The sequence below is a fragment of the Bradyrhizobium sp. AUGA SZCCT0169 genome (assembly GCF_018130085.1).
Classification (GTDB): Bacteria; Pseudomonadota; Alphaproteobacteria; order Rhizobiales; family Xanthobacteraceae; genus Bradyrhizobium.
In genome coordinates this window covers 1-56,509 of the sequence record NZ_JAFCMC010000044.1, presented here as the reverse complement: position 1 = coordinate 56,509, position 56,509 = coordinate 1, and the positions used below count along the sequence as shown (strand labels likewise).

General features: G+C 57.8%; 52 protein-coding genes and 7 pseudogenes (1 of these 59 cut by a window edge). 23 read left to right on the top strand and 36 right to left on the bottom strand.

Going from position 1 to position 56,509, the window contains the following annotated elements; translation table 11 throughout:
• Positions 1–543, bottom strand: the 5' portion of a protein-coding gene (locus JQ609_RS31070; protein ID WP_249128599.1) for a rhomboid family intramembrane serine protease. Its footprint begins 252 nt before the window's first position; 543 of the gene's 795 nt are visible here — the first part of the coding sequence; it begins with the start codon at positions 541–543; its stop codon lies off the left edge, out of view.
• Positions 544–773: 230 nt separating this feature from the next.
• Here JQ609_RS31070 and JQ609_RS31065 point away from each other — a divergent pair.
• Positions 774–929, top strand: a pseudogene (locus JQ609_RS31065) (GIY-YIG nuclease family protein); the annotation flags it as partial.
• 757 nt (positions 930–1,686) lie between these two features.
• Here the strand turns inward: JQ609_RS31065 and JQ609_RS31060 are convergent.
• The 3 genes from JQ609_RS31060 to JQ609_RS31050 all read right to left on the bottom strand — a co-directional run bounded on the left by JQ609_RS31060 (position 1,687) and on the right by JQ609_RS31050 (position 4,377).
• Positions 1,687–2,595 (bottom strand): hypothetical protein, encoded by a 909-nt coding sequence (locus JQ609_RS31060; RefSeq protein ID WP_212276497.1) that lies wholly within the window; start codon positions 2,593–2,595, stop codon positions 1,687–1,689.
• Between the two features lie 634 nt (positions 2,596–3,229).
• Entirely contained in the window at positions 3,230–3,448 is a 219-nt protein-coding gene (locus JQ609_RS31055) for an AlpA family transcriptional regulator (protein ID WP_212276496.1), read from the bottom strand.
• A gap of 323 nt (positions 3,449–3,771) precedes the next feature.
• The gene (locus JQ609_RS31050) at positions 3,772–4,377 is read right to left on the bottom strand and encodes a hypothetical protein (RefSeq protein WP_212276495.1); all 606 of its coding nucleotides are present in this window, start codon (positions 4,375–4,377) and stop codon (positions 3,772–3,774) included.
• A gap of 1,225 nt (positions 4,378–5,602) precedes the next feature.
• Between JQ609_RS31050 and JQ609_RS31045 the strand changes: the two genes are divergently transcribed.
• On the top strand, positions 5,603–5,827 hold the full coding sequence (locus JQ609_RS31045) for a hypothetical protein (RefSeq protein ID WP_212276494.1): 225 nt from the start codon (positions 5,603–5,605) through the stop codon (positions 5,825–5,827).
• A 238-nt stretch (positions 5,828–6,065) separates the two neighbouring features.
• Here the strand turns inward: JQ609_RS31045 and JQ609_RS31040 are convergent, their stop codons facing one another.
• The gene (locus JQ609_RS31040) at positions 6,066–6,263 is read right to left on the bottom strand and encodes a hypothetical protein (protein ID WP_212276493.1); all 198 of its coding nucleotides are present in this window, start codon (positions 6,261–6,263) and stop codon (positions 6,066–6,068) included.
• Between the two features lie 839 nt (positions 6,264–7,102).
• On the opposite strand from JQ609_RS31040, the gene JQ609_RS31035 reads away from it, so the two are divergent.
• The gene (locus JQ609_RS31035; protein WP_212276492.1) at positions 7,103–7,303 is read left to right on the top strand and encodes a hypothetical protein; all 201 of its coding nucleotides are present in this window, start codon (positions 7,103–7,105) and stop codon (positions 7,301–7,303) included.
• A 3-nt stretch (positions 7,304–7,306) separates the two neighbouring features.
• Here the strand turns inward: JQ609_RS31035 and JQ609_RS31030 are convergent, their stop codons facing one another.
• Positions 7,307–8,866, bottom strand: a complete 1,560-nt coding sequence (locus JQ609_RS31030) for a recombinase family protein (RefSeq protein ID WP_212276491.1) — start codon at positions 8,864–8,866, stop codon at positions 7,307–7,309.
• 127 nt (positions 8,867–8,993) lie between these two features.
• Between JQ609_RS31030 and JQ609_RS31025 the strand changes: the two genes are divergently transcribed.
• Positions 8,994–9,197, top strand: coding sequence for a hypothetical protein (locus JQ609_RS31025; RefSeq protein WP_212276490.1), 204 nt, complete (start codon positions 8,994–8,996; stop codon positions 9,195–9,197).
• 15 nt (positions 9,198–9,212) lie between these two features.
• On the opposite strand, the pseudogene JQ609_RS31020 reads toward JQ609_RS31025, so the two are convergent.
• A pseudogene (locus JQ609_RS31020) lies at positions 9,213–9,510 on the bottom strand (PilZ domain-containing protein).
• A gap of 143 nt (positions 9,511–9,653) precedes the next feature.
• Between JQ609_RS31020 and JQ609_RS31015 the strand changes: the two are divergent.
• Complete coding sequence (locus JQ609_RS31015) at positions 9,654–10,049, top strand: hypothetical protein (RefSeq protein ID WP_312014915.1); 396 nt, start codon at positions 9,654–9,656, stop codon at positions 10,047–10,049.
• A gap of 397 nt (positions 10,050–10,446) precedes the next feature.
• Here JQ609_RS31015 and JQ609_RS35690 read toward each other — a convergent pair whose 3' ends face one another.
• From JQ609_RS35690 to JQ609_RS31005, 4 genes and pseudogenes are all read right to left on the bottom strand, one after another.
• Positions 10,447–10,581: a hypothetical protein gene (locus JQ609_RS35690; protein ID WP_283813902.1), complete on the bottom strand. Its 135-nt coding sequence runs from the start codon at positions 10,579–10,581 to the stop codon at positions 10,447–10,449.
• A gap of 364 nt (positions 10,582–10,945) precedes the next feature.
• On the bottom strand, positions 10,946–11,122 hold the full coding sequence (locus tag JQ609_RS31010) for a hypothetical protein (RefSeq protein ID WP_212276489.1): 177 nt from the start codon (positions 11,120–11,122) through the stop codon (positions 10,946–10,948).
• Between the two features lie 247 nt (positions 11,123–11,369).
• A pseudogene (locus JQ609_RS35685) lies at positions 11,370–11,512 on the bottom strand (GDCCVxC domain-containing (seleno)protein).
• Positions 11,513–13,225: 1,713 nt separating this feature from the next.
• Positions 13,226–13,402: a hypothetical protein gene (locus JQ609_RS31005; protein WP_212276488.1), complete on the bottom strand. Its 177-nt coding sequence runs from the start codon at positions 13,400–13,402 to the stop codon at positions 13,226–13,228.
• Between the two features lie 611 nt (positions 13,403–14,013).
• On the opposite strand from JQ609_RS31005, the pseudogene JQ609_RS35345 reads away from it, so the two are divergent.
• A pseudogene (locus JQ609_RS35345) lies at positions 14,014–14,383 on the top strand (hypothetical protein).
• A gap of 282 nt (positions 14,384–14,665) precedes the next feature.
• Here JQ609_RS35345 and JQ609_RS31000 read toward each other — a convergent pair.
• Entirely contained in the window at positions 14,666–14,884 is a 219-nt protein-coding gene (locus tag JQ609_RS31000; protein WP_212276487.1) for a hypothetical protein, read from the bottom strand.
• 412 nt (positions 14,885–15,296) lie between these two features.
• Here JQ609_RS31000 and JQ609_RS30995 point away from each other — a divergent pair, with 412 nt between their 5' ends.
• Together JQ609_RS30995 and JQ609_RS30990 are read left to right on the top strand one after the other, a co-directional pair.
• Complete coding sequence (locus JQ609_RS30995; protein WP_212276486.1) at positions 15,297–15,536, top strand: hypothetical protein; 240 nt, start codon at positions 15,297–15,299, stop codon at positions 15,534–15,536.
• Between the two features lie 1,112 nt (positions 15,537–16,648).
• Positions 16,649–16,846: a hypothetical protein gene (locus JQ609_RS30990; protein WP_212276485.1), complete on the top strand. Its 198-nt coding sequence runs from the start codon at positions 16,649–16,651 to the stop codon at positions 16,844–16,846.
• A 1,220-nt stretch (positions 16,847–18,066) separates the two neighbouring features.
• On the opposite strand, the gene JQ609_RS30985 is transcribed toward JQ609_RS30990, so the two are convergent.
• Complete coding sequence (locus tag JQ609_RS30985) at positions 18,067–19,047, bottom strand: sensor histidine kinase (RefSeq protein ID WP_212276505.1); 981 nt, start codon at positions 19,045–19,047, stop codon at positions 18,067–18,069.
• 1,000 nt (positions 19,048–20,047) lie between these two features.
• Between JQ609_RS30985 and JQ609_RS35950 the strand changes: the two genes are divergently transcribed.
• Positions 20,048–20,287, top strand: a complete 240-nt coding sequence (locus tag JQ609_RS35950; protein ID WP_409411210.1) for a DUF6894 family protein — start codon at positions 20,048–20,050, stop codon at positions 20,285–20,287.
• A 6-nt stretch (positions 20,288–20,293) separates the two neighbouring features.
• On the opposite strand, the gene JQ609_RS35945 is transcribed toward JQ609_RS35950, so the two are convergent.
• On the bottom strand, positions 20,294–20,482 hold the full coding sequence (locus tag JQ609_RS35945; RefSeq protein WP_409411211.1) for a DUF6894 family protein: 189 nt from the start codon (positions 20,480–20,482) through the stop codon (positions 20,294–20,296).
• 2,190 nt (positions 20,483–22,672) lie between these two features.
• Positions 22,673–22,891 (bottom strand): hypothetical protein, encoded by a 219-nt coding sequence (locus tag JQ609_RS30980; protein ID WP_212276484.1) that lies wholly within the window; start codon positions 22,889–22,891, stop codon positions 22,673–22,675.
• Between the two features lie 435 nt (positions 22,892–23,326).
• Between JQ609_RS30980 and JQ609_RS30975 the strand changes: the two genes are divergently transcribed.
• The 3 genes from JQ609_RS30975 (at position 23,327) to JQ609_RS30965 (ending at position 25,590) form a co-directional block, all read left to right on the top strand.
• The gene (locus JQ609_RS30975) at positions 23,327–23,686 is read left to right on the top strand and encodes a hypothetical protein (protein ID WP_212276483.1); all 360 of its coding nucleotides are present in this window, start codon (positions 23,327–23,329) and stop codon (positions 23,684–23,686) included.
• Between the two features lie 3 nt (positions 23,687–23,689).
• The gene (ligD, locus tag JQ609_RS30970) at positions 23,690–24,610 is read left to right on the top strand and encodes a non-homologous end-joining DNA ligase (protein WP_212276482.1); all 921 of its coding nucleotides are present in this window, start codon (positions 23,690–23,692) and stop codon (positions 24,608–24,610) included.
• Between the two features lie 251 nt (positions 24,611–24,861).
• The gene (locus JQ609_RS30965) at positions 24,862–25,590 is read left to right on the top strand and encodes a Crp/Fnr family transcriptional regulator (protein WP_212276481.1); all 729 of its coding nucleotides are present in this window, start codon (positions 24,862–24,864) and stop codon (positions 25,588–25,590) included.
• Here the strand turns inward: JQ609_RS30965 and JQ609_RS30960 are convergent.
• Positions 25,587–25,802 carry a DUF6894 family protein gene (locus JQ609_RS30960; protein ID WP_212276480.1) on the bottom strand — a complete coding sequence of 72 codons (216 nt, stop codon included), beginning with the start codon at positions 25,800–25,802 and terminating at the stop codon, positions 25,587–25,589. The two genes, JQ609_RS30965 and JQ609_RS30960, sit on opposite strands and share 4 nt — an antisense overlap.
• 715 nt (positions 25,803–26,517) lie before the next feature.
• Here JQ609_RS30960 and JQ609_RS30955 point away from each other — a divergent pair.
• The 3 genes from JQ609_RS30955 to JQ609_RS30945 all read left to right on the top strand — a co-directional run bounded on the left by JQ609_RS30955 (position 26,518) and on the right by JQ609_RS30945 (position 28,642).
• On the top strand, positions 26,518–26,763 hold the full coding sequence (locus JQ609_RS30955) for a hypothetical protein (protein WP_212276479.1): 246 nt from the start codon (positions 26,518–26,520) through the stop codon (positions 26,761–26,763).
• Positions 26,764–26,855: 92 nt separating this feature from the next.
• On the top strand, positions 26,856–27,353 hold the full coding sequence (locus JQ609_RS30950; protein ID WP_212276478.1) for a ferritin-like domain-containing protein: 498 nt from the start codon (positions 26,856–26,858) through the stop codon (positions 27,351–27,353).
• A 2-nt stretch (positions 27,354–27,355) separates the two neighbouring features.
• On the top strand, positions 27,356–28,642 hold the full coding sequence (locus JQ609_RS30945) for a DUF892 family protein (RefSeq protein WP_212276477.1): 1,287 nt from the start codon (positions 27,356–27,358) through the stop codon (positions 28,640–28,642).
• 687 nt (positions 28,643–29,329) lie between these two features.
• Here JQ609_RS30945 and JQ609_RS30940 read toward each other — a convergent pair.
• The 3 genes from JQ609_RS30940 to JQ609_RS30930 all read right to left on the bottom strand — a co-directional run bounded on the left by JQ609_RS30940 (position 29,330) and on the right by JQ609_RS30930 (position 31,461).
• Positions 29,330–29,869, bottom strand: a complete 540-nt coding sequence (locus JQ609_RS30940) for a DUF421 domain-containing protein (RefSeq protein WP_249128594.1) — start codon at positions 29,867–29,869, stop codon at positions 29,330–29,332.
• 149 nt (positions 29,870–30,018) lie between these two features.
• Positions 30,019–30,375, bottom strand: coding sequence for a hypothetical protein (locus tag JQ609_RS30935; RefSeq protein WP_212276509.1), 357 nt, complete (start codon positions 30,373–30,375; stop codon positions 30,019–30,021).
• A 177-nt stretch (positions 30,376–30,552) separates the two neighbouring features.
• Positions 30,553–31,461 carry an NAD(P)/FAD-dependent oxidoreductase gene (locus JQ609_RS30930; RefSeq protein ID WP_212276476.1) on the bottom strand — a complete coding sequence of 303 codons (909 nt, stop codon included), beginning with the start codon at positions 31,459–31,461 and terminating at the stop codon, positions 30,553–30,555.
• Between the two features lie 93 nt (positions 31,462–31,554).
• Here JQ609_RS30930 and JQ609_RS30925 point away from each other — a divergent pair, with 93 nt between their 5' ends.
• Positions 31,555–32,460: a DUF72 domain-containing protein gene (locus JQ609_RS30925; protein ID WP_212276475.1), complete on the top strand. Its 906-nt coding sequence runs from the start codon at positions 31,555–31,557 to the stop codon at positions 32,458–32,460.
• Here JQ609_RS30925 and JQ609_RS30920 read toward each other — a convergent pair.
• A complete protein-coding gene (locus JQ609_RS30920) occupies positions 32,453–33,784 on the bottom strand; it encodes a hypothetical protein (RefSeq protein WP_249128593.1) in 1,332 nt (443 codons plus the stop codon). The genes JQ609_RS30925 and JQ609_RS30920 overlap by 8 nt on opposite strands.
• 451 nt (positions 33,785–34,235) lie before the next feature.
• Here JQ609_RS30920 and JQ609_RS30915 point away from each other — a divergent pair, with 451 nt between their 5' ends.
• Positions 34,236–34,493: a hypothetical protein gene (locus tag JQ609_RS30915; RefSeq protein ID WP_212276503.1), complete on the top strand. Its 258-nt coding sequence runs from the start codon at positions 34,236–34,238 to the stop codon at positions 34,491–34,493.
• Positions 34,494–34,543: 50 nt separating this feature from the next.
• Here JQ609_RS30915 and JQ609_RS30910 read toward each other — a convergent pair whose 3' ends face one another.
• The 3 genes and pseudogenes from JQ609_RS30910 to JQ609_RS30900 all read right to left on the bottom strand — a co-directional run bounded on the left by JQ609_RS30910 (position 34,544) and on the right by JQ609_RS30900 (position 37,006).
• Positions 34,544–35,158, bottom strand: coding sequence for a cell envelope biogenesis protein TolA (locus JQ609_RS30910; RefSeq protein ID WP_212276474.1), 615 nt, complete (start codon positions 35,156–35,158; stop codon positions 34,544–34,546).
• 51 nt (positions 35,159–35,209) lie between these two features.
• A pseudogene (locus JQ609_RS30905) lies at positions 35,210–35,880 on the bottom strand (HAD family hydrolase).
• A 202-nt stretch (positions 35,881–36,082) separates the two neighbouring features.
• Positions 36,083–37,006 (bottom strand): Ku protein, encoded by a 924-nt coding sequence (locus JQ609_RS30900; protein ID WP_212276473.1) that lies wholly within the window; start codon positions 37,004–37,006, stop codon positions 36,083–36,085.
• A 488-nt stretch (positions 37,007–37,494) separates the two neighbouring features.
• Between JQ609_RS30900 and JQ609_RS35330 the strand changes: the two are divergent.
• Positions 37,495–37,943: pseudogene (locus JQ609_RS35330) on the top strand (hypothetical protein).
• A gap of 180 nt (positions 37,944–38,123) precedes the next feature.
• A complete protein-coding gene (locus JQ609_RS30895; RefSeq protein ID WP_212276472.1) occupies positions 38,124–39,143 on the top strand; it encodes an alpha/beta fold hydrolase in 1,020 nt (339 codons plus the stop codon).
• A 38-nt stretch (positions 39,144–39,181) separates the two neighbouring features.
• Here the strand turns inward: JQ609_RS30895 and JQ609_RS30890 are convergent, their stop codons facing one another.
• Complete coding sequence (locus JQ609_RS30890) at positions 39,182–39,346, bottom strand: hypothetical protein (RefSeq protein ID WP_212212620.1); 165 nt, start codon at positions 39,344–39,346, stop codon at positions 39,182–39,184.
• 130 nt (positions 39,347–39,476) lie between these two features.
• Between JQ609_RS30890 and JQ609_RS30885 the strand changes: the two genes are divergently transcribed.
• From JQ609_RS30885 to JQ609_RS30875, 3 genes are all read left to right on the top strand, one after another.
• On the top strand, positions 39,477–39,701 hold the full coding sequence (locus JQ609_RS30885) for a hypothetical protein (RefSeq protein WP_212276471.1): 225 nt from the start codon (positions 39,477–39,479) through the stop codon (positions 39,699–39,701).
• Between the two features lie 219 nt (positions 39,702–39,920).
• Positions 39,921–40,334, top strand: coding sequence for a hypothetical protein (locus JQ609_RS30880; protein WP_212276470.1), 414 nt, complete (start codon positions 39,921–39,923; stop codon positions 40,332–40,334).
• Positions 40,335–40,529: 195 nt separating this feature from the next.
• A complete protein-coding gene (locus JQ609_RS30875) occupies positions 40,530–40,826 on the top strand; it encodes an antibiotic biosynthesis monooxygenase (protein WP_212276469.1) in 297 nt (98 codons plus the stop codon).
• Positions 40,827–40,922: 96 nt separating this feature from the next.
• On the opposite strand, the gene JQ609_RS30870 is transcribed toward JQ609_RS30875, so the two are convergent.
• From JQ609_RS30870 to uvrA, 10 genes and pseudogenes are all read right to left on the bottom strand, one after another.
• Positions 40,923–41,951, bottom strand: coding sequence for a TRAP transporter substrate-binding protein (locus JQ609_RS30870; protein ID WP_212276468.1), 1,029 nt, complete (start codon positions 41,949–41,951; stop codon positions 40,923–40,925).
• Between the two features lie 1,015 nt (positions 41,952–42,966).
• Positions 42,967–44,016 carry a YihY/virulence factor BrkB family protein gene (locus JQ609_RS30865; RefSeq protein WP_249128589.1) on the bottom strand — a complete coding sequence of 350 codons (1,050 nt, stop codon included), beginning with the start codon at positions 44,014–44,016 and terminating at the stop codon, positions 42,967–42,969.
• Positions 44,017–44,364: 348 nt separating this feature from the next.
• Positions 44,365–45,039 carry a hypothetical protein gene (locus JQ609_RS30860; RefSeq protein ID WP_212276467.1) on the bottom strand — a complete coding sequence of 225 codons (675 nt, stop codon included), beginning with the start codon at positions 45,037–45,039 and terminating at the stop codon, positions 44,365–44,367.
• Positions 45,036–45,428 carry a phage holin family protein gene (locus JQ609_RS30855; RefSeq protein ID WP_212276466.1) on the bottom strand — a complete coding sequence of 131 codons (393 nt, stop codon included), beginning with the start codon at positions 45,426–45,428 and terminating at the stop codon, positions 45,036–45,038. The genes JQ609_RS30860 and JQ609_RS30855 overlap by 4 nt, the downstream gene beginning before the upstream one ends.
• A complete protein-coding gene (locus tag JQ609_RS30850; RefSeq protein ID WP_212276465.1) occupies positions 45,412–46,038 on the bottom strand; it encodes a YtxH domain-containing protein in 627 nt (208 codons plus the stop codon). The genes JQ609_RS30855 and JQ609_RS30850 overlap by 17 nt, the downstream gene beginning before the upstream one ends.
• Position 46,039: 1 nt before the next feature.
• On the bottom strand, positions 46,040–47,209 hold the full coding sequence (locus JQ609_RS30845) for a hypothetical protein (protein ID WP_212276464.1): 1,170 nt from the start codon (positions 47,207–47,209) through the stop codon (positions 46,040–46,042).
• 45 nt (positions 47,210–47,254) lie between these two features.
• Positions 47,255–48,199, bottom strand: a complete 945-nt coding sequence (locus JQ609_RS30840) for an AI-2E family transporter (protein WP_212276463.1) — start codon at positions 48,197–48,199, stop codon at positions 47,255–47,257.
• Positions 48,199–48,339 (bottom strand): annotated as a pseudogene (locus JQ609_RS35940) (hypothetical protein); the annotation flags it as partial. The pseudogene JQ609_RS35940 and the gene JQ609_RS30840, both read right to left, overlap by 1 nt.
• A 267-nt stretch (positions 48,340–48,606) precedes the next feature.
• Positions 48,607–48,930 (bottom strand): AI-2E family transporter, encoded by a 324-nt coding sequence (locus tag JQ609_RS30835; protein ID WP_212276462.1) that lies wholly within the window; start codon positions 48,928–48,930, stop codon positions 48,607–48,609.
• A gap of 321 nt (positions 48,931–49,251) precedes the next feature.
• Complete coding sequence (uvrA, locus tag JQ609_RS30830) at positions 49,252–51,777, bottom strand: excinuclease ABC subunit UvrA (RefSeq protein WP_212276461.1); 2,526 nt, start codon at positions 51,775–51,777, stop codon at positions 49,252–49,254.
• Between the two features lie 315 nt (positions 51,778–52,092).
• Between uvrA and JQ609_RS30825 the strand changes: the two genes are divergently transcribed.
• Positions 52,093–52,338 carry a hypothetical protein gene (locus tag JQ609_RS30825; protein WP_409411209.1) on the top strand — a complete coding sequence of 82 codons (246 nt, stop codon included), beginning with the start codon at positions 52,093–52,095 and terminating at the stop codon, positions 52,336–52,338.
• Positions 52,339–52,837: 499 nt separating this feature from the next.
• Here JQ609_RS30825 and JQ609_RS30820 read toward each other — a convergent pair whose 3' ends face one another.
• Positions 52,838–54,013, bottom strand: a complete 1,176-nt coding sequence (locus JQ609_RS30820; RefSeq protein WP_212276460.1) for a zinc-dependent alcohol dehydrogenase — start codon at positions 54,011–54,013, stop codon at positions 52,838–52,840.
• A gap of 847 nt (positions 54,014–54,860) precedes the next feature.
• Positions 54,861–56,045 (bottom strand): AI-2E family transporter, encoded by a 1,185-nt coding sequence (locus tag JQ609_RS30815; protein ID WP_409411208.1) that lies wholly within the window; start codon positions 56,043–56,045, stop codon positions 54,861–54,863.
• Positions 56,046–56,509: the final 464 nt, after the last annotated feature.

The following is a 56,509-nucleotide window of genomic DNA, read 5'->3' as shown; positions in this document are numbered from 1 at the left end:
CACCTTCGCCGCTTCATCCGCGTCGCCGCGGCTGAACGACAGAAAGCTCCCCTTCACAAACGCGAAGCGCATGGCGGCCGCCATGGTGCCGGACACCGACGCCGACGCGCCGATCATCGGCGCGATCCCGTGTTCATGCGTGAGCAGATGCGCAAGCGCGCCGGCCGCGGCCGTCACCGCCATGAACACGTAAAACCTGACCGCGCCGAACCGGCGCGCCAGCGCACTGCCGAACGGCAACAGCCACAGCACGTTGAAGCCGATATGGGCGAGATTGGCGTGCAGCAGCGAATAGGTGACGAAGGTCCAGACCTTGGCGCCCGCGCCGCCGGGAAAATCGATGTTGAGCAGCGTCGAATCGTAGCGTTTCGGAATGAAACCGAAGACGTCGATGGTCCAGTTCTCGAGTTCCGGCGGCAGCAGCACCCGCAGATGGATGACCGCGATCAGCGCGATATAGGCCGTCAGCGCACCCGGCAGGGTCAGGATCGGCTCTCGCGGACCGTCCGGGGCGTCAAGCTGGGTTTCAGGCTGGGATTCCAAGGGGCCAAGGACCTTTAGAGACACCTTTAGAGGCGGCTTTGGGGAATAATCGGCCCAGATAGGCGGCTTTGCCCGCGCTGTGCAAGTGCACAAAATGGCCGTGGTGGACATCATCCTCGTGTCCCGGACGCGGTGCAGCGTGCAACGCTGCTCCGCAGAGCCGGGACCCACAATTTGCGGTATACTATATCAAACAATGCCCGCCGAAGACCTCTTCGGGTTCAAGTTACGTCGATCTGCTCGTCTATTTCGAGGCGTTCGATTCCGTCCTTGAAGCTCGCGCGAGGGAACACGCGATGAAGCGGTGGCGGCGCGCCTGGAAGATCGAATTGATCGAGAAACTCAATCCGGACTGGCGGGATCTGGCGAACGAGCTGAACGCGTAGCGGCTTAGATGGGTCCCGGCTCTGCAGTGCACCGCAAGTGCGCTGCACTGCGTCCGGGACACGAAACTGCTGCGCCAAAAAAAGAAAAAGGGAGGATGCTGAGAACATCCTCCCTCATCGTGTGCCGATCTTTTCGCGCCCCTGGAGTTTAGGGAACATCCCCACCCCTCCCCGCGCGACGACCAAACTGTTTGACGCCACCTGTGTACCAACCGAGCCGAGCCGGTAAGTCGGAGATAAGCCGGCCGGGTCCGATGCGTTCCACTCTACGCAGGCCGCATCGGGATCGCCAATCGCATAGTTAATTTAACGTTAACACGGCAATGGGCCGCACTGCTCGCCAACGTACTATGATCTTTAAAGATTTTTGGCTCCACCTTATTGGCAATCGCTCTCAATAAGGTCAATTCAGGCCGCCTTTTCAGGCTCACCGCATAGCCACTTGGATGCGGAATGCTTGCCGTTAAAGCCAGCCAGCCGCGGCAGGGCACCAAGAGGCCAACAAGCGCCCCTGTCCGTCGCTCCGGTCCGGCTTAAGGCACGCCTCGGCTGACGGGGCGGCCAGCTACCCCATGGCCTCGGATTTATTTCCTTGGATGCGCGCGACCACGTATCGTCTTTTGCCCGTGCCCGATCGCGTTGCGAAGAAGTCGGGATCAGCATCGTTTGGAAGCTCTTTCCGGATTGTCTGCCAACTGCAGTATCCGAAAGAGGCATTGTCGTTTGCTCTCACAAGGCATGAGCACGTGGCTTTTAATCATGGGGTCGAGGGTTCGAGTCCCTCCGCGCTCACCATGAAATCAATCACATAGCAGGTGTCCAGCACGTCATTCCGACATGGCGTCACCTGCTCATTCCGAAATTTGCGCACCTTTCGTTCTAGCGTCAGTCTCATCCGCGCGCCAGATTTCCTCTGTTGCGCGGTCGCTTGTGCGTACCTCAACAGCGCGGCAGTGGTCTTGTGACCGCTGAGTGCGCGAAGCTGGGCATCCGTCAGGTTGGCGTCGGCGCCTTCGACGTTGCCGCCGTGACGTAGTCCCATGAACTTGATTGCTGGGTCGATACCAGCGGCGGTTCTGATCTTCGCGACATGGCGCAGGAAGTGCCGTTTCTTCCATGGCAGCCGAATGCCCTTGAAGCGGTCGGCAGTGTCACGGGTCACGATAAGCGAGCCATGGCGATCGGCCGCATCAAGCCGCGCCATCAGTTCGGGCCAGAGCGCTGTTCCATCGTCGTCGTAAAGCGGGATCTCCACGATCTCGCCCGTCTTGTGGTGGGTGATCCTCGCGGTCTCCGGTGCATCCACCGGACGGTAGTTCGACCACGCCAGCCGGCCGATGATATCGATCTCTCGCTGTAGCCAGTAGAACGCGATCATTGCCGCAGTGCCGATCGACCGCTCGCCGGACTCGTCTGCTTTAGCGACAAACTTGATCAGGTCGTCGTGCTGGAATAAGCGCGTCGGCTTGCTCTTGTAGCTGAGCCCCATCTTCTGGAATGGGTTGTCAGACGACACCAGGCGCGGCTCTGAGCGCCTTGCAACGCCCCATGCTCGCTGACACACCCGCATCGCCAAAACGGCTGTACGCGTGCGCGTGCCACCATTAGGGTTCACTTTGAGCTTCTCGAACAGCTTGTCGGCCGTACCCGGCGTGATTGACGCCAAGGCCAGCGTTCCGAACAGCCGCCCATCCTTCAGGACATACTTGGAAGCTCGTGTATTTGGGGGACGTCTTGTAGACGCCGACCATCCAGTCCCACGTTCCGGACGGCGCGCGCGGCGCCGATAAATCGGCCTCTCCGTTCGTCAGCCAAGCCTTGTAATGCGGATTGAGAACGTCATCGCATTTGCGCTTAGCGATGGCGTAGTCGCCCCCCAAAGCCTCGGGCATGACCGGGCAGCCTTATCGCTTTGCTCGGGCGGCGGCGCCCAATAGTACGCCGTGGCGCCGCTCGCGAGCCGCTTCGCCGTCATCAGGTCCGGCCAACCAGCAGGCTTGCTGCGCGGCATCAGACAAGATCCTCCGCGTTTTCCGCCAAAATCGGCGCTTCACAGCGCAGGCCATGTCGGCGCGCGACATCCTGATCCAGCTTCGCGCGATGCCATTTCGGAAGTGAGCCCTTGGCTCGAGACGGTTGCGAATAGGCCCCCTTCGAAACCTTCGAAAGAAACGCGGGGACCGACGGCTCGTCGACATACGCCGCGGCAGTTTCGGCCCTCATTTCGAGAGGCCATGCACCCAGCGGAAATGCAACAAGCCTAGTCATTTTGTTATTGGAACTCCGCCGCAATGCGCATTTCAGCCTCTCGAGACCGATGACTGGTGCCGCTGCACCCATGCTGACGGATCGTTCAGCCAGTCGAGCACATCGGCACGGCGCCAGGCAGCGACCTTGGGGGCCAAGTAAATGCGCTTTGGAAACAGGCCCGCATCTTCAGCGCGCTCGAGCGTCTGGTCGGCGACCGGATTGATGCTCTTGATCTCAGGCCGCCGCATCCATGGTGTTTGTTCACTCATCTCGTTGGGCCTTTCGTTCGAAAACCTGATTCTACTGCAAACCCTCGGGGGACCCCAAGGTGACGCACACAAGGCGGCAAGTGAAGGACTAACCTGATGCTATGCCCGACTGGCGTCAAAAACGGACACCCAAATCATATGGTGCCATGTTGCGATTTAAGGCAGATTTGTTTCTCGCCCGATATGAAAACCCCGTGAGGCGGGAACCCCCGTAGGTAAGAAGCCCGCCGGGCGTGAACCGGCGGGCCGAAGTTGTTAGTTTGCCCATGCCGTCGATACGGACTCCAGTGCAGCCAACGGCTGGCCTCCGTCGTTCGGCTGGCTCACGCTGAAAAGCCTCTGCCCGTGCTCATGCGTGCCACGTCGAGAGCCACACCCTGCGCCATCACGGCTCCGTTATAGCCGCGCTTTCCATCCTCGAACACACAGACAAGACAGGCCTTGTGGCCCAGCTCGTTCATGTCGCGCGATCGGTACTCAGCAATCGCTTTGCGCGCGTCCCGGTGCGCCCGGCAGGCATCCTCATATGCCTCCTGCGTCGAATAGAAGCTGTTCTCGCGCATGAATTTCTTATGGCGGCCGTTCCATCTGCGCCACGCCCGCCGGTTGTCGTCAGTCGGCTCGGGGGTCCGTTTCAACCACTCTAGAAACAGTTCGTATTCTGCGTCGTGGGCCGACATCGTCGCCTTCAGAGCCTCGTCGGCATCTTGCAGGGTGTGAACAAGGTCCCGGAGTTCTCGGCTTATCTTCGTGCCGTCCAGAGCCAGCGCAGACGAGCCCACCGGCGCCGCTGCGGTTGCGGCAGGCGGAAATGTCGCCACCGCCAGAACGGCGCCACCAGCAGCCGCGCCAGCGGCTTGGGATAAGAAGCGGCGTCGCGTCGAAACGACGGGCGCAGCTATGCTATTCTCAGAATCAACCTGAGCCATGACTTACCTCATAGTTTGGGCCAGGCCTGTCGCGGTGTTCCTAGCACCTCGGCGGGCCGCTTGGTTTTCAAGCAGATTTATGGTACAACCAAATATATGAAAAAATCAAGTGCGGTTGCACCAAAAAGGCGCGGTCGACCTGCTATCAAGGGTGGCAGAGATCCACATATTGCTGCCAGGATGCCGCCCGCCCTGATCGCAGCGGTTGAGGCTTGGGCAGAAACCAACAAAACCAGCCGCTCTGACGCCTTCCGTCGGCTGGTCGAGTTGGGGCTCACTGTAAAGGCGAAACCGAGGCCAACTGGGCGACTTAGCGCCGCTCTCGTTGCGGACTTAGCCGTTGACGCAATCGACAGTTTGGGGACGAAGGTCAAAGCGCCTGCGCGGCCGGTCGGCAAGCCGGGCCGGAGGTTGCGCGCTCAGGAGCTTGCCACGAAGGCGATCGAAAAGATTATCGATCCCGCGGCGGCCCCTGAAGAACAAGCCCAGCGCAGACGGCGGCTAACCAAGGGGCCTTCGGAGTTCCGTGAGGCTCGAGTTGATCAGCCGAGGGCGAAGGGGAAGTGAGCACGGCGGGCAACGACGACAAAAGCCCGCTGATCGATCTCATTAGCTGCATCGTATGCAATCAAACAATGAGGCTCGAAAAAAGCTCCCCCGACGCTGAGGGAATTGACATCATTCAATATCGCTGTGACCTGTGTAACAGAATTGAGCAGGTGCGATTATTGCGCCGAAGTCGAGATTCGACAGACGGATCCAGCGACTTGCCAAGCCCCTCAGTATCTGCGCACGGGACGCGCCGACCGCGAAACCCTCGATCGTGGGGTTTTGGCGAGGGTCAGCTTGCAGTATATCGCGCTCCGTTCCGGAGGAACGTTTCCCTGGTGCTGCTTGTTGAACATCAGGGGCGTTTGGAGAAATAATGCAGGAAGAGTGTAATTCTAGTCCGGATTTGGGACTGGGTACGACTGTGCTAGCGGTAATGGGTGCAACTGCGTTGGTAGCTGTTTTCTTTCTATTATCACCTTGGAACGTCTCCCACATCGCAGACAAGTCCGCTCCTAGAACCATGTACGTGGCTGCACCACCCAATAGATGAACAAGAGAGCGGCGCACCGATGCCACAGGGGTCCTATCGTCGCGCATCTTATCGCTTGCTCGCCCACTCTGGTTGCGGAAAACTGCGGCTTGTCGAGATCTTGGCTGACTGAAGGGCTAAGAAATGACGAAAACACCGGGCAAAGCTGAACCACAGAAGCCGATCAGCAAAGCCGAGCGCGAAGCGCGTAAGGCATTCCGCCAAGTCGACGCCGAAATGGCAATGACCGAGCACGAGATCGCGCAAAAAGCGTTCTCAAAAAACCGCGAGCGTCTCAAGGCCGAGCGGCTGGGGCGCGAGGCTGCAGCGCCACCGCCCACAAAAGCCCGACCCAAGGCGAAGAAATGACAGCTCCGAGTCCAGCGAGACGGCGCTGGACCTCCGAAGAGGAGCAGAAGCTTGATGAGCTTCTCGATGCCGGAAAGGAAGCCGCCGAGATAGCTGTTGAACTGAACCGAACACGCCAAGCTGTTTATGCTCGATTGCAACGGCGTTACAGAAAACGAGAAAAGCAGCCCGGCTTGTAGAAGCTTTGGGCTGAAGCGACCAAAATTTAGATCGACAGCACAACGAGGGCACAATGATTTCACTTTTGATCGGGATTTTGATTATCGTGGTCGTCGGCGCGATCTGCTTTTGGGCGATAGAAAAGTTCGCGCCCGACGCCAAGCTTGCGAATCTCCTCAAGTTGCTCGTTGTACTCGTTTGTCTCGGCGCGATTGTGCAGCGATTGATGGTGCTGACCTATTAGCCAGTGCCCGCGGCGGCTTGTGGCGCCCGGCATCCGACGCGCCTTACCGTCTAGGCCGATGCGCTTCTCTCCATCATCAACTGAACGATGCCGTTCAGTTGATTTACGAGCGCTTTGCCGAGGCACCAGCGCCCGTTGCCGCCGCGCCCGCTGTAGCCACTGCCAAGCCGGCCACGCAGTAGCCACGACACGCTGTAGCCCCTAGCAACTCCGATCCACAAGGGATTGAAAATTTGCCTTAGCGCCGCGGCACCGCTTCGATGTGCGATGCCCTGGCGCCGCAAACCCGACTCCCGACTTCGCTATTGGCCGGACGGCAACCCGACGACAGCAAAGGCGGCCGGCTTCAGGTCCATCCTTGATCTATTGCGTTGGCCCGCCCTATGGGGATCCCCGTCCGCGCTGCTGGCACACAGCAGAGATACAGCTGGACGACCTGCCGGACTGGCAATGGCCCGACATACTGGCTCACTTGAAATGCACAAAATGCGGTAGCGTGGGCTGGGTAGACCCTCGTCCGAACTGGGGCGAGGTGATCAACTACGAGAAGGGCGTGAGCAGCTGAATGCACGAGTACACAACGAAAGAGAAAGCCAGAATAGTGGCCGGTGCGGTCACTGCAGTCGTTATTGTTGGACTACTCTCCGTAATCGCGCTGGGGTTTCTTTGGACACCACCGCCAGCTTAGAGAAGGTGGCGGGACGAAGGAGGAGCTTCCGAGCAAATTAGGACTTGTCCCGTCGGGCAAATCAGTGGTCCAGATATTCAATGCCGCCTCCCTGACTTCGCCATGAGCGATCCGGAGCGGCCCCTCCCCCTATCTCTCAAATCCATGTAGCGGCCCTGCAATCGCATGCGCCGGAGGAAAAGCCATGTCTGATCAATCCGAAGTCGGAATCGTGCTCGCCAATGCTCCCCGCCTGGAACGAGCTTTCGGCCGTAAACTGGCGGCGTTCATCACTCTGGTCAGTCTCTATTTTGCGCGGCGGCGACCAGGGCTGTTAGGGCTGTTAGCGTCGCTTGTCATGATGGCAGTGCTAGGCATCCAAGCGTGGCTCAAGTTCGGCTGGTGAAAACTATGCTTCGACCTCTGTCAGTATCGCTTTCGCGAGGTCATCCGAGGTTGCAAACCGATGGGAATCAAGTTTCGGACGGCAATCCCGTCTGAAACTTAGTTTGCCTTTGGGGATGCGCGCAGGCGGCAACAAAAAATAGTCCAAGGGCATTGTGTTCCCCTCCTTCATGCGAACAGCAAGAACCAAATCCGGAGTGAGGTCTATTCGACGCCTGACCGGCCATCTAAGAAAACCGCCCTCCATGCGCTGGCACCGCACAGGAAGGATTGAAACCTGTAAGTCTGTAGCAACTACGAGCCGACCTGATCCTTCGTCAAATGCAGCCGACCTGCCGGCGTCCTGGATTTTGGATAGTAGATCGTTGGCAACGGTACCAATCATGGTCACAGCGGCGCGACGCGCGTCGTAGCATTTGAAGGCGTCGGGGTGATATCCGATCAGATCGTAAGCCTGCCGCAGACTGCCAAACCGTTCGATGTAAGTCATATGGCAAGGCATGTCGGCGGCGGTGTCGATGATGTTGGCCGAGAGCCGACCTTTCTCAATCCAAAGCGCCCTAAGAATATCCAGCATTTCGCTGTCCGACTTCCAGGCGCGGATCGTTCGCCGCGGGCGACCGTCGACGATCGTTCCGGCCGCGGCGAACATCTTAGGCGTGATGATGCCTTCAAAGGCGTTATCGCGACGAATCCACATTTCAGGTGGGTTGGGTGTCCGCCTGCTCTTTAGTTTACCCGATTTCCGGTTGTAGATGTAACTACCGATGTATTTCTCGCAGGTCAGTAGCCGACGCACCGCGAGCATACGCCACGGTCGACCAAACTCATTGTAGATGTGCGCTTCGTTCAGTTCTCGTGCGATGGTCAACTCTGATTTCCGATCGCGAACGAAAGAACGGAAAACCCGCCGAACCGTCTCAACATCTTCTGCTGGACCCGGCTGAAGAATGACACGATCTGTTTGCAGAGCCTTTCGATCACCCCGAGCCAAGACGAGTTTTTGGACTCCGAACTGATCCACGAGCACGCGTTGCAGACCAAAGCCGGCTGCTCCCCCTTGCTTGAAGCCCTGTTTCGCGACGCGGCAACTTCCAGCAAAGACCTTGACTGATAGATCGCGGCTGTAGTCGCCGGCCCCAACCCGTTTCAGGGCCTTCAAAATTGCGGACGCGAAGCTATCGTCGTTCTCAAACTGCTCTGCGCAATAAAGGACCCGGACGCCGGCTTGCGTGCAAATGAACTCGTAGTAGGCGCTCTCGTCGATATTCTGGAATCGACCCCAGCGGCTGATGTCATAAACCAGGACAAAATCAAAATCCGCCTTATGGTCGACGATGTCACTTATCAGGCCTCTTAGCCCTATGCGGTTCTTGAAGCGTAGCCCGCTGCGAGCTTGGTCGATATACGTCCGGACGATTGTCAGATTGCGTTCGAGCGCGTAGGCAGCGATTGCTGCTGCCTGATTTTCTGTCGAATACCGTTGCTGATCCGTAGACATGCGGACGTACTGCGCTGCCCGCCGGCCGATTGTGCCGCTTCCGGGTATTGTTTCGCGCTGCATCGTCGACCCATCTGATCACAGATCATCCAAGGGTCATGCTGGCCGAATTGCGTTTGCCCGCCCTTACACAATCGGAGCAAAATTGACCCCAATTAGTGTTAGGCTTGGCGAATATTGGAGGCATCAAATGTCAGACCAGGCAGTTGAAATTCTCATCACCAATGCGATCCACACGGCTTTCATCAAGTATCCCGAGGGCGACGGCGGCCCGAACCTGGACTACGAATGGATCGCGCCAGACCAGAGCAAGCACATCACCAAGGCCATCCTTCAGGATTTGGCAGCCAACGGATATCAGATCGTGAAGAAGGGCGCCGCGTCGGGTGGCTGACAAGGGCTGGGAACGCTAGTTCGACGCGGAGGAGGTTTTCTTCTTCTCGCCGGGCTTGATAAAATGGACGCCAACCTGATCGCCATTGACCCAGGCGAGTTCGCACCGCCGATAAGCTTTTCCCATCGTCGACAGCACCAGGAAAAACTCCTTCATGGCAAGACCTTCAACCGAGCCGTCGATTGAAAGTCTGGCGCCGGTATCGACGCATCCAGCATTGTACAGGGTCGACGCCAAGTTCCGTCGATCGCCATCATGTTGGCCGTAAATCCCTTTCGAATACGACCCTATGTGCCTTGCGCTTTTCCGTCATGACCGCTTTGCTCGCGCCCTGTGAAAAAAAGCCGCCATCGGTGTCAGTCCGACGACGGCTTTTCAAAACACGCTCAATCCAGCAGATTTAGCCTGCGCCAGTTTGGTTAAGCATGGGTAAAAGCCCGGAAGTTACGCCATGGCATGACCCTGACCATGCCGGTGCCGCCGCAAATCAAACAGTGGACGGGCGCGCTGTTTCTGTGGCGCCACGATCGATATAGCGGTAACCGACCGTCACGTTCACGATGCGCATATGGATTCGCAGCACGCATGAAGTTCAGCACTGACCGCCCCTATTCCGATCCTGAAAAGGCCGCGCGCAAGCTGCTGGAGATTGCCAATACCATCGAGGCGATCCAAGAAGATGGCCGGATCCACATCGAGAAGATCAACGCTCCGATGCTGTACAAGGAAGGCGCTTCGCCTGCGGAATACGGCGCCGGGCTGCGCTTTGCAATCGACAAGGGGTGGCTGTTGCTGCACGAGAGCGGCACCTACGTGAAGTTCACGCCGGCCGGGGCCGGACTGTTCGCCTGAGAACGCGAAAAGCCGCCGCTTCAGTTATAGTACCCCCACAACGGCAGAAACGATCAAGATTGCCGCTCCCACCGCTAGGATTATCACATCAACTGTTATGCGTCGCTTGGCAGATTCGGTCATGGCTAAACCCTCCATCCACGGGAAACCGCGTTGTCTGACCAATCGCGACCGAGCACTGTGCGTCAGCTCACATACATATCGAGAAAGTTCACGGAAGCGGGTGCTGATCTGTTGGCCTAACAACTGACGCGGTCACCTGCGCTTCAATCAACGGGCCATTTCTGTTCAAAGAAAGCGCCAGCCCGGTCGAATACAAACCCGGCCTGGATCTAGCGTCATGATCGGCTGGACGACCTCGCGCTCGATGTTCGACCATTGCAGACTACGCCATTCATCAACGCCAACCAAAGGAACGGCCAATTTGGCGCAGCATCGTTGATACCAAATGCCAGTAGTGGCCATTATAAAATTCGTAATCGATCAAAAAAGCGACTCCAGCCGCAACGGCAACAATCCAAAATGTTCTCATTGGCAATGTCCCCGATTATGATGGTGACAAGCAAAACAACGAATGAAAGTGGCCGCCGACAAAGGAGGCTCTAGCGTGTCTCCAATTCAATGCGGTTGCAGTCGTAGCAACCGACAGTGCAGCCGACCAACGCTTTCGATTAAACAAGCGAGGCCGCCAACTGAGGCGACCTCAATACAACGCAAGCGCAATTGCGAAGCACGCAATCAACGTTGCTGTGCTTAGCGAGAGATAGACGAGAGCCTCGTCCTTGCGCTGGTTCAATTGTCCATGCGATGTTTATGCTCGGATCGCTGCTTTGTTCCGACCATGGCGGATTGCATTCTCCGCATGGGAACGTCTTTCCCGGTCGAAGAACTTGCGACTAGTGTTGGCGGGTAAGCTTCGCGACCTTCACGGTGCCTTGCCATAGCTCTACGTCATGGCCGTCCACTAACCGCTTGGCCTGCTCCCAGGCCGTGCCTTCGTCGGCGGCTGTCAGGTCGAAGCGTTTTTGAATGCGGCCGTCCGAGCCATTGATGTAGGCCCTGTATTCTTGCATCTTGCGCCCCCATGTTCCGGGGCCACTTAGAACGGGTCTAGACCCGTTGTGTAGTTACTTACATGACGAGGCCGCGCGTAATCACCGTGGCGAGCAGAGCGGTACTGAGGATCGCAACGGTAAGACAGATGCGTGCTGCGAGTGAGCACGAAGTGAGCCTTGGTTGTTCCATCACGGCACGCGCGCTCCCTCTGGCCAGTGATGCCGAGGGCAACGAAACGGGGCGGTTAAGGTTCCAGTGGGGATCTTAGCAGCCACTTGCCGTCGCCTGGATCGGCGGGCACGGCACGGTTCCGTAGGAGCAGAATACGCAACAGTCGAACGCGTTGGGTTTCAGGCGAGTGCCGCAACCGGCGCAGTCATAGAAAAACTGGCATGCATTGGCCGCATTGTCTCGGTCGCTTGGTGCTGAAGGCCGTGAGGTGTCCGAAGTCTGTAGGATTTCATCGACGGCCCTCGAGCCGCAAGATCGGCGTGCAGCTGCCGCTACCACTGAAAGAACTCAAGACAAATTTCGACTGCACGCCCCAGCTACAGCCAGCGCTAAAAGTATTGGAAAAAATCAAGAAGAAGCCGGAACTGTACTAATCACGTCGCGATCCCTTCGCAGGTCGGCTTCAAGTTCTTCGACGATGACCCGAAGCAAACACGCCGCAAGCGGATCAGTTACCTCACGCGATAGAACCTGATAACGCGCAATCTGAACTTCTGCTCTCTGAGCTGTCGATTTGTCATGGGTTGTGCCCTCCGACAAACTTACGCCGAGACGGCTAACGTGTTTCGTTAAAGTTTTCGGATCATTTGAGATGGTTTCTAATTGATGAATCAACGATGGGGACCGACGAGCGTTGTTGCCTAGCTGCGCATTGGCGTTTGACTACCGCGCCCCGCATAGATTCGCAGCCCGTCTGATGGCGCAGCGGTCAAAGATAACATCGACGAGCTGTCCATCATCAACGCAGTAGCAGGGTGCGCGGTGAAGATCACCAAAATACCGCTCACGCTGTTGCAATCACGCAACCTTCTGTCTGAACCGAAACGATAGTGTTTTGGCTTTGGATCGGAGGTGGCACATGTTCGACGTGTACCTAAATCATAAACGTGATCTGCTCGTGGTGAGGCAGGGATCGTCGATACCTCTCGGTGACACGTCGGGGAGATGGCAAAAGAGAAAGCGGCGGGTCGCCAGCGTCAGCGACGAGATTAAGTCTACCGTTCAGAGACAGGGCTATTACATGCGGAAGCGAAGTGAGTTTAAGACAAACTAGAATCAAGCCCCGGGTTTTAAGCCGGTGGCTGTAACTCCTTAGAAGCGACCCAGTTGTCCATTTTGGCGTAGGACCGATATTGCCGAACTTTCTCAATCAGAGCATCGCGCTCTGGGCATGGTGGCATCGCGTCGGCTTGTTGAGAGCACTCTTCCGCCATGCGCGCGTAATCGGCTGCTTTCATTTCGTCCCCCTGTTTTGTTAGCGCGAAAATGTGGTCAGAAATCTGGGCGGAACTTTGCCGAAAATAAAGCCAGAGGTTGCGTTTTTTTGCCTCCAGTGCTTCGCGCCTCGTCGAGCGCCCAATGCCTTGGATCCTAGCGCCGCCCCCTGATGTCCAACGCAACACGTAGCGGCAAGCTTCACCGCGCGACCCGGCGCATCGACCCGGTGGGTAGCAAGTCGCGGCAGAGGATTTACGGATCTGGGATCGGCTCGCATGCGAAGTCTGGAACAAACGCATGCTTGGCTTTTAGGGATCGGCCCCCTGCCCCAGGGCGAGGATCAACGCTCGTTGCTTCTATCTTGAAGTCAATGTCTCGGCTGCAAGATGCTTCACATGGTGCGGCGAACCATCGTGCGCAGACCGCTGTCTAGCGGCGATCACGCGTTCGCGGGTCGGACCAATGCTGGCAAAATCAATTTGCAATAAGCGACCGTCACCCCCGGGTGACGATCAAGCCGAGCAAGAATGCGATCACCAGCGAAATGAATAGGCGCCTCGTGGGTTAATGCGCGCACCTGGTCAGTTTAGCCGCGGCGCAACCTCGTCGGCGAGCGCGACATGATGCGGATTGCATCCGTCGCGTACTCGATGCTTAGAAATCCCGGCTTATCACTTCCCGAGAATAATTGCCTTCAACGCCTCGTCGCCTGCCGCTGTTCTGCAATGCGTTCGCCCGTCAGGCTGCTTCTTTATCCAGCCCTTCACCACCATGTTGGCGATAAGAACCTTGCCCGCGGCATACAGCTTTTCTGGAGGAAGACCACGGGTGAGGCTCAACTTCTGCAATGCGGCGCGCTCGTTGGCTCGCGGTATGTGCGGTGGCTGCGGTGACACTGTCGGTCCTGTGCTTATTTCTTGAGAACGCCCGCGTCTGTATTGCCAAGATTTTGATGGCCGCTTTTGCTGCGGGAGTATCAACGGCATTGCCGTGCGTAGCAGCAGGCCCAGCCGAGGGACGGTTTGGCGGCGCCGAGGTTATTTCGTCCCGCGGTTGAGCGCATTTGACGTATTCGGGCCAGGCGATCCGCCGGTCCCGCTGATGGTGCTTCCGTTCGAAAGCGTGGAGCCGGCCGCGCCGCCCGCCCCGGTCGATCCGGCGCTGCCGGCCGAACTTTGCGCGCAGGCGAGCGAACAGGTACCGAGGTAAAGGGCCACAACTACCGACGCCGTTTTCATATCCACCGCTTCTCCATCAGATGTGCGAGCCCAGCTCAGATCGCTGGCTACCGCATATTCTCTTGCGTGCCAGCGGTGGATAATTTGCGGCATCGACCTTCGTTCCTCGGGCAGAAAACCAATCTTTGTCCACACCTACGAGGGCCAGTACCGTCGGGCCCTTGTCCCCCAGTAATTGATAAATTTGAGGTAACCGCACAGCCGCGCTTTTATGGTGGCCGATGAGTACCAAATCTCGCGAGTTCTATTCGGCTCAAGCGTTCGAGCGAAGTCTGAGGAAGCAGCCAGGGCGCGGAACAGTGCAGACCGCCTCGCCTGCGAGGCGTGGAACGCGCGAATGTTGGGCTTTCGAGGTCCAGCGCCCCCCCCAGCGATCGGCGACGCTTTGAACGCGGGCTACGGCTACCTCGAAGTGAGGTGCCTCGGCTGCAACACTCATTAGACGGTGACGCTAGACATCATTCGCCGTCCCCGAAAACAACGCCCGTGCACGAGCTGGAGCGCTACGTACGATGTAAGCACGCGCGTTTGTTGACCATCAGTCCTGCCGTGCGTGGTAGCGCATCGGTTGCTTTGGGGATGCACGGATGAATGGCACCGGCGCGACATTCCGAGGCCAGCAACAGGGATATACTCACCATCAGTGCGACACGCGTTACGATGTCTCCTTAAGCGGCCTCGCGCCGACGGCGCCGCTCCGCGTAGTCCGCCATCTTGATAACGTTCGCCGGACGATCGGGCGCAGCTGCGGCAACCGGCTGAGGCGCCTCGAACTCGACCGACGACGGCTCTGACTTCGGCGTCTCGATTGATGATAGGAACGCCCTGCCACGATCGGTGATTTGCCACCCACCGGCGTCCCGAATGACATAGTCACTCGAAAAGATACTCAGGCCCGGCGCGCGCTGCAAGGCGCTTCATCCGTTGGGACCAATCTGCACCGCTGGTCATCAGGATGGCGACGGATCTCGTGACGTCAGGATGCGAAGCACGACCGTCCGGATGGCCCGCGAGCACCTTCAAAATGGTGATCTGAAAACTCACGACGCCCCGCCCCGCTACCGCGACCAACAGGAGCGAAGGCTGGGTCATGGGGAAGGCTAAGTCCATCCGCCAAACATGCGAGGGGCGCCGCCGTATGCCGGTTTTTCCCAGATGCGATAAATCGGCAACATATCGACAAGCGGTCCAATGTTGAAGAGTGCTAGATACCCGGTGCTTCTCCATAACTCGTAGCGAGTTTTTGTCTTCTGACCGGCTCAATCAACTCCAAGCTTGGGCCGACGGTGAGTTTTTTACGTGGCGTACCGGGCGCGGCTGGCCCGATCATGCCGACTTCCAAACTAACCGGAGAACGGGCATTCCCGGGATAGGCGCGGCGGGCTCGGCGGCAAGATCGTCCTGCTATCATGTCTCGCCGGTCACGCCTCTCGCAAGAGGAACCTGAGTTGGCCTTGTTTTGTTAGGTATGGGCCGAGCGGCCCCCAAACAGCCGAGCCAACCTATGCCCAAGGTCTTCGTTTCAATGCCGGAATTGCAGCGTCGAGCGTTGTTAGAAGTGAGAAAGCAGCCCGGCTGTCATAACGTCCAGGAAATAGTGATCAATCGTGTTGCAAGTCACGCTGAAAATAACTGGTCGCTCTGTGTGCTCGCAGCGGGCGCGGCAGATGCCAATACCGCCGCGCGCGCCGCGGTTCACGTCCAAACTCTTTTGCGCCGGGACTATGATCTGCTGATGGATTGATCTGTAGGTCTATAAATGGAAGCCGGAGATCAAATGGACCACCGCTTCACAATCTCGATATTCACGATTGAGATAAACGACAGGCCAACGCTTGCGTTGCAGGCTAAGAGGCACGCGGACGCGGAACGTCTTTGCGAACACGGCAGGTTACGCACAAAGTTGAGCACAATCACGTCTCATGGGACGCCGTTGTGCGACGCCACGGCCACGATGAAGGTCAGGTTGGCTACCGCCGAAGAAGCAGCTCTTTATCGGCGAGCAACGCAATCGACCGAGTCATCAAATGACACTAACGTTGTGTATCTTGTGGATCTCGATGGATAGGCCGCGAGTGTCCGCTTTGCGGTTCACATGAAGTCTTTAGTTGAGCGCTGAACGCGCCAGCGCCAGTCTGACCGTGCCGAACACGCACGTCGCACTGACCCATCCGAAGGTTATACCGGCGACGGCGACCTCCGGGAGCTACCGCAGCCCACATGAACGAGTGGTCTTGGCCGGGCTTTAGTTCGGGAAGTTCGGCTGCAAGTGATTCCGAAACTTTTAATAAATTCGGACCAGCCTCCCGTCAGCGGCAGGAGGTGTATCATGCGTAATCATGACTTCGTGTCTGACGGTTTCCTTGCGCTAATCGTAACCGCCCTTGTGATGTTGTGCTCAGGTTGGCTGGTGCTCGCGTTCAGCTAGGCAGGTCAAGCTTCCTATGCGGCCGCGACTGAAACTCGCTGACTTGCTTGTTAAGAAACGGCCCCGGCGCGGGGAAGCAACTGGAGCCGTAAAGACTTAACGCGCGTCAAATATGGGACCTCAAAGTTCGCAAGCGTCTGTACACTTGTGAACACAGGAACCCGGTTGCGCGGCGCTGCCAGGCGCGTGGAGACCCGTTTCTTCGCGCCACTAGAAGGGCAGTACGTTCCCCCAGGTGCTGGCGACCTCGTCCGCCCGCATCGGGCTGGCCGATCGCCACACTGGATCAAAGTCAAGAATCCCACCTCACCTGCATGCGCCCTGCGAAGGCTGGCGAAAACGCCTGATCTCCATATTCGCTCTAGTACTGGAACTTTCCGGCCCCTCCGGAGTGAATCGTCTTTGAGGCTGTGCTGAGGAGAACGACGATGGCCAAGAGGATGTTTCCCGACAAGGAATTGAGCGCAAAGGCAATCAAGGCCCTAATGGACGCCCGGTGCTTGCCTTCCGGTCCCCAGCAACTTGACGCTCTCAAGAAGGCAGCCCAGCTTCGCGACGCCGCCAACTCCTACCATCAGTTGTTCTCGGCCGAGTTCGCAGGGCCAGCGGACCATGCGCGATCCTGAATTTACCACATCAGTTTCCGAAAAAGAGGTCGTGGTTGTTCATGTGAGGCACGGCCACGTCTTCAAATTTCCAATTCTATCCAACGGCACAGTCACGCTGAACGGGTACATATCGACCGAAATCCATCGGCCACAACAGAGGCCGGACGATTTTTATTTGAAGCCCATGCCGCAGCGCGAGTCGCCCTGAATCGCCGGCGGTTGGCGAATGAAAAATCAAACTGACTCCGGTTTCTCTGCTCGCTTTCTCTGTTCCTATTGTTGTTTGGTGCGTAAAGACTTTTCCGATGGCGGGCGATAATAGCAGGCCTTGGACAGCAGAAGACGATCACCGGCTGCTTGAATTACGAAACAGCGGCAGATCTTATCTTTCGATAGCAGTGGCCATGAGACCGGTCTCTGCAATTAGAAATCGCCCGTGTATCGTCCGAGCCCCGGGCAGCCCAGGCAAGATCCACCTCCAGCCATACTGAGAAATGATGCGAACTCGTCGTTCGAACCTACAGACGATTGGAACCGACAGGGCCGGAATGAATCAACCTAATCAATCGATTGCAGAAAGCGATCCTTGGCCGACACCGAACAGAAACCCCAGGTTGGCGATCGCTTTCGTTTAAGCACGCTTGGTGCTGAGCGTTGCCCGGGCCTCGCAGGCAAGGTCGGTAGGGTCATCAATCGACGGCGCCCGACAGCAGCATCGTAATTGTTTGTTTCGATGGTAATCGGAATTCAACCTCTCTCCACCGCGAATACATCGAACCGACCGAGGCCTAGGCACAATGATGGAACCGGCGCGTCGAATTTGTAGCCGCGTTGTTGGGCGCGTATCCTGCCGCGCGGTTAGGCTAGGCGGCATCTCCTCAGCTCGCCGCCGGGCCGCCTCATCTCAAGACTAAGGCCACACGGGCGTTACACCGCATGGCCTTTAGCAGGGACTGTCCCGCTCCTCGCAAGGATTCCGTCACCGGCTAAATAACTGCGGAACAAGCAGAAGCGTTCCGCCTACTCATCGTACTTTCAAATTTTCCGCGGATTCCTTGCCCCGGTTCGCAACGACTTCGTAGCTCGCCTTCGCCCTCGGCAAGGCCGGTGAAACCGGCTTTCTGGAGCGTTACATGCGAGGCAAGGACTATTCCGAGCTGCGCTGCTACCTCTAATAGCCGGCATCGAAAGTGCAAATAAGAACTGGCTCGGTTTGGGACCGGCGGCATCGTCCGTCTCTACTTGGCGAGCTGATCTTTGGTCATATGAAGCGTCACAATGACACCCTCCGCGCTCCAATCGCATGAAATTGATCCGCCAAGGTGGACCGTCATGCCGCGATTGAGCAGCTTGCTTCCATAACCGCCTTCACCAATCGGAGACGCAACCGGCGGGCCACCGCGCTCAGTCCAGACTACCACCACCTCAGTGTCATGAGCAGCGCAGGATATATCCAATGTGCCAGTCGGTGAAGATAGCGCGCCATACTTTAGAGAATTGGTGGCTAGTTCATGAATAACGAGCGCGAGCGTTGTGGCTGCTTGCTCGCCCACGCCCATGCGAGGGACTGACACTCGGACGCGACCGCTAAACGCCCCCATGTCGTCATATGGTGCAAGCAGTACCGTCAACAGATCGCCGAGAAGGGCAGCTTTTCCTCCCTGACCTGGAAGCGGACGGACAAGATCATGGGCGCGACCCAACGCGGTGAGCCGATGTGTTAGTTCTTTCGCCATTTCGGCCGTTGTCTTTGCGGACCGCGAAGTAATGGCCGTGAGACCGGATGCAATGGCTAGCAGATTTTTCACCCGATGGCTCATTTCACCCGCCAGTAGCTCGTGACCTTCCTCAGCCTGCTTACGTCCGGTGACGTCGAGGAAAATCCCGTACATGATACGACCGACGATATCCGCATCGTTGCCCTGGCCTCGAGCCGACACCCACCTCACCTCCTCGCCGACCATGATTCGGAAGTCGATTTCATAGGCGCCGATGATAGCGCGTGTGGCCGCAAAAGCGGCTTTCACGCGGTCGCGGTCCGCGGGATGAATATGCGAAGAAAGGTCATCGAACGTCACGGATCCGCTGAGCGGCACGCCCCAAAGATGGAAGGCTCTTTCGTCCATCGTGAAGCGATTGGTGTCTACGTTCCAGGACCACAGTGCGACTCCCGCAGCAGCAATCGCCAAACGTAACTGTTCCGCATCCCAGACTGGCATGCCCGACTTCCCCAGGGGCCTTGCCGAAATCTTCGGAACAGGAGCCGCCTCAAACAGGCTGTCACCTTGCGCTTCCATGTTTTTTCCTAAGCGATCTGAACTTTACCGGGCGCGGACGATTAGGCCGGTAGCAACAGCGAGCTAAACAGGCCGAGTTGATGATCTGGGAAATCGTAGCATTGGAACCAACTCCGCCGACATCAAATGGTTCGGACAGATGTGTTCGCTTCCCGACAAATCATGGTGTAGGGCCGGCGCTCATTTAATGGAAAAAACAGACCAATGATTTGAGAAGCGAAACGTGCGGTCGTCCCTTATCGTTGGAGATGAATTGCCGTCCGATTAAACACCGTCAGAATGATCGAAGAGCAGGATTGAAGTCCAAGAAGCGGCGAACGCAGATGAGCCATTGCAATTCTGGATCCAAAGGCCGGGCAGTGCGGAAGGTCTCGAGCTTGATGCAAAAGAAACGGCCCCAGCGCTAAGGGGGAAGCGCGCTGGGGCCGGTTAAGTTGTCCGTGTCCTAATGTCCTTTCAGACAAACCATCAACGCAGGGCATTGCCACTTGTTCCCGATCACGGATGGCTCATGAAAACGCACCCTTGGCCTGTAGCATCGCGGGAGCCACGGGTAGCATCGCGGGAGCCACGGGTTTTTCGTCCAAATGGGTGAGCGGCCGGAGCGGTAAGGCGCTACGCATCGGTCTTCAGCGAGCTTGGGGTGGATCTCGCCCGGGCCCGGACAATACACAGACGACCTCTAATCGCAGAGGCCGAGCGTCTCATGGCCACCGCTATCGAAAGATAAGATCTGCCGCTGTCTCGTAATTCAAGCAGCCGGCGATCATCCTCCTCCGTCCAAGGCCTGTTCCTACTTCCAACCATCGCAAGTTTCACGACGTCAGGGCGATACGACGTGGCGTTAATTCAAGGCGCAGGGCTCCGTTCCAAACGGGAGGCAAGCGCCGGAACGAATTCCTGGGTCGGGGTCTTGCCTTGCATGGGTCCATATTATTTCGACATTCAAATAGGGGACGCACCTCGGTCCGTTGATGAGGAAGGCGAGCGCTTTCCCGACCTCGATGCCGCTCGTGTGGAAGCCGGCTTGGCACTTTGCAACTTAGGGCGGGATTTGATGCACACTGGGCAGACGGTATCGGAGATCACGATTTGGGTCAGAGACGAGATAGGCGAGGTAATGCACGCTAAACTGGAGTTCCGAATAAGCCGACTAAATTGACCTAATTCAGCGCGCTGGGGCGATCGCCACTTTACATAGATCGTTTCCTTCATCGTCTACCACGACAAGGCAACGAGGGGTTTCCCCGACTTCTACGGCCATCGACTTCGCACTTTGGTGCGCCTTGGCGATCGCATCCTCGTTATCTTTACAGTTGAGGCCCCGCGGGTCAGGAATTCGATGTCCATTCGCTATTCAAAATGATAGTGCGGCATCGATACGTAATGCCGGTGACGCATCATTGTTCCCCAAGGGCTGGGCAAGCTGCACGCGCGGCTACATGGTTATTCGGCGGCTGCAAGATGCGTTGATGCGCCGGCTACTTCCCGTATGGCTGACATTACTTGATCCGTCGCGGTCTGTTGGATCATGTGGCCGTTCCCCGCGAGCCTATGGAACTTGCTCTGAGCAAGGTCGGAGTGAAGTCGGGTCGACTGACTTTCGATGTCGATCAACTGTCTTCCTCGCCGGCGATGATGACGACTGGCATTTCCAAATGCGAATACTGACCGGCCGCGGGGCCGTGATGAGCTTCACCCACGCGCAAACGGCCCCAGCGCTGATACGCAACGCTGCACCAAGGCCGCCAACCCAATGGGGGTTTTCTCCCGGTCAGGCTGAGGAGTCTTCCGGGAGCGCGGAGTCGATTCCTGCCGGGCCGGATCGTTCCTAGCGTATCAGGAAGAAAGCCCCGCCGGTTAGGCGGGGCTAAGTCGAGATAAGCATCCAAAAACCCGCGCGAGCGGGGCAGCTAGAGCCTAACAGGTTCAAAGCGGCAGTCCACCCAGACCGAACCTTCAAAAACGCTGCCATTGCCACTTGTTCCCGAGATGAACACCACTAATGTGATCTCGGAGATCAGTAATGACACCCCGCGAACGAAAAGACATGCCCTGGCTTTTGATAGCGTTTGCACTCGTCATTCTGGTCATCATCTGTGGCGCATTTGTTCGCTGATCTTAAGCGGTAACGTCTGCCAGTGGCCGCTAATTCTTGCGGTCGACATGGTGGAATTCTCCTGCCGTATGGATATGGCCGGCGGCTTCGAACCTCGTCACGGAGGTCGTTTGCTGTCTTGATGGCGTCCGCGGGCGCATCTAATTCCATTCGGCCCGCCAGATCGCCGTCACCGCGACGAGATCGCCAGCGCGTTCCTTACCGGCCACCAAAAATGGGAAGGCCCAGCATTCGTGTGCCGCCTTGCCGCGAAATAACGCGAAACTCGGTCATTGCCACTTGTTCCCGACATTCCAAGCAACCTTGTCCTCTCACGGACGTATTCCCCGACTGGGGCATTGCAATTCCCAGATCTGGTGCAGCGCCGCCAAGCATTATTCAGCTTGGTGGCGTTGTGCTTGGACGGCCCATTTCGGCCGCCAATTCAGTTCATTCTTTGGATCGAACGAGAACTTGATTTGATGTGCATGAGAGTGCCGACATCTGTTCGGACTTCATTTGAGTTGAAGCCCCAACGGGAGAGCCCGCATCGAGGGGACACTTCGCACTATCGGTTGGATTCATAAAGCTCCGCGGGGGAGACCGGGGAAACGTTGCAACGGTGCGGCCTCCCCTTGGCGTCATACCGCTAACCCATTTGGGTGGGACGCCTTGTCCGCCGAGTGAGTGGGAACCAAATTTCACATTAGCACTTACTAACTCACCTTTGGCGGGGTGAGCAATGAACTACTTTAGCAGCGAAAAACTATCAGGACCGGAGACGCCCGACGAGCGCAGGTGCCGGTGTGGAGCACAGCCCAAAGTGGTCCGCAAGATAATGGACTCAACGCGTGGCCTCACAGTACGAATGTTTGAATGTCAGTGCGGCGAACGCAGCTGGTCCGAACATAAAGACTAATCTTTTCCGATGAAGCTCCTTACGGAATATCTGGATCGGGCCGTGGCATTAGAACGCCTGGCGGCGGGTGAGCAAGATTCGATCTTCAGAACGCAGTTGCTGGAGCAAGCGTCGGCCTACCGGAAGCTAGCAGCTAAGCAGGCTAAGGATTTTGGCTTGCCACCGCCCAGCGCGCCTGAAGTCACATGAGGCGGCCATCTTGCCAATCCGTTGTGGTTGGACCGAGCGCCGGCCTTCGAAATTGTAAACCTGTGCCGGACAGCTCCTCCGGCACGACCTCTCGAAGCCGACGGCCTCAGCTTGCCTCCCGCGCTGGGGCCGTCTCATATGCCAGCGTCTTGAGCCGGTTCTCGGCATCGGCCATCGCCTCCGCCTTCCGCGCCTTCTGAATCAAAACGTCCTGTTCTCGACCAGGCTTGATGCGGCCGGCCGCAGCTCGCGCGTCTTCCGCAAACTTCAGAAGGCGCATTTCCAATGAAGTCGATGCCTTGTCCGATTGCGTGTCATCACACACCAAGCAATATCGCGGGCTATCCGGCCGCTCGCGCCCGCTTTTTCTCGACCCGCACTCCCTTGAATTTTTTCGCCGCCTTAGCCTTTTTTGCCGGCTTCTTCACTGCCATGAACTCGCCGCCCTTCTTGCTGCGCTTGGTCCATGCGGTGGCGCCGCCGAGCGTGGTTTTCACCTGCGATCGCTTCTTCACTGCACCCTTGCGGGCATTGTCGCCTTTCGGCTTGTTGACTGCCATTCTGTCGTCTCCTTGACCGCTGCGGGAAAAGCACGCAACCGGGCAAAAGGTTCCAATGGAGGAACAGAGAACGCGTACGGGCGTGGTAGCAACCAAGATCGGGTGGCCATGGTTTTCTCCCTCCCACTGCCGTGTAGAACGACCTTCGGGTGTTCGCTGCAGCGGCAGTGACAGGGTCAAAGCGATGGTCGGGCCGCCACGCCGGAAAGCGTGCAGCCCCGTGGATCATCCGTCATCTGAACACCCGCGAGCCCCGTTGCGTGTCGAACCCGCCCTCCCAGTTCGCATAGGCGAAATATCTGGGGGCTGCGATGGCCTTTTTTGGTTCTCTTAGCCTACGTCCTTCTTGGCCTTTGGGGAGGTTTGCGTTCAGCCGCCGGAACGAATCGGCGCGGGTCCGCTTGAATCCGGGTTCTGTTGCGTGGAGTTGCTTTGATGCGTAAGTCCAGTTGGACGCCGTCGATCGTGCCGAATGGCAACGACGAGACGGTCTACCTGGTGGCCGATAATTTCGGCAAGCTCGGCCGCGCCTGGTGCGAGACCGACTATGAGACGACCGACCTCGAGATGGTCATCCAGGACCTGCTCACGGGGCAATATAGCAACCCGATCCGCGTTATCGCCTTCAACACCGCCGAGCGCTGGTCGGAAGACGTTTCCGAGGACGTCGCCCATGAGCTGCGCCGGCGCTGCGATCTGCAGGGGCGCGACATCCCGTTTTTCCTGCAAGACTTCACCGACCGCTTCGAACGCTACCACGACGTGCAGCTGCCGCTGCCGACACATCTGGTGTGACCCGTGGCCTTTCAGCGCAGGAAACCGGCGGCGATCGGCGTCAAGGCGCCCTTCCCTGGATTCATCGAGCCCGCACTTGCGACCTCGATCGACAACGCGCCCAATGGCGAACGCTGGATTCACGAAATCAAGTTCGACGGCTACCGCGTTCAGGTCCACCTCGCCAACGAAGCGATCAAGGTCTACACAAGGCGCGGCAACAACTGGACCAACCGGTTCAGGAAGATCGCCGACGACGCCTGGCACATCAGCGCCAGATCCGCGATCATCGACGGCGAGGTCGTGGTGCCGGCCGCCGACGGCAGCACGGATTTTTCCGTTCTGCAGAACGAACTGAAGGGCAAATCGACCCGCATCGTGCTGGTCGCCTTCGACCTGCTCTATCTCAACGGTTACGACCTGCGAAAACTGCCGCTGATGGAGCGCAAGGCGCACCTCAAAAAGCTGATCGCCGCCACTGACATCCAGTTCAGCGAAAGCTTCGAGACCGACGGCCGCGAAATATACAAGCATGCTTGCAAGGTCGGATTGGAGGGCGTCGTGTCGAAGGTCCGCGACAGCGTCTATACGTCCGGCCGCGGTAACAACTGGACCAAGAAAACCTGCGCCCAGCGGGAGACATTGACGATCGCCGGCTTCGCCCTCGACGGCAACGACTGGGACGGCATCTATGTCGGCCGGCGCAAGGGCAACGACCTGATCTACGCCGGCAAAGTCGACCACGGATTCGACAAAACGTCTGCTGCCGAACTGCGACGCCGCCTGACGCCGCTGATCCGCAAGACCCAGCCCTATGCCAAACGCATCGCCCATATGGGAATTTGGGTCGAGCCCCACCTACTCGTCGAGATCGAGTACAGGGCGAAGTCCGCCGAGGGCAAGGTGCGACACCCGATCTTTAAAGGACTGCGGGAAGATTTATGATTGCGCCTTGTTGCGCTTGGCGGTGGCGCTGCCGAGCTTCGTCTTAGCTGGGTGCGCTTCTTATCGCGCCGTTGCGCGCATTGTCGCCGTTCGCGTCGGCCGACGCGGGCCTGTTCGGCTGACATCGTCAGCACCACGGTCGCCGCTCTGCCTGGCCGGGGGTTCCGGAACCCAGCTCGCTCGCCGCTGTTATCATCTACCGACATTGGACGTCCTAGGGCTCCGGTTCGGGTCCCGAGCAAGGACGGTCGATGACGGCACATCTAGCGGCTGCGTTGATAACAAAACTCACCGTCTCCAACTTTCTCGATGAGGAAGACATCGAGGCGCTCCGACGGCTGCCCATACACCAACGCGAGTTCAAGGCGAGGGAAGCCATCGTGTCCGATGGTCAGCGTCCCCACGAGTGTTGTTTGATCGGGGAAGGTTTTGCCTTTCGCTCGAAAACGACCGTCGAAGGCCAGCGCCAGGTTCTTTCCATTCACATTCCCGGCGAGGTTCCGGATCTCCAAAGCCTTCATCTGAAGGTCATGGATCACGATCTTACGACACTAACCCCCTGCACGCTGGGATTTATACCCCATGCCGCGGTGATGGGGCTGAACAGGGAGCGCCCTAACGTTGCTGCCGCCCTCTGGAGAGAAACACTGATCGATGCTGCGATATTCAGAGAATGGCTCCTGAGTCTGGGTCGTAGATCTGCGGATGCTCGAATGGCGCACCTGCTGCTCGAACTCCATCGAAGGCTTAACGCTATTGGTCGTGCGCGGGAGTTGGAATTCGAGTTGCCCGTTACCCAAGCCGATCTAGGCGACTGCCTGGGTCTTTCGACTGTGCATGTCAACAGAGTACTGCAGCAGCTTCGAAGAGAGGGTCTGATTGAGGTTCAAAGAACGAATTTCCGCCTGGTCGACCCTCCGGAACTGGAGAGGTTGGCTGAATTCGATCCATCTTATTTGCATCTGTATCCGGGGAACTAATGTTCAATCCTTCGGGCGGTAACGTCGATTCTGAAAATAGGTTTTTCTTCCCGCTTGACCTCAAGCGACCAGTCTCCGCCTTCTGACGAGAGCGTCGATTCAATGTCCCTGACAGTGAGAATGGCTTCATGCCATGCCGCCGCGTCGCTCGCGAGTTCTTCCGAGTGTAGAAAGTTCTGGCCGTTCGTAATCTGAAAGGAATAGCGCGTCATCCAATCCGAACAGACGCGGGGACGCGTTGTTCCTAGGGCAACAATCTCCCGAAAGTTAACCGTTGTTATAGAGTTTCGAACCACAGAGCCTAAGCTCATCACCACCGTAAGGGCTTAAGCATCTTTCGGTGGTGAGGACGCCAACTGCGCTCCCGCCTTACTCCAACGGAAGAAGACCAGCGCGATGCCGCAGCAACGCCGCCGTTTTAAGCACACTCAGACTTTTGAAGAACGACTAGCCGAGGAAGCTCAGCGCTTCAGGGAGGCCGCGGAGAACGCCCCGCCGGGTTTGGCCCGGGAACTTCTTCTCAAGCGGGCTCGGCAGGCTGAAGCGGCTTCTCACATGAGTGATTGGCTAAAGTCGCCCGGACTACAGCGACCCACCTAGTTGCCATGACTCGGAGGTATTGCGCCTAAGTCGTGGGCGACGCCGGCCATATCCGCCACCGCATCGAGATTCCTTGCGACAATGATGAGGAAGCCCAACTGCGAACTGAGCTATTGGTTGATGGCAAGAGGCGCGTCGGATTGCGACCTTCGAACCCAAAGAGCAGCGCGCATTGCTGGCGCGAGTAAGGCAAGTCAGTACAAAAGTGTACATAGCCCGCCAATGGACCACCAACGGCGCTAGTCGGCCTCCGACCCGCACTTAGCAACCATTGAGTTGCCAGACTGTTGAGCAGTTGCAGCGCTCCCGCTGTGAGGAGACAGCGAGATGCTATTTTACCCTTTCTATCCGGCCCTCATGTTAGCGGTCGAAGCTCAGAACGTCATCGACATGCGCCTATGGAAGATCGCCACCGGCGGCGTTCATGCTGCGAAAGAGACGCAACTGATGGTTTCCGAAAAGATCGATGCCGCAGTGGAAGCTAGCGCGATGCTAATGGGTGGCAAAACCACGGGCGAGGTCATCGACTTCTATCGCAAGCAAGTGGCAGCTAATGCGACGCGGCTTACCTAATGCCGCGGCGGCATCAGTACCGCGTGGGGAACAATAGGAACGATGAGCGGCGCGTCTAGTTGGACGGTCTCCTACGAACAATGGAGACGGCAATGACCACCACAGCAAAGGACGTATACGTCGTCGGCCTGCGCAATGCGCACGCTATGGAAGTACAGGCGAGAGAACTGATGGAGCGTCAATCGGAACGACTGACCGACTATCCTGAGGTAATGGCGCGGGTGAAGGAACATCTGGCAGAAACCAACACCCAGCTCAGTCGTCTTGAACAATGCCTGCAGGCGTGCGGAGAAAGCAACTCCACCCTCAAGGACGCTGCGCAATCCGTGATGGCCAACATGATGGCAATGACCCATGCAATGGCTGGAGACGAAATTCTCAAGAACACCTTTGCCAACAACGCTTTTGAGCATTTCGAGATCGCAGCATATAAATCGCTCCTGACTCTATGCGACAGCGCCGGTCAAGGCGGCTCTCGCTCCCTGCTGGAGCAGAGCCTCAAGGAAGAGCAGCGAATGGCGGCGTGGATCGATGCCAACGTTGCAAAGGTGACCCAACAGTATCTCGCGATCGAACAGAAGGCGGCATAATCATGTACCATCACGTCAAGAAACTGATGTTCACCGTACGCGTCGACGAACCGGACGTTCGCTTTGGCAACATGCTGCTGGAGCAGTTCGGCGGCGCCAACGGCGAACTGGCCGCAGCGATGCAATACTCGATCCAGGGATTGAATTGCGAAGACCCTGACCGCAAGGACCTCCTGATGGATATCGGGACCGAAGAGCTCAGCCATCTCGAGATCGTCGGATGTCTGGCGCGCATGCACTTAAAGCCCTCGAAGTTCGACCGCCAGGCAGCCGAAACCGACCCGCTGATTGCGATCGCCGGCGGCGGCGGCGTCAATCTGTTCAACTCGCAAGGCAATCCGTGGACCGCGGACTACCTCAAGATCACCGGCGAACTCGACGTCGACCTGCGCAGCAACATCGCGGCGGAAGCCCGGGCAAAGATCGTCTACGAGCGGCTCATCAATTTCTGCGACGACGCCGGCACCAAGGATGCGCTTCAATTCCTCATGACCCGGGAAATCACCCACATGAAGGCTTTTACCGCAGCCCTGGAAAGCATGAAGAAGCCGGCGTTCAGCATCGGCAAGCTCGCCCCGACGCCGGGGCTGGTAAATCAGTTCTTCAACGATTCCACCGGAGCCGGCGACGAAGGCGAGATCGACACGCGTGGTCCCTGGAACCAGGGCGGCGACTGGGAATTCGTGGAAGCGCCCGCCTTCTCGCAGTCTGAGGCCGGCATCAATGGCGGCCCGCAACCCATCAAGACCGAAAGTTCGCCTCCCCTCGCGCCAGAGGGCATGGCCGAGCTTCTGGTCGACGAATTGCGGGACATCCTGCACGCGGAGAAGCAGCTGACCAAGGCGCTGCCCAAAATGGGCAAGGCGGCGCGGTTCGATCGCCTGCGGGAGCTGTTCGAACAACACCTGATGGAAACCGAGGAGCAGATCGAGCGGCTCAACGAATGTTTCTCGCTGCTCGGCGAGACCGCCCGTGCTAAGCCGTGCAAGGGCATGATGGGTCTGGTGGAGGAAGGGCAGGAAGTCATGGAGGAAGGCGCGGAAAAGGAGGACGCACTTGCCGATCTCGCCCTCATCGGGGCGGCGCAGCGGGTCGAGCACTACGAGATTTCCGCGTACACGACCGCCAAGAATCTGGCCCAGCAACTGCGTCACAGCGCCGTGGTGGAATTGCTGTCAAAGTCACTGGCAGAGGAAGAAAACTCCGATCAACTGCTGAATCAGGTGGCCCGGAGCTTGATGTCGGTTGCCCAGATGCCGGCGGCAGTCGAGCGTATCGAAGTCGAATAAGCGCTACCGGCCGGTGCACTGTTGCAAGCGCGCCGGCCGCCTTTCATGCGCGGAACACGAGTTCGAACAAGTGCAAGCTGTGACAGCACGCAAATGAGTGATCATCGTCCTCCCCTGAACGACGATCGTAGCCCACTGCTGGATTTGATGACGTGCATTGTTTGCATGCAGACGATGAAGATCGAGAAGGCCGACCCGGACGACAAAGGCAACGACCTCATTCATTACCGGTGCGGCATTTGCCGGGCAGTTGAGACGGTACGGCTTATTCGCCGCCAGCCTCCGACTGGCCAACCGAAAAGATCCTTGTGAGAGGCATTCAGTGAAGCTCCGCCTGAGCGACGCGACTGGCCTGTTTTGGGCCAGATTCCCAGCATAGACGTGCATTGCTGGGCGCGGCAGGACCGAAGGGCGACGTCCCAAGCAAATCGCCCCCCAGAGAGCGTCGCTGGAGAGAGGCTCGATAGGCCCTGCTCGGGGTGCGCGACAGGCTTGCTCCCGAAGAGCGAGATGCAGAACGGCCTTTAACAAGCCGTTGGAGAACGCAGTGGACCGACTGGCCGGCAAGCCCGCACGGTCACATAACCTGGCCCTGTGGCATGAGACCTGCCAGTGCTGGGAATTCAGTGTTTCTATCCGGGCGATCCATTTCGATCCCGGCGGCCCGGATATATTCGATCGCGTAACTCAACCGGGTTTAGCTCGTGATTTCGGTTTCGAGCTTTCCTTTGAATCCGATTTGATCACACTCAATTCTCCGTTTGCCTCCAGACAGGCCTCTCGAACCTCGGCGAGTTGGGAGACTCCTTGTTGTCGCAACTGACCCCTTAGCTCTTCCTCGGTAATAAATTCCTGGCGCATATTACGGCGATTCATCTTGCCATTTTTTATAAGCGGAAGCGGCGGGGGAGACAAAAGCCGTTCAAATATTTTGAAGCGGTAGCTGATCCAATTAAGGAACAGGTTCCAGAACACGATAGTGAGGACCAGAACTATCCCCTCTGTAATAGACTTATACTCTTTGGCAAATCCGTTCTGTGCAGCGTCGGCTATCACGACGATAACAAGTATGTCGGCAATCCCAATCGTTGAGGTCTGGCGCACCATCACAAATCGCAGAGTAATGAAAAGCGACAGGTACATCACCGTGCCCCTCAACATCATCTCTGCAACGGAATGCGTCGGAATTACCAGCTCCGCCCATTCGATTAAGTGTAATTTATCCAAGTTGTCCTCGTATTGAAGCCTGGAATTGCCGATTGCCAGCCTTCGTCTCAGATCGCAACCCAAGCCTAACGATATCGGCCCTATCCGGACCGCCGCTTGCTCGCGGTCGTCGCATTAACCGGCGCGGTTTGTGAGTTGCCCCCGCCTTGCTAGTTGGCGTCGCGGTTCTCTTTCACATAAAGGTCTTTTGTCGCCTGATCGGTCATTCGCTTTTCCGCGCTAGTGCGGCTGCGGGTCCGCAGGATTCCGTAAGCGATAGCAATACCCAGAACAATAGCACCGCCAAGCCATAGCGCCACCGGGAGATGCGAACCAGTCTCAACCGGTAATCCTTGGGCCACGGCATGCTCCGGTAAGGAAAACAAGAAAAGCGACCCGAAGATGCCCGTGGCTGTGCCGGATAGGTAGGTAGCCGCTACGCCGCGAGGCAAACTCTCCATCTGCAAATCCTCCCTTAAGGAGTTCAAATTCCCGACGACGTCGAACGGTCCTGTACGCGTCTTCAAGCGCTTGCACCTCCAAGCTTTGTCTTCAGCTCAATCGCTTTTTAATACGCCGCACCGCATCATTGGGCGATGAGCTTGCAACCAACGGCGTAGAGTCGCTCGCCATCCAGAACGCAATCCTTTTCCTGATGGTCTCTGGTTCCCCAAGCCGCAAATGGCAACCCAGAGATACGGATTTCAGTCGCACAATCCGTCGCGGCGCAGGAAAGCCTTATTGATCGCTACGGCTGCTTGCGCGCCCTCCGCGATAGCGACCGCGACGAGAAGAACGTCGCGGGATACATCGCCTGCAACATAGACACCGGGAACGCTGCTTTCTTCGGTGTCCGGGTCGATGACGACGCCTCCTCTCTCGTTACGCGCGCACCCGAGACGGTCGGACAGGTCAGACGCCTGATGGCAGCCGGTCGAAAAAAACAAACCGGCGCGGGTCAGATCTGGCCCAGTCTCGAATACAATCCTTGTGAGCTCTCCGTCCGCGCCTTCAAGGGATCGGACGGGCTCGGTGCGCAGCGGAATGCTGTGTTCTTCGAGTTTGCGAATTGCTTGCGCGCTAACTTCCGTTCCGCCGCTGCAAGCCACTACGTCGGACATCCAGTGCTTCATCATGACAGCAAGCTCTGCCCCCTTATCCTCCTTACCATAGGCCGCTACCGGCTTCCCGGCATATTCGAAACCGTCGCAGTAAAGACAATGATGCACGGAAACCCCATAGAGAGGTTTGATACGCGCGAGTTCGGGAAGTTCGTCAACCAGGCCCGTAGCAAGAAGGACTTTCGAAGCACTGCCAGCCGTGCCGTCCGCACAGACGAACTCGAACCGCCCTTCTCCGGCGCGGCTGATGGCCGTGATCCGAGTGCGGCGCACTGCGACAGTCTTGTAGCGCGAGAGGTCTTCCCGGGCTTCGTCCAAAAATGAGCAAGGAGAACGCCCTTCCCTGCCGAGAAGCCCGTGAATGGCGTGGGAGTTCAGATTGCGCTGATGCCCTTCGTCGCAGACCAACACTGTGCGGTGGCACCGTCCCAAAATGAGCGCTGCACTCAGTCCGGCAGGTCCGCCGCCGACAACGAGAACGTCGAATTTCATTGAAAGCCCTTTTCGTTGCCTAGGTATATAGGCCCGTTCGCGATGCTTTGAACCCCTCCCCCCATTCGGGCGTTACCAGTCGGGATAAGGATCATGCCGCGCGCCAGAACAGCAGCCCCATGGACGGAATTGACGCTCGAAGAGCGTCGCGAACGGAGGCGTCTGCGGCGTGAAAAGCAGCGCGAGGATAACATCAAGCGTGCGACGAAAATGCATGCAGCCCGGGTAAGGACGGAAACGAAAAGCTCGGAGAAGCCTCCTGGATCCAAGCCGTCGATTTTCGTCGGTTGCTCCGGCTGGCGTTACTGGAAATGGCGGGATTCGTTCTATGCCAGCGTTCCGCAAAATGACTGGTTCGAACATTACCTTAGGCGATTCGATACCGTCGAAATCAACGCTTCCTTTTACTCGTGGCCAACGGTCGCCGGCGTACAAGCCTGGAAGCGCCAGCCCGGCAAGAAAAAATTCGTGTATACGGTCAAGGTTTGCGAGCTCATAACGCATATCAAGAAGTTCAAGGGCACAAAGACACTGGTGAAGGACTTTGGGATGATCGCCGATATTCTGGGCGATCGAATGGGATGTTTTCTGTTTCAGCTGCCGCCGAGCTATCGCTACACCAAGACCCGGCTCAATGACGTTGTCAGCCAGCTCGATCCCACGCGCCGCAATGTCGTCGAATTCCGGCACGCCAGCTGGTGGAATGAGGAAGTGTACGGGGCCTTCCGAAAGGCCGGGATCATCTTCTGCTCCTGCAGCGGACCGCGCCTGCCCGATGAGCTTATCCGCACAGCGGATGAAGTATATGTCCGCCTGCACGGCCCAAAGCGATGGTATCGGCACGACTACTCCAAGAGCGAGTTGGCGATTTGGGCGGGCAGGATTAAATCGAGCGGGGCGAAGAACGCCTGGATTTACTTCAATAACGATAACGATGCTCATGCCCCAAAGAACGCCATAGCTTTGCGGCGCATGCTCGGGCGAGATGGTTCTAAGTAACGGTACCGAGGGTGACCTCCGTAGCCGTTCCGACATTTTGCGGGCGCATCCTCACCCGGGGCTCGCGCGCTTTCCACCAAGCGCCAACGGCTCCGACGATCTCGTACCACAGCGAGGTTGGCAAATCGGCGGCTGCGATCCTGACCACGTAGCAATCGCGAATCCTATCCTTTGACCACTCCGCCGCCCCGAAATCGAATCCGAAGCTTCCCGCATGGCGTAGAGGCAAGCCTCTGCGTCGCAAGTCGGCACATAGTTCCGCGACGACGTCCCGCGCTTGGATCTCATCGAGCGTCCTGGCAGGAGCCAAAGTGACATAAAGACCGTGTGTAAAATGGCATTCGGCAGCTAATCCGGCGAGCTTCGCGGAAAAATAACGGGTCATCCAACGGCTATTTACCAGCATGGCAGCGACCCGCTTATTCGTCAGCGAACGATAGGCCGGAGACCCCACGTATGGCGGGAAGTGCGCCGGCAAGGCCGCGCCACCGAATAGTCGGACGGCGTTTCCCATCTCTGTCAGGAGGACTTCCAGCAACTGCTGCTTAGCACCCCCCGCGCGCGAGCAAGGGAAGACGGCCGATCCAAGCCGCCCATATTCGACGCCGAGGGAATCAAGCTTCGTATGGCTGCGAAGCAATATAATCGGAGTTGCTGCACTGTGGGCCCAGCTCAAAGCTCGCAGGATCCGGCCGGACCCGCTGGAAAAACAGGTCGTATCGAATAGAATCAAATCGAGCCGCGGTTGAGTACATTTAAGTGTCTCCTCAAACGCGCTTGCCGTGGTACAGGAGTCCAATACCAAAATCCGTGGCCGTGATCCCCGAAGTTTTGCGATTTCGGCAAATGATCCGCCGAGTTCGATCCTTCTTAGATGCTTCGTATGACCGTCTATGAGCTCGGTCGTCTCACCGTAGGAGTTCGGCATGGTGATGATGTCAGCTTCAGAGAAGACCGGAGCTGTTGCCATCAGCAGTCCCGAAATGGCGGCCATCCCAGACGCCGTATAGACCGTTTCGCTACCCGACTTGTTCTCGAGCGCGTAGAATGACGGACCTTTCACTTGCAGATCCGCGCGTTGATAGTCGTATTTGAATTCGAACGGGCCCCTCCTCGGCCGACCCGCATGCGTCCATGCCGTTTCCGTCTGCCCCCAATCTTGAAGAGCGTGTTCGGCTTTAAGGGCTGCGGCAAGATGAAACTTCTGCTCGATCACCTCGGCTACCGACTTTGGGAATCGAATCGTCAAAGGATCGCTGAGAGAATCGTTCAGCAGATCGAGCTCTTGCTTCTTTCTAGTGAGATAGGCTTCTACGGTTTCCATGACGGCCTCTAATCGTCACATCAACGCGACATAGAAGAATTGGGTCCTAATAGTGAATGATCCCTTTTCGCACCGCGCGAAATGGAGTGCCGCCGGCGTCCTCAGTCCGCTAGGAACATTGTGCGAACACCGGCGTTAGTTGGTCCCGGAAGGAGCTTTTGACGGATGCTGGGATCAACCCGGAGAAATCCGGCTAGGCATCAATTCGACGATCATCTCGCCCGGCGCGGCTAAGTCGGAATTGGCTTTGCGACCCAATCAACATGGCGCGGCGCGTGATGGATCAGATCGCCGAGAAAGGCCGCGTTGAAGCCGGTCGGCGCGGGGTTGGACAACACTCCTAATCGATCGCGGAAGGCCTACCCGGCCTCCTGCATCCGCGGCACCGTCATGAACCGGAACAACCGGATCGTTTGGGGATTCACCCCTGACGAGGAGATTTCCGGTGCTGATGATTGACACGCCAAGGCCAAGGACCCGCACACTTCAGGGATGGGCGATCGAAGTGCTACAGGAAGTCGGCGCTATTCGAGAGTGCGAAGAGCACGGATGGATGCAGGACGGCGCCGATCCGCATGCCCGCGAGCGCGCGCTCGAAATCGCCCGCAAAAGCCCGCCGCCTGGAGTATCACCGCAGGTGGCTGCTGGAGCCGTCGCACAAGTTCTGGATTTGATAGGAGATACCTGCCCCGAGTGCCCGCCCGAATGACCCCGGTTCGCTCGCCGCCACGCCGATTGTTTGAAGCAATCCGGGGTGACCTAGCCTCGCGCGCGCTGCAATGCTGCTTCCAATCGCTCCCTCTCCTTATCCCAGCGGACGTTTTCGGTTCGCGATCTCTTCTCAAGAGCGGCCACCTCGGCCTGGATAGCAGCAACTTTCTTCTCATGCTCCCGCTCGGCCGCGTCCAACGCCACTTGCGCCTTATCGACGGCCTTTCGCCGGCGTTCACGCTCCTTCCGTTTGGTAGCCTCTTCCCTCGCCCGTTCACGCTCGCGCCGTTTCTGCTCCTTTTCGAAGTCAACTGAAGCCTTGCGCTCCGCAGCCTTGTCGACGGCGCGCGGGGAAGGCTTCTTCACCTTGTGGCTTTTCGACTTGCGGGCAGTCTTTGGTCTTTCGCCGTCACCCAGATTGGTGGGTAGTTCAGCATGCTCGCCAAAGGGTCCGTCGGAGCCGACGGGCCGCCTGAGAACGACGCCCGGTTTCGCCATGGTCGCCGACAGTACATCGGGATCGCTAGTTTCCTTCGCCGCGCCCTGGTGGAAGAGATTGCTGTCGGCGCCCCACGCTTCCAGAGCCGCTTTCATCGACGGAGCCGCAATTGCCAGATCGAAAAAGCCCAGCGAAGTGTGATAGGTTTTCAGTTTTCTCGCCATGGACCCCTTCTTGCACCTTCCGCTGGCCACTGCCATGGGTCAGCCGTATCGTCACCTCGCAAGTAGCGAGTTTGCGAAACAAGCGAACAGCGAGGCTGGGCTGGGATGGATCTCGGCGGCCCCCGCCCGCCGCAGCGAACCCTCCGTGAACCCGCCGCACAGCACGCCGATGGTTGCGATCTTCGCCTTCCCCGCAGCGATCGCGTCGTAAGGCGTGTCGCCGATCGCGACGGCTTCAGCGCCCTGGATCCTGAGCTTCTCTAGAACTACCTCGAAAATGTCCGGCGCAGGTTTCGATTCCTCAACGTCATCAGACGACGTCGTCAATTCCACCAGTTCGGTAATGCCAGCGATTTCGAGATATTTCTCGACTTCATCCTTCTTGCGGAAGAAGCGACGGCAATCCGCCGTCCCGCGGCGCGCACGCGGCGCAGCAAGTCCGGGACCGCCGAAAAGGGACGTACAAGCGGCAGATACTCGGTCTTGAAACGATTGCCGCGCCACTCTTCCAATTCTTTGCCGTGGTCCCGTTGTTCATCAGCGGACAGGAGAATGAGCTTGTCCCCTCCCTTGCCTATTTGGCTTCGAGCTTGCTCGAAACTCACATCATGGCCGCACTTAAGCATGGCTTCCTGCCATGCGAGCGCGTGGAGATCGACCGAGTCCAGAAGCGTGCCGTCCGGGTCGAAGATAGCGGCTTTCGACAACTTGCAATCCTCCATAGTCGAAGCGAGCGAGTTCGCTTCCTGTGGCACGGCAAGTTACCCGCTCAGTATCCGTTATTATGAACCGCACTTTGGCCGCCAAGTCCTCTATGCTGAACGGCTTCGGCAAAGATGTGTACCATTGTGGACGATGGCGTTCCCGCGTGTAGCCAGTGGTGAACAGTACCTTGACGTCTGGCTTCATGGCCAAAAGCCGGGTCTAGGCTGACTTACGCTGCGATTTCGCCGACGGCTTCTTCGCCGCAGCTTCCTTCGCCGACTTCTTGCCGGCGATCGGCATGAGCATTTCCTTCTGACTGCTTGCGACCTTGCGTGGCTTTTTGGCCGGCTTGGAGTCCTTTGAAGCCTGTGCGCCGCCAATACTCTTGCGTAGCGCGTCCATCAGGTCGACGACGTTCTCCCCTCGGGGACGCTCTTTCGCAGTGATGGGTTTGCCGGCGCGCTTCTGGTTGATGAGGTCAATGAGAGCCGTTTCATACTGGTCTTCGAACTTGTCTGGCTCGAAGTGACCCGCCTTCTGATTGACGATGTGCTTGGCGAGATCAAGCATGTCCTTGGTAACTTTGACGTCCTCAATATCGTCGAAATACTCTTTCTCCGACCGGACTTCGTAGGGATAGCGCAGCAACGTTCCCATCAAGCCCTTGTCCAGCGGATCGAGGGCGATGATGTGCTCCCGATTGGTTAGCACCACGCGGCCTATCGCGACCTTGTTCATCTCGCGGATGGTTTCACGGATGACGGCGAAGGCGTCGTGACCGACTTTCCCATCCGGTACCAGGTAGTAGGGACGGATCAGATATCGCGGATCGATCTCGCTGCGGTCGACGAACTCGTCGATCTCGATGGTTCGCGTCGATTCCAGCGCGACATTCTCGAGCTCCTCCTTGGTCACCTCGATGTACGTATCGGTATCGACCTTGTAGCCCTTGACGATGTCTTCGTTTTCAACTTCCTCACCCGTGTCCGCGTCCACCTTCGCGTACTTGATCCGGTGGCCCGTCTTTCGGTTGAGCTGGTTGAAGGAGACCTTTTCGGATTCCGACGTGGCGGGATAGAGCGCTACCGGACAGGTGACGAGGGAAAGACGCAGGAAGCCTTTCCAGTTAGCGCGGGGGGCCATGGCTGGGAACTCCAAATACTGTTGCTGGGTTCAAGACGAACGGGCAGCCTTGGTTCCGACAGGGTGGCTTCCCAAGAAGATGATTTTTTCTCAGAGCCCAGCACAAGTGGACTCGACTTTCGTTCTCTTTATGTTCTAGTTCAGGGATGATCGACCGACCTGCGAGCTGGCGCATGCCTACCCCGAAACAGATGGAACAACTGGCCGCAGAGGCGGTCCGGAAAGCAGCGAGCCCCGGTGCGGCTCCTGACCCTGCGACCCCTGCGATCCTCAACGATCCTCGAGCAGGGACAAATGGGCTTCGATTGGCGCAACGACATCTCTCGGAAATCCAGCGCCACGTCCTGCGCGTATCCTGCCGACGGTGCGACCGGACTGTGGAAATCCAGACCGCCGATGCGGTCCGATTGTATGGCGGCAACGCGGTCTGGAAGCATGTCGCGCAGCGGCTGCCTTTCACCCAATTTGGTCTGCACTTGGATCTCCGAATGGCGCCGAAACACCACCCCACGCCGCTTTCGGGAAGTCACCGAAAGGCTTTGAAAGAGGAGCTCGGCAAGGCGCGCGCGAGACGGGTATCCTGGCTGCGCAGTCATTGGAAATGCGTTCCAAGGGCGCTGCACTGATTCAACAGGCCGACAGGTTGCTCTGCGAAAGCTGGAACGAAAGGATGTGGCGCGATGGCGAGCCGATCGATCCGTCACCCACCGTCGACCAGGCTATCAATGGCGGCTTTCCTTGGCGCGAAATCCGTTGCTCACGGTGCAACACGCCGAACGATGTCGACCTGGCAGCTCTTAGACACCCGCCGACCACTTTCGTGCACGATCTCGCAAGTCGGCTGCGCTGCCGCAGGTGCGCCAAGATCGGGCGCCGCCCCTCGGCGACCTTGCTCCAGCTTAGCTGGCAGCCGCGCCATCTCAGAACCGAAGTTTAAACGTACAATCTCTACTCGGGCGCGGTTCCGCGTTGTGAACTGATTCCTGCGATCCGGCGCAATCTTTCGACCTCAAGAAAAATGCGTAGGAACGATCCGCGCTACCGCAGGTTCACTCTGCGCTGCAACATTTCCTAGGATCATCCGGATTTCGTGCACGCGCCGAAACGAGTGTGATCTATGACCGCAATCCAGACTATTAAACGCCTTCGCCGATCTGTTCCAGGTCGGCGCACGACCAACTCAACTTCCATCGTGGCAGCCTCGGTTGCGATCGGAGCTTTGGCCGCTATCGCCTTGCTCAATCAGCACCTTGCGAAGAAAGCCGAGCGTGAAAACCCACCTTCTGGTCGGTTCTTAAGAGTGAACGGCGTCCGACTGCATTACGTGGAACGTGGCACAGGCGATCCTGTCGTTCTTCTACACGGCAACGGAAGCATGATCCAGGATTTTGAATCAAGCGGTCTGATCGATCTTGTTGCCAAGGATTATCGGGTAATCGTTTTCGATCGTCCTGGGTTCGGCCATAGCGATCGGCCGCGCAATGCCGTGTGGACGCCGGATGCCCAAGCGGAATTGATCAAGCTCGCCCTCGCGCAGCTTGGCGTTTCCAATGCAATCGTCCTTGGACACTCTTGGGGCGCCTCCGTTGCGACCGCAATAGCTCTGAAATATCCCGGCCTTGTCCGAGGACTCGTGCTCGCCTCAGGATACTACTATCCGACCCTAAGGCCAGACGTGGTTGCGTTGGCCGCTCCGTCCCTGCCCCTTGTCGGAGACATCCTCAGTCATACCTTGTCGCCCCTGCTGAGCCGAGCCATATGGCCGCTGATGATGGCGAAGATCTTTGGTCCAAGATCCGTACCGAAGAAGTTTGAAGCATTTCCGAAGGAAATGGCACTCCGGCCATCTCAGATAAGGGCATCTGCCGCTGAATCGGCGCTAATGATCCCGGACGCGTTCATGCTGCGCAATCAGTATGCTGACCTGAAAATGCCAGTTGTCATCATCGCTGGTGAGCAAGACAAGCTCATCGATATCGACACTCAGTCGGCCCGACTGCACTCCGACGTTACCCAGAGCAAGTTTCATAGGGTTGCGGCGAACGGCCACATGATCCAGCAGACTGCCACCGATCAAGTGATGTCAGCCATCATGGAAGTAGCGGGCCAGTCGACTGACCTTGTCGCCGCCGAGTAGCCGGCCCTAAAGGCCGGGCTTGCGGCGCCGCAAGAGCGTCAATCTTTGGAAGGCTTTGGTTGCGTTTCGCTGATCGGATCAGACGCCGGAAAGGTATCCTCGAGGCCCTTTTCAAGCTTCGCCTGCTTCTTGTCGGCTTGCACGGCCTGCTTTGGATCATCTGCGTGTTTGTCGTGAGGTGCCGGGTTGAATTCCTTGGACACACTGCCCTCCTCTTTACAAACCCAAATCAATCGAGTGCCAGCGTTCGTTCAACAACCCCGCGAACCCGCTTTCGTTGCGACACTTAGGAACGGAACCTGAATGGGGCAGTTGACCGCCCGGAGTGTTAAAATGTCCGATGCTGTCGACTATCTGCGCGCCTACGCCGTAAGAGCCATCTGCAAGGCGCGCCGGATGCCGTTTGGCAAGTCAAAGCGTCTTCAACGAGCAGTCGGCCGAATTTATCTGCTTTTGACCAAGGAGGCGGCTGTCGCCCCGAACGTCGATCATCTCGACGATTTTCGAACGGCGCGCCAAGTGGAAAAGTCGATCGCCACGCCTCCGCCACCTACCTGATGACTGGACAGACTGGAGTGCGCTTTGTTTGGCAATCGCCGGCGTCTCAAAACGCCAATGCGGTGCAAGCTCGCTCTTGAGAGCTCGCAAATCAGGGCATTTGTTCGCGCCTTCCACGCGGTAAGCTTAGATAGACTCGCCAGTCTTCAGACGCGGTAGCTGGAACCATGTTTCTCGTAGCTGGTTGGCGCGACAGTTGACGCAACGAAAGCATACTAAATGCGCTCTCTTACCAGTCGATCACTCGTTTGTTGGACTCTTCTTTTTCTTGTTGTTTCCAGCGGGTGCATCGCTGCGCCAGAGTGCGACTCCATCGAAACCCGGAAGGCCGTGCTCCAATTCGTCTTGGACGACGGCAACAATCCACTGGTCAGTTATGCGGCCAGGAATTCAACGACCGGTAAGGCATCGGCTGACGCGACCTCGCAAGACTCGAAAAGCGAAAAGCCTCTGTATCAGCTCGGTCAGAGGATGGTTACGACCTCAAAGAGCAAGGACAAGCTGACGGTGAAATGCAGTGGCGGGATTTCGGCCGCCGTCGGCGATATCAAAGCGACGAAAGAAGTAACGTTCACCGTGCAGCAATCCTCGGACGGCACGACTTCAGTCTCCGTCGATCCGTTTCAATTTTGAATCCCGCAGAGTGATGAATGAATGGATGGTTGCGCGGTTGGCGCGTTGAGACATGCCCCCTAGCCTTGGCGATGACCGTTTACAGGAAAGACAGGAAATAGTCGGGAATTGCGATGACCAAGGCGGACAACGTGCGTTTGCAGCTTGCCTCGCAGTCAATCTCCGGCTCTTATTAAAACTGCCGGAGGACACGACATGATTACCGAAATTGCACAGATCGAAATCAAGCCGGGTACTGAAAAGGACTATGAAGCTGCGGTCGCCAAGGCGGCGGACCTGCCCCCGATCAAAGGCTTCCACGGGTTCGAGCTGCATCGTTCTATCGAAAAGCCGCAGCGTTATCGGTTCATTGCTAGGTGGGATACTGTAGAGGCCCACAATGATTTTCGTGCCTCGGAGGCTTTCGCGGACTGGCGCGCGTTGGTTGGACCGTATTACGCGGGACCGCCCGAGGTCGTCGAGCACACCGAGACAGTGGTCTCAACGTTCTAGCCCCTGAGCGCTGACGCATTCGTGGTCTTTCGGGTAAGTATCTAACTTCTGTTGTTGATCCAGAGCCGACCTCCGCTCGAAGCGTTCGATACCGGTTTACGAAGTCCGCTTGATAACGGAGCGACGCTTGCTGAAGTTTCGGTTCGCAGCCGCGGAGCGGAATTGCTCGATGGCTATACCTAGCGCCGTAAGGGCACCTTCCTCAAGGACCCCGTGGTCATATTTGTCGAGCGTTTCGCGTACGATGTGGTCAATTTCATTTTCGATCTGCACCATATCCTCATCCGCGGAATCACGGATCTTAGCTGCGAGATCCAACACTCTATCCCTGAGCGACGATGCGTTCTCCTGCTCGTCCGGATAAAGGAAAGCGCGAAGACCTGCACCGAACGAACCTAACGCCGACAGGACAAGGATACCGCCCCAAAAGTAATCGCCGTAGCGCTCAAGGAACGTCCGTTCTGTTCCGTCAATGTAGGCAGCTACGCCAGGATGTGCAGGGATAGCCGCATCCTTTTCCGTATTAGGTTTTTCGATGGTCGCTGTATCGGGTATCTCGCGCAATATCATTTGACGATGAGCGAATAACTCACGGGAAAAGGCTGCAGCAGCTTGCTCCGAGAGGGCTTTGCCAGCGACGACAAGATTGCTAACCGCGACCACACTTACTGCTTCTGGCGGCAATGCTGGGTTAGAACCGAAAGCAGACTTTGGTATCTCTACAGCCTCAATCGTCGGCTGTCGGAGGACGATCGCTTCGGCTGTTTCCAGGTCAAGAAAATTTGGCGCTTCCCGAAGCCGTGAGAACGATCGGAAGATTTCCGCAAGCGCCTTGCTCTTAATTGCACCCGTGGTCGCAAAGAAATTGAAACTTTTGTCTCCTGCCATGGCATCCATACTGCCAAGTGGCACGATTTCGACCTTGTTGGGGGGAACGCCCTCTGAGGATAGAACAACATTGAGCAACGCGAGGTCTGCAGATGTCCCGTTTAGTACAGCGATTCTGGAGCCGACGAGGTTCTTCCACTCTGTGGCTCGAGAAGGCTTTTGACCAGGTATGTGTGCCGTCCAAAGAAAAAGTGCGCTTTTTCGCAGCACAGCAATAGAAAGGAGATCGGCAGACATTACATCGCTTCGGACGGCGGCTAAGTCTGCGTCGCCTCTCCTCAAGAGCGCTGTCTCCTGACCTTGGTCCACCACGCTTACTGAGAGACGTACTGAGCTTCGTTCACGTGTAAGAACGCGAGCTATAGCTTCGACAATCCTGGCATCCTCGCTGGCGAAGGCCACGGCGATACGAAGTGTCATAGGCCGCAAGGTAGCAAACAGGATGCCACTGGCGATCATTGCAACGAAGAAGCCTGCCGCGGCCAAAGCGTAAAGAACTCTGCGTCGATGTTCATTTCTCCGCCGTCTAGACTTCCGCGACGCTGCCTTTATGGCCATGAAATTGCGCCTTTCGAAGGATTCTAGACATACTTAGAGAGCAGGACGTCGCGTGACGACTTCTGCGATCGCTTTGGCTTCATTGGCAGCTTGATAACGACGATCCCGTCAGACCACAGGCTCCTTGTATTCACAGTTGAGCCTGTTCAGTCCTTGAAAGCATCACCGATTCTGCCATGCAAACCTTAGCCGCTCCCACTTTGCTTCCGTCCAAGTCAGCGCTCTAATGAGAGGTTTTTGCAAGAATGGGACATCCTGCGCAATGAACAGGAGACCGAGGGGCAGCATCCAGATACCCAACACAGGTAAGAAGCTAAAGACCCCGCCAAGAATCAGCAATAATGCGACAGTTAGACGAGCCGCGAATGAGGACGGCTTTCGCAACCAGTGAATGAAGCGAGAGATCCTAGCCGGCACTCGCCGATGGATCATCTCGAAATACCTATTCATCTCTTTATAAGAGGCGGTCATTTCATCTCGCATTAGTTATCGCCCGCGCAACTATGGGAACAACGCTGGAGCTCCAGAGTTCCGCGGCTGCGAGACGTTGCTCGAAAGCGGCGCCGTAGGCTGGCGACAAGACGATCCATTCCCTCGCCCAACCCATCCGAAGTGAATTAGTTAGCCCGCGTGCCGCCGCCTCCTCGACGTTCCCGCCGGCCTCAGCCGGCTTTCGGAAGCGTCGCGGCTTTCGCTATGACCGCGCGTCGGCGATCGCTTTGGTGACCTCCGATCCGAACAGAAATATTTGCGCAGAGTAATAGGTCCAGAGCAGTATTACGATAAGGGCGCCTGCCGCGCCGTTGCCCGAACTCGTCGCTGTCGTTCCAAGATACCAGCCGATTAGACTTTTTCCCGCCGTGAACAAGAGCGCGGTCAGAAACGCGCCCGTGCGCACGTCCCGCCATGCAATAGGGGTGTCGGGCAAGACCTTGTAAATGGCGGCGAACAGCGCCGTGAACAGCGCAACCGACACAAGCGTATTGATGACGGATAAGATCAACGGAGCCAGCACGTTCCTGCTGCCCAGATAGTCGGTAAGTCCCGAGAGGCCGGTGCTGGCGGCAAGCGAAACCATCAACAGAAAGCCGAGGGCGCCGACCAGACCCAAACTCGTGGCCCGGCTCCTGATCAGCGAGAAAAACGGCTGATCGGGCGCCTTCGCCTTCCAGGTGGCGTTCAAAGCGGACTGCATTTCGCCGAAGACGCCTGAAGCCGTGACCAGCAGCATGACGATTCCAAAGATCGTCGCGGGAGTGCCGGTGTTCGGATCGCTCGACTTGGCGAGCATCGATTTGACCAGTTCGCCACTTTCCTGCCCAAGAACGCCGCCCATTTCCCGGATCAGGCTATCCCGCACCAGATCGTTTCCGAAAGCAACGCCGGCAACCGCCACGACGATCAGGAGGACAGGAGTCAGAGACGTGACAGCGTAAAAGGAAATTGCTGCGCCTCGACTCAACGCTTCATTGGCGATGTAACCCCGAACTGCAGCTTTAAGGATCTTCCACACTTCTAACATAACTCTGCTCTCGAGTGCCTCGTCGTCGTGTCCTGGCCGCCGCTCGATAAGAGAATGGCCGACGGTGCAGGGATTAGTTGTAGCCCGGCCTCGGGTATCCGCGCCTTTCTGCCCCCGTGGCAAAATTGGCATTTCGGATAGGTAAATTGAATCATCGGTCGAGACGACCAAGGAGGCTTCACGATTTTCAACGCCATCGGCCACGCTTCGCATTTTAGACATGCGACCAATTCGGCTTCGGGGGCGAGGTCCAGACCTGCGGGGCGTCCCGTCCAATTCGGCATCCGCGCACCGTCAGGGTGGTTATACCCGCCGCTGCCCATGCGATGACAGCACCCAACAACAAACAGAGCCGCGCGGCGACGGAGAAAGCGAGCGGCGAGATTTGGTTATCGCGGCCCGAGCCTTTGCGATCACGCCATCGATTTTCGGCTTCCGGCCCGGCAAGACCGGTATTCGCCGCAACGAGTTGCGCCAAATAGATCGATCCTCACTGCCCATTCCCGAATGGCTCGACGATATCAGGGTATTCGTCCGGGCTCCGCTCGCTCCTTACCGTCCACTTGCAGTTCATGTTGCGCTTTGCGACGCGCTCTTTCCCGCCGCGTCGACCACACGGCTGACCTTGCCTGATAGGGCGTCCATCGCCGCCTTTGCGTCATCGATCGTGAGCCCCTGCCTGCGCGCTTCGTCGGCCGCGGTTTCAACGACGGTGGCTGCAACCGTGGCCGCCTTGTCGATCTGCTGGCCTGCGATTTCGGCAGCCTTGCTTTTCAGGGTCTCGCTGGTTTCGCCAAGGTATGATTTTTCGATGTCGGTGTTCGGTAAGGCCGCGGCGATGCCGGCGCCGATGGCCAATCCAATGGCGCCCAATGCCAGGGGCTGTGCCTTGAACAAATCGGTCAGATTGCCCCGCATCGTGCCAAGAACTTCGGCAGAATCCGGCAGGGCCTTTGCGTATTCCGAGGCCATGCGGGTCGCGGTTTCGATACCGTCGCTACCCGTCTCACGGAGCGTTCCGGCAGCGGATGCAACGCGGTCCTGTGTGGCGCTCATCGCATTCCTTGCCGCGTCCGGCAGGCGATCGAGGCCGGTCTTCTGAAGAATATCGCCAGGTGCACCCGCTTTGCCGGCGAACAGCCAGACCAGTCCCATTCCGATGAGTGCCGCGGAGACCGGATTACGGCGCGCTGCGTTGCCAAGATCCTTGATAAAGTCCGAGCCCTTTTCAGTTATGTCGGTCATCGAACCATCTCCCTCGCTGCCGCTTTGTCTCGTTCGACTTCTTCAATCATCACATTGGGCGCAAGTGCATCGCCCGACAGGCGGTTAAGGCCCACCACAATGAGGGCGATCGATAAGACCGCTGCGCCGCCACCGGCGATGAGATATGCGATGGGCTCGGAAAAGCCGCCCTGTATGAGGGCAGCCGCCGCGGCAAACAACAGTAGGACAAGCGCGGGAATCATGATGACCGCCCCAGCACCCATCATTGCGGCGGCTCTCCCGGCCTGTCCGGCCTTTTCGGACAGTTCGGCGCGAGCCAGCGCAAATTCGTTTCCGATCAGCTTTGCAAGCTGACCAACCGCATCGCTGAACAGTTCCGGGATCGAACGATCAGTTCGAGAAGTCATCGCGGTACCCTCGGTTGTCTGCTGCTGAGGAGCGGCTGTCCGTTCTCATGGCTTGCGAACTCGGGCCGTCGTCAATGGAGGAGCTCTTGAGGAACCGAACGGCACCAAAACCCGCGAGGACCGCCAAGCCAAGGAAGGCCGTCGGTTGACGGCGCGCAAAGGATTGCGCATTCCGGATCACATCGTTCAGGTTGCCGTTGCGGATGTGATCGGAAACGCCCTCGATCTGGGAGGCCGCCTTCCGGATGTAGCTGCCCGCGAGCGGGAGATCCGTATCAAACTCCCGTGCCGCGCGCCGCATTGTTTCTGCCAGGTTGCCGACGTATTCCGCGCCGGACGATTTTTGACTGTTGACCGCGTCCTTGAGCTTGTCAGTAGCCTGAGATGCGACATCCTTGGCCGCATCGACGAAATCGGAGGCCTGGCCCTTAATGGTGTCGGTCGAGCTTTCAGCAATATCCTTCGCCTTGTCGGTGAGGTCTCGGCCCGCCGACATGGCCTGCTCGCTCAAACTTTTGGTCGATGCGACCGCGTCGTCAAATTTGGCTCTTGCGGAATCTTGGCCGGAAGACGCCGTGCCTTGATGTGCAGTTCCAATGAGGTCAGCCATGTCAGTTTCCTCCGCCGGTATGTGAATGGGTTGACTTGTCCGGATCGAACGCCGTCGTGACAGCGCTTTCCGCCACGCGCCTGACGCGTTGCCCGATCTCGCGGGCCGACTCGTTCAGCTTGTCCGGGGTGAGGCCTTCCGCGCCGGCCTGCCGCGCCACGTTTTCAAAAATTTCGCCCGCTACGCCCTTGGCAGCGTCGAAGCCTTTGGAAGCTGCTTCACTCGCCCGCCTTCTGGCGGCCGTGGCTGCATCGCCCACGAGATCCTCCTCCAGCTCACTCTTGGGAAGTGCACTCGCAATCAGACCTCCAACCAGCAGACCGACGCCCGCGACCAGAAGTGGATTCTGCTGGATCGTGTCCAACATGGTCTTTCCGGCGCGACTGGAATAATCCGCTGCCTTGTCGCGAACATCGCGGGCCGCTTCCAACCCCGCATTCGCCGCGGACGAGGCGGCGTTTCGGGTGGCAGAGGCTACGCCGGCGGCCATATCTCGCGACGAATCCATCGCGGAACCAGCAAGGTCAGACGCACTGTCTTTGATATCGAAGACACGCGTGTTGATCGCGTCACCTGCCGCGGCGGCCGAGTCCTTTAGCCGGTCTGCCAGATTGAGCTCCGCCATCGAGGATGTTGCGGTACGGCGAACCTGGTCCGCGCTCGCGGACAGCGCCTCGCCGGCGCGCCCGGTGGCATCCGAAACCGCGCCCGTTGCCGAACTGACTGCCTCTCCAACCTGTGCCGCCATATCCTGGCTGCGCCGGCCGAGTTCGTCCGATAGACCGGAGGCCATGTCGGAGGCTTTCTGGGTGATCGATTGTCCGCTCTTTGTGCCGGCGAAAAAGATCCCCGCGCCGACCATCAGCACGGGCAACGGAATTGCCCTTGCGAACCTGAAGAGCGGATAGGCGAGGCTTGCGCCCACGGCCACCGCCTGCATCGGGTTGCGACGCGCGGCCGCCGTTATGTCCTCCAACATGCTTTCGCCTTTGGAGCGGACGTAGCTCCTGACTTCCGCCTTGATGCTTTCGGGACTGATGCGCTGGCGAATTTCGCTCGCGGTGTCGGTTACGCTCGCCTTGAGCTGATCGACCGTTTGGGTCAGACCTGCGCGCGTCTGCTCGGTCTCGCGCTGTAGCTCTCGGAGCGATCGATCGGCCGTCTGTTGCATGACCTTGATTCCTTGCTGTTCCAAACGTGAACTCGCGGACATTGCCTATTGTTCCCGACGCGTTTTGACGCTGGTACTTTTGGCTACGGCGGCGATGGTAGTCGCGAGCGACTGCGGCCCTACATCATCACTCCGTTGCTCCTTGTCCGCCTCGAACTGATTTCCCAACCGGCAGACGATGATCCTGGCCGAAGCTGCCCGCCGGGAGAACTTGCGAACCGTAAACGACAACCTCGCCTCCGATACCTCCTCCAGAAAACAGACGCAGATCGTTTCCGCGTTGCCGGCGTCAATCTCGGTATCGGCGCCGGAAACACGGGCGTTGAACCCTTCACGTTTCAGCGCATCTGCAACAATCAGCGCGGCGCAATCGTCGAGTCGACCCAGTCCGGGTATGCAGAAAACCGGCTTGCCCAGCTTGCGAGCGTCGATGTTGACAATCTTCCCCTTTTTGGCGGGCGCTTCGGCACTCGCGTTCCCCTCAGCGGTCTCGTGCGAGGCCATATCCTCGATGATTTCGGAAACCGTCTCGTGGATATTCTCAAGCCTGACGTCGTCAAGCCGGCCTTGGGCGGCATCGGCCTCAGCCAATCGCAAGGCGCCCAGCAGGATTTCTTCGTAATAGGCCACAGCGGACCCCTTCTTCAGGTACGACCGCGCCTGTTCGATCGCGTCTATCGGATCGCCCGTCAGCATGCGCTGGTATGCGGTCTGCTGCGGCGTCAACGCCGGCTGGTCTCCCAACATGACGTCGATAAACTGGAGACGGTCGACGTGCCTGGCAAAGACGACCAGACACAGCGTGAGCGGCGTGGAGAGCAAAAGCCCCAAGGGGCCCCAGAGCCAGGTCCAGAACGACGCGGCCACGACCACGGCGACCGGGGACAGGCCGGCACTTCGCCCACAGACCAGCGGTTCGACGGCAAGCCGGCAGCGAGGATCGCGCCGATGTAGGGCACGAACCGAAGGATCATAGCCAGCAATCCCCATAGCGGCGAGCTCGGGACGCCGATGACGGCGAGGCCCAATCCGATCACGACGCCGAAAGTCGCATTCAGAATGAGTTGGGTCAGGAACAGCCTGCCTAACCGTTGCCCTGCGTCATCGAGCGCCGCCGTGGTGCGCTCCAAATCCTCGCTGCCGAGCAACCGGATGAACCGGTCGCGCAGATCCTCGCGCTGAAAAAAGGAAGAAGATGAGGAAGATCACCACGATTCCGGTGGTGGTGAAGGGAGCTGCGAGTGGTCGTAGCATGGCGATCAGTGCCTCCGACGCGCCCGGGTCTGGCTGATGGACTTCGACCGGGATAGGCGTTCTTGCCGGGCCGTCCGACAACGATGGCTTCGCCGTTTCGGCATCGCCCCTTCCGGGCGACTTTAGCTCCTTGTCCAGGTTCTTCAATAGGCTGGAGTCGTTCTTGAGCACGCCAACGCTGCCAATCCTGTCCCGCAAATTGTGGATTTTTCGCCCAGCGTGGACTGATAGCGCGGCAGGTCGCTCGCGAGTTGGTTGACCTCGATCGTCACCATCGCCGCAAGACTGAGGGCGATGGCCAGCGCCAGGCTGACGGCACTGAGCACCGCTATCGACCGCGGCACCTTCATGCGCTGGAATGCCCTCACGAGGGGCGACAAGACAAAACTCAAGAGGACGGCGACTGCGATCGGAACGAGGATTTCGCGCGTGAAATAGAGGGCGGCGACGACAAGTGCGCCGATCAAGAAGTTCGAAAATGCCAAGCCAGCTGGGACCAACACCTCTATTTACCAATGCGCGAGCCAACCCGGCACGGAAGTGCGCCGCGTGACCCTTAATGGAAATCCTGTTGGGAAGGTTCCAATCGCGAACCGCATGAGACGTCTCGATTCGTCTCCACCGACACCGGTTGCACCGCAAGATTGATCGGGAAGACGTGGCAAGTTGCCGATGCCTCGCGCCTCGTTGCTTCTTCGCAGACAGCAATGGAACCAATCGGAGGATTGCAGTTTACGCTCTACAACGACCAGCCATTTGCCACTTGCCGTTACGGGCCCGTCGATCGTTTACCGAACTCGAGCAAGATATTTAGCTGTCCGACTCTGAGGCGTGGACGCAACCCGTTCTGGCGGTCCTGATGCAACTATTTTGCCGCCCTCGTCGCCTGCTCCCGGTCCCATGTCGATGATCCAGTCGCTGGCTGCCGCAACTCCCATATCATGCTCGACAACGACTACGGTGTTTCCAGACTCGACGAGGCCGTCAAGCTGCTTCATCAGTTTCGCTACGTCCGACGGGTGCAAGCCCGTTGTGGGTTCGTCAAGCACGTAGAGTACCTCGCCACGTTGCAAGCGTTGCAGTTCGGTGGCGAGTTTAATGCGCTGTGCCTCGCCACCTGATAGTTCCGTGGCTGATTGGCCGATCCGAATGTATCCCAGCCCGACCTCTTGAAGAACGCCCAAGGATCGACGGAGGGATGCGTCGTCGGCGAAAAACTCAAACGCTGAATTCACAGTCATGGCAAGCACGTCAGCAATCGACTTGTCGCGAATCTTGATCTCCAGCGTCTTGGCGTTGTAGCGGGCTCCCTTGCAGGTCGGGCAAGGTGCGTACACGCTCGGGAGAAATAGCAGTTCAACGCAAACAAACCCCTCCCCCTGGCAGGTCTCGCAGCGTCCCTTCGCGACATTGAATGAGAAACGACCAGCATCATAGCGCCTGGCGCGAGCCTGCTTCGTGGCTGCGAACAGCTTGCGGACATGATCGAAAAGGCCCGTATAGGTCGCAAGATTCGAGCGCGGCGTTCGGCCGATCGGCTTCTGATCCACCACCACCAGTCGCTTTACGCTGTCCAGACCTTCGGTAATGTCGCCACCTAGCGTTTCCACGCCCGCATCAAGCACGTCGTCTTCTTCGCTGGGTCCCTTACGCTGACCCAATTTGTCGCCAACGGCCTCCACCAGAAACTGACTGATCAGGCTCGACTTCCCGGACCCCGAAACTCCGGTGACGCTCGTAAATACTTCCAACGGAATGTCGACATCAAGACGATCGAGGTTGTTGCGGGTAACCCCCCGAAGCTTGAGCCACCTGTGCGGATGCCGAGGCGATCTCGGGGCCGTTTGACTTTCCGCAAACAAATAGCGCCGCGTCTGAGAGTTTCGCACTTCGGCGAGGCCAGGTAATGGACCGCTGTACAGTATCTCGCCGCCCTGCTCTCCGGCACCCGGGCCGACGTCAACAATCCAGTCCGCGTGTCGGACGATGTCGAGTTCGTGCTCGACGACGAAAAGCGAATTTCCGGCAGCCTTCAACCGCTCCAGCGCGCGAAGCAATGCCTCGGTGTCAGCCGGATGAAGTCCAGCCGACGGTTCGTCCAATACGTAGACCACACCAAACAGGTTGGATCGAACCTGTGTCGCCAGACGAAGTCGCTGTAGTTCGCCTGGAGACAGCGTCGGCGTGCTACGCTCAGGAGTCAGATAACCGAGCCCGAGATCGAGTAGCACGTCCAGACGCCCGAGCAAATCTTCCGTAATACGCTGGACGACGAGAGCCTTCTCAGGATGAGTGTCGGAAACACTACTTCCACTATTCAGATAAGGTTGAAGAAGTTCGCGAAGTCGCTTCAGCGGCAGCCGTGAGATTTCGGCGATATCCATTCCGGCAAAGGTAACCGATAGCGCCTCCGGCCGTAACCGCTTGCCGTTGCAGACCGGGCAGTCGGTACTGGACAGAAACTGCGTCACACGACGTTTCATCATCGCACTTTGCGTCGTGGCGAAGGTCTGCAGCACATACTTACGGGCGCCGGTGAAGGTCCCCTGATAACTTGGCTCTTCCTTGCGCTTCAGCGCTCGCTTTGTCTCTGCGGGAGTATATCCGGCGTAGACCGGCACTGTCGGTTGTTCGTCGGTAAAGAGAATCCAATTGCGGTCCTTCTTCGGAAGCTCTCGCCAGGGCCTATCGACGTCGTAGCCGAGGGTGACCAGAATGTCCCGCAGGTTCTGCCCTTGCCAGGCAGTCGGCCACGCGGCGACGGCCCGTTCCCGAATGGTCAGCCTGTCATCAGGCACCAGCGAGCGCTCACTGACCTCGTGGACGCGGCCGATGCCATGGCAATTGGGACAGGCCCCCTCAGGCGTGTTCGGCGAGAACGTCTCCGCGTACAGCAAAGGCTGCTTAGGCGGGTAGTCACCTGCGCGCGAATACAGCATTCGCACCAGGTTCGACAATGTCGTGACGCTTCCCACCGACGACCTAGTGGTGGGCGATCCGCGTTGTTGCTGCAGCGCCACCGCCGGGGGCAGGCCCTCAATCTCATCGACCTCGGGCACCGCCATCTGGTGAAACAGCCGGCGCGCGTAAGGGGAAACGGATTCAAGATAGCGGCGCTGCGCTTCCGCATAGAGCGTTCCAAATGCCAAAGATGACTTGCCGGATCCTGAAACGCCTGTGAACGCCACAAGAGCGTTGCGAGGAACTTCAAGCGAGACATTTTTTAGATTGTGCTCACGGGCGCCGAAGACACGAACAAAGTTGCCCGCAGTACCCCTTTTCAGCTTTTCTTGATTGTTGACGGGGGCGTCCATTTTGTCCCTTCAGCGCAAGCAAGGACAGCGGTCCAACCCGTCCAAGAGACTTGGGAAACCCTTCGAAACGGCGCAGGTTCCACAAAAGGCATTCGATGCGGAGACAACTGCCCCAGTTCGTCCCGTCGGCATCGGAACTGCTCGTCTTGCGTGAGGATCACTAATTCCTCTTGGTCGCATGTCGTGTCCCTACGCCGCCGCCTCGCGATAAGCTCGAATGTTTCGACTTCAGTCCAGCCCTAAAGCCGGCGTCTTGCGATCGCTAGCCGTTCTAATGAGGATTTGGAACGATTACCACTTTTTCCCGTTACCGGGATGCTTCAACCTCTTGCCGTGCAAAATATGAAGGACTTTGCGGATGCGTCATTTTCTCCGGAAGCGATCCAGATGATGGATATTGCGCTCCAGGATGCCATCGACGCTCTTCCGGAGCCGGTCAGTTCACACATCATCCATCGCTTGGCGGAAACAATCCTTCGACTCGTCCGGGATGGCGAATGCGATCCACTCGCTTTGCAGCGGTTAGCGTTGCTTGAGCTCCAGATCGGGCCGGACAGTTGACGTTAGCGGAGGGACCTTGATCAATTTTTGGGATAATGTCAGGCGCCAGATTGCCAGAACACGCCATCCAACAATGATTTTGGCCGCGATAGCGACGTTTTTAGCTTGGGTGGTCACCGATATGCTAAGAGCAACTTTTGGCTAACGGCTACTTTTCGCTCAATACTCTTTGTCCGCGGTAACGTCGGACGTCGTCCTCAGTTTTCATTGGTTCGGTCGAACTCCATTTTGAGCGTGCTCAAAGCAGCCTTGGCTGACGGGGAAAATCGGGCGAACGAAGGTTCGAGAGCTGACGTAAGTCGGTCATTCATGGAATGCCGGTAGAAGCGATCATGCACAAGCAACATTGGGTCAGAAGCGGATAACTCCGAAAAGGAGGAGAAGGACCACGGTAACGACGGCCGAGAGGATGAGCGAGCCGAAGCAGCCCAGTCGGTTTGAAAAGAAGAAGAACATGAGACTTCGCCAAACCTCAATCGTACAGTTCGCCAGCAGGAAATTATCTTCCCGGCCGCAACACGACCTTGATCACACCATCCTTCTTGTCCCGGAACTTCTTATACATTTCCGGCGCCTCTTCGAGGCTCGCGGGATGCGTTACGACGAAGCTCGGATCGATATCTCCGGCTTCAATGAGCTTCAGAAGCGGCTTCGTATAGGCCTGAACGTGGGTTTGGCCGGTCTTGATCGTCAGCCCCTTGTTCATGGCTGCGCCGAGCGGTATTTTGTCGCCCATGCCTACGTAAACGCCGGGTATTGAGACCGTACCCGCCTTGCGGCAGCACATGATCGCCTCGCGGAGAACGTGAGCCCTATCCGTCGCCAAAAATGCTGCAGCCTTCACTTTGTCGAGCACGGCGTCGGTCGCGCCGTGACCGGAGGCCTCGCACCCGACGGCATCGATGCAGCTGTCCGGACCCCGCTTGTTGGTCCGCTTCATGAGTTCATCGTAGACATCGGTTTTCGAGAAATCGATAATCTCGGCACCGCCGGCTTCTGCCATGGCCAGCCGCTCAGAGACTTCGTCGATTGCGATCACGCGTCCGGCTCCAAGCATTAGCGCGGAGCGGATCGCGAACTGGCCTACAGGACCGCAGCCCCAAATTGCCACGGTGTCACCTGGCTCAATCTGCGCGTTCACGGCTGCCATATATCCAGTTGGGAAGATATCAGACAGGAAAAGCGCCTGCTCATCCGTCACGTTGTCCGGTACCTGGATCGGGCCCACATCAGCCATAGGAACCCGAAGATACTCGGCCTGCCCGCCGGCGTATCCGCCCAGCATATGACTGAAGCCGAACAGCCCAGCGGGCGACTGGCCCATGGCCTTGGCGGCCATCTCGGCATTCGGGTTGGTCCGATCACAGCACGAAAACAGGCCCTTCTGACAGAACCAGCACTGGCCGCAGCTGATCGTGAAAGGAACGACGACGCGATCTCCGATCTTCAAATTTTTGACTTCGGAGCCAAGTTCAATCACCTCGCCCATGTTCTCGTGGCCGAGGATATCACCGCTTTCCATGGTCGGCTGATAGCCATCAAGAAGATGGAGGTCGGAGCCGCAGATTGCGCAGGCGGTAATCTTGATCACCGCATCTCGCGGGTGCTGAATCTTGGGATCGGGTACCGTGTCGACGCGTACGTCGCCTTTGCCGTGCCAACACAATGCGCGCATGGTCATTCTCCATTACGGAAACGACATGCACAATTCTGGTCCATGTCGTCTGAGCGCAACCGGCTCAAGCTTCATACGTTCCAAATGCAGCAAGAAGATTCACAGTCGCCAAGCTCGACAGCGCGCCTCGTCAAAGCAAGCCAAGACTGATCGCCGGGGGTTACACGCCTGAGCGGCCCTTGCGGGTTCGGTCTTATGCGACCGCGCGTCGCGAGCTTTAGTCACCTCCTATCCAAAAACCCTAAACCCTTGCGCTAATAGTGTGGAGCAAACTACGCTCAAAGCGCGCCTCCGCGCCGTTGCCCGGGCTGGTCGCTGTAGTGCCCAGGCCACCAGGCTTTGACCGCGGTAACTCCGTCGGAAGCGCGCAGTGTGCACATCCCGGGCAGGACCATTGCAAATGGTGGCGAACAGCGCGGTAAGAAGTGCGAATTACGTCGCCGGAGTTAAGCCGCCGTTGATGCAGACAATTGGTCGCACGTCTTCAGGCTATCGACGCTCAAGCCGGTGGCCTCAATTGCCAGTTTGATCGTCTCGCCGAGGTTCCTCGCGATCAGATCAGCCTTTGCTGCCTCGCGGAGCCGCTCTAACTCTGCTTGATCAGTGTCCTTAAGCCAGCAACACAGTATTATGGCTGCTTTCGGCAATTTTCGACGAAGACGTCGAACGGCATAGCGCATATGAGCGGGTCCAGTCCCATCCAAGTAGACTAGGCATACTATCGAAACACCGTCTGTCTGGAGCCGAAAGATATTGGAGGTTGTCAGCGCTTCGGGTCCCTCGGCGCGAGGTGTCAGCCCGTGTGCCGTAGAGAGCTGTGCCAGCATGATGTCGGCGGCTTCATCAATTAGACTGCGCCACCTATGCATAAGATCGGCCATTCGCTCTGCCATTCGCCTGGCAGATCCTTCTTGCTGACGATTGGCAGATCTCCAAGAAATGCTAAGCGTTCCACATGCCGCCCGAGCACTACCAGGCAGACAGTTAAGGGAGTCGCCAACACCAGCCCGATTGGACCCCAAAGCGCGGTCCAAAACGTGGCAGACGCGACAACGGCCACTGGGGAAAGCCCGGTGCTGTGACCATAGACCATTGGCTCGATCACGTGCCCAACAATCGGCTCCACTATTAGAAAGAGACCAAGAGTCCAAAGCAGCATCGACCATGTCGGATCCACGGCAACGGCAAGAGCCAATGGAAAGGCCGCGGCGATAGCTGCGCCGATGTAGGGCACGAATCGCAAAACAGCCGCTAAGATTCCCCAGAGGATGGCACTTGGAACGCCTATGAACCATAGGCCAGCGCCAATGACTACGCCGAACGCTCCGTTCAACAGGAGTTGGATTAAGAAAAGTCGACTGAGGCGCCTGGCCGCGTCGTCGAGTGCTGCCGTCGTGCGTTGCAGGTCATGCGACCCTGCGAGCCGAATGAGCCGATTACGGAGGTCTTCCCGTTGAAGCAAGATGAAAATCACAAAGATGATAATGATACCCGTCGTAGCGAGTGGGTGCAGGAGTGGCGAGATTAACGCCTGCAAACTCTCCAGAGCGCCAGGATCCGGTTGGTGCACTTCTACGGGCACTGGAGTAAGTGGCGTTTTGGGGTTGACTATCGTATTCGCGCCGAGTGTGGACCCGGCGTCTTTCGGCTTATCGAGTTCTTTGCTCAAGTCCTTCAGCATCCCTGAGGCGCGTTCGAGCGTGCCCCGGCCAGCCGTGGTGTCTCGAAACAGCTGAATCTTCTCACTTATCGTCGTTTGATAGCGCGGTAACTCACTTGCGAGTTGCGTTAATTGCGATGCAAGTAGGCTGCCTAATGCAAAGAGCAACGCAAAGGCGAGGACGACAATGCTTACGACCGCAATTGCGCGGGGAACGCGCGTTCGTTGAAGCAATCCAACAAGGGGGGCCAGGACAAAACTAAGCAGAATTGCCAGCGCAATCGGGATGACAATGTCGCGTCCGAAATAGAGCGTCATCACGATGATTACAGCCAGAACCGACGTTGCTACCGCACTTTGCAGTGCAATCAATTATTCTGAGGTACGCGCCTTGAATGGCTGATTGGCCATTGTGACCTCTGTTTAACGCGAGAAGACCGGACCGGGCTTCGGCGCGTCTCCTATGCTGCTGAATTTTTCCGATGATGCCGCTAGAGGAATGTCTTCGAACGCGGAAGTCTCTGCGTTTGATGAACCATGCCTGTTGCAAGGACTCGTATGAATACTGTGAGCAACGCGGGCCAATTCCCGGCCTTGATTCAAGAAAGTCGGGAAAGTGCTCTCTCTGCGGTGGACTATGGTCATCGGTGCGCTCGACGGTGCATGCACGTTATCCTGAAAAGCCAGGGAGATGCTGCAGCGCAGGTTGAACGAGCAATACTGTCGTTCGTTCCTATGCCTGAAAGGCATTTGGCTCGCTAAAGCGGGATGGAGTTAGGTTGAATCGATTTGGGATTCCCAAATCAGTAGGTTTCTGATTCACCATGCTGGCTGGA

Coding starts and splice junctions, on each gene's coding strand:
- JQ609_RS31055 (WP_212276496.1), bottom strand. CDS start 3,448: ATGAGTGAACAAACACCATGGATGCGGCGGCCTGAGATCAAGAGCATC.
- JQ609_RS31050 (WP_212276495.1), bottom strand. CDS start 4,377: ATGGCTCAGGTTGATTCTGAGAATAGCATAGCTGCGCCCGTCGTTTCG.
- JQ609_RS31045 (WP_212276494.1), top strand. CDS start 5,603: ATGACGAAAACACCGGGCAAAGCTGAACCACAGAAGCCGATCAGCAAA.
- JQ609_RS31040 (WP_212276493.1), bottom strand. CDS start 6,263: ATGCCGGGCGCCACAAGCCGCCGCGGGCACTGGCTAATAGGTCAGCAC.
- JQ609_RS31035 (WP_212276492.1), top strand. CDS start 7,103: ATGTCTGATCAATCCGAAGTCGGAATCGTGCTCGCCAATGCTCCCCGC.
- JQ609_RS31030 (WP_212276491.1), bottom strand. CDS start 8,866: ATGCAGCGCGAAACAATACCCGGAAGCGGCACAATCGGCCGGCGGGCA.
- JQ609_RS31025 (WP_212276490.1), top strand. CDS start 8,994: ATGTCAGACCAGGCAGTTGAAATTCTCATCACCAATGCGATCCACACG.
- JQ609_RS31015 (WP_312014915.1), top strand. CDS start 9,654: ATGACCCTGACCATGCCGGTGCCGCCGCAAATCAAACAGTGGACGGGC.
- JQ609_RS35690 (WP_283813902.1), bottom strand. CDS start 10,581: ATGAGAACATTTTGGATTGTTGCCGTTGCGGCTGGAGTCGCTTTTTTG.
- JQ609_RS31010 (WP_212276489.1), bottom strand. CDS start 11,122: ATGCAAGAATACAGGGCCTACATCAATGGCTCGGACGGCCGCATTCAA.
- JQ609_RS31000 (WP_212276487.1), bottom strand. CDS start 14,884: ATGACCCAGCCTTCGCTCCTGTTGGTCGCGGTAGCGGGGCGGGGCGTC.
- JQ609_RS30995 (WP_212276486.1), top strand. CDS start 15,297: ATGCCCAAGGTCTTCGTTTCAATGCCGGAATTGCAGCGTCGAGCGTTG.
- JQ609_RS30990 (WP_212276485.1), top strand. CDS start 16,649: ATGGCCAAGAGGATGTTTCCCGACAAGGAATTGAGCGCAAAGGCAATC.
- JQ609_RS30985 (WP_212276505.1), bottom strand. CDS start 19,047: ATGCCAGTCTGGGATGCGGAACAGTTACGTTTGGCGATTGCTGCTGCG.
- JQ609_RS35950 (WP_409411210.1), top strand. CDS start 20,048: ATGGGTCCATATTATTTCGACATTCAAATAGGGGACGCACCTCGGTCC.
- JQ609_RS30980 (WP_212276484.1), bottom strand. CDS start 22,891: ATGGCAGTCAACAAGCCGAAAGGCGACAATGCCCGCAAGGGTGCAGTG.
- JQ609_RS30975 (WP_212276483.1), top strand. CDS start 23,327: ATGCGTAAGTCCAGTTGGACGCCGTCGATCGTGCCGAATGGCAACGAC.
- JQ609_RS30965 (WP_212276481.1), top strand. CDS start 24,862: ATGACGGCACATCTAGCGGCTGCGTTGATAACAAAACTCACCGTCTCC.
- JQ609_RS30960 (WP_212276480.1), bottom strand. CDS start 25,802: ATGACGCGCTATTCCTTTCAGATTACGAACGGCCAGAACTTTCTACAC.
- JQ609_RS30955 (WP_212276479.1), top strand. CDS start 26,518: ATGCTATTTTACCCTTTCTATCCGGCCCTCATGTTAGCGGTCGAAGCT.
- JQ609_RS30950 (WP_212276478.1), top strand. CDS start 26,856: ATGACCACCACAGCAAAGGACGTATACGTCGTCGGCCTGCGCAATGCG.
- JQ609_RS30945 (WP_212276477.1), top strand. CDS start 27,356: ATGTACCATCACGTCAAGAAACTGATGTTCACCGTACGCGTCGACGAA.
- JQ609_RS30930 (WP_212276476.1), bottom strand. CDS start 31,461: ATGAAATTCGACGTTCTCGTTGTCGGCGGCGGACCTGCCGGACTGAGT.
- JQ609_RS30925 (WP_212276475.1), top strand. CDS start 31,555: ATGCCGCGCGCCAGAACAGCAGCCCCATGGACGGAATTGACGCTCGAA.
- JQ609_RS30920 (WP_249128593.1), bottom strand. CDS start 33,784: ATGGAAACCGTAGAAGCCTATCTCACTAGAAAGAAGCAAGAGCTCGAT.
- JQ609_RS30915 (WP_212276503.1), top strand. CDS start 34,236: ATGATTGACACGCCAAGGCCAAGGACCCGCACACTTCAGGGATGGGCG.
- JQ609_RS30910 (WP_212276474.1), bottom strand. CDS start 35,158: ATGGCGAGAAAACTGAAAACCTATCACACTTCGCTGGGCTTTTTCGAT.
- JQ609_RS30900 (WP_212276473.1), bottom strand. CDS start 37,006: ATGGCCCCCCGCGCTAACTGGAAAGGCTTCCTGCGTCTTTCCCTCGTC.
- JQ609_RS30895 (WP_212276472.1), top strand. CDS start 38,124: ATGACCGCAATCCAGACTATTAAACGCCTTCGCCGATCTGTTCCAGGT.
- JQ609_RS30885 (WP_212276471.1), top strand. CDS start 39,477: ATGTCCGATGCTGTCGACTATCTGCGCGCCTACGCCGTAAGAGCCATC.
- JQ609_RS30880 (WP_212276470.1), top strand. CDS start 39,921: ATGCGCTCTCTTACCAGTCGATCACTCGTTTGTTGGACTCTTCTTTTT.
- JQ609_RS30875 (WP_212276469.1), top strand. CDS start 40,530: ATGATTACCGAAATTGCACAGATCGAAATCAAGCCGGGTACTGAAAAG.
- JQ609_RS30870 (WP_212276468.1), bottom strand. CDS start 41,951: ATGTCTGCCGATCTCCTTTCTATTGCTGTGCTGCGAAAAAGCGCACTT.
- JQ609_RS30865 (WP_249128589.1), bottom strand. CDS start 44,016: ATGTCTAAAATGCGAAGCGTGGCCGATGGCGTTGAAAATCGTGAAGCC.
- JQ609_RS30860 (WP_212276467.1), bottom strand. CDS start 45,039: ATGACCGACATAACTGAAAAGGGCTCGGACTTTATCAAGGATCTTGGC.
- JQ609_RS30855 (WP_212276466.1), bottom strand. CDS start 45,428: ATGACTTCTCGAACTGATCGTTCGATCCCGGAACTGTTCAGCGATGCG.
- JQ609_RS30850 (WP_212276465.1), bottom strand. CDS start 46,038: ATGGCTGACCTCATTGGAACTGCACATCAAGGCACGGCGTCTTCCGGC.
- JQ609_RS30845 (WP_212276464.1), bottom strand. CDS start 47,209: ATGCAACAGACGGCCGATCGATCGCTCCGAGAGCTACAGCGCGAGACC.
- JQ609_RS30840 (WP_212276463.1), bottom strand. CDS start 48,199: ATGGGGATTGCTGGCTATGATCCTTCGGTTCGTGCCCTACATCGGCGC.
- uvrA (WP_212276461.1), bottom strand. CDS start 51,777: ATGGACGCCCCCGTCAACAATCAAGAAAAGCTGAAAAGGGGTACTGCG.
- JQ609_RS30825 (WP_409411209.1), top strand. CDS start 52,093: ATGCTTCAACCTCTTGCCGTGCAAAATATGAAGGACTTTGCGGATGCG.
- JQ609_RS30820 (WP_212276460.1), bottom strand. CDS start 54,013: ATGCGCGCATTGTGTTGGCACGGCAAAGGCGACGTACGCGTCGACACG.